A 57,671-nucleotide genomic window follows, 5' to 3' on the forward strand; every position below is an offset into this window, starting at 1 on the left:
CTCTTCTGATTACGCAGTTTCTCGGCGATCGAGGCGGCGAGCTTGTTGGTGGCCTCAGCCATGGCAGCCGGCAGGCGGGCCTGCTCCATCAGCATCGGCACCACTTCCGGCTCCGGGCGACGGTAGGCGGCGGTGATAGAGGCGCGCAGGACCGATTGCGGCAGGATGCTTTCAGCGAACTCCAGAAAGGGTTGCACTGGCGTGCCGAGAGCAGGATCCAGGGCTTCGAGGTCTTCAGTGTCAACTGGGCCCGCCAGGTTGAGCAGATGGTGGGCGCAATCACCCTGTTCGCTGCGCTCGATAAAGTTGAGAATCAACTGTTTGATGACCCAGTGCGGGGTGCGTTCGGCCGACTGGGCGGCTTTCTTCAAGCGGTCCCGTGAATCGCTGGTCAGTTTTACCCCGACCGTGGTTGAAGCGCTCATATGCCATCCTTCCAAACAATAAAGTGCGCCTTGCGAGGGCACGTAGGTTGAAGTGACAGCCAGCTGAAATGCCCGGATATTATTTCAAATGGCTGATTGGTATACTTACCGGCTTGAAACTTGCTCGGCGATCCGAGCCCTCTGACAACAGGACTCTGCCCCCCATGCCCGCTCCCCAGAAAGCCGTTACCGCTACCCAGAAGGCCTACACGGAACTCAAGCGGCGGATCATGGACGGCGTCCTGGCCGAAGGTGCGCCGATTCGCCAGGACGAGGTCGCCCAGGCCATGGGCGTGAGCAAGATTCCGGTTAGGGAGGCGTTGATGCGCCTGCAGTCCGAGGGCCTGGTGGTGATCACCCCCAATGCCGGCGCCACCGTGGCCACGTTGACCGTGGCCGACTACCTCGAGATGCTCGACATGCGCATTGCCCTGGAGTGTCGGGCCCTTGAATTGGCTGTGCCGAACATGGCCTCCAGCGATATCGCCAAGGCTCGTCAACTGCTGGCCGCTTACGATCAGGCTATGACCCAGTACGAGTGGAGCGACCTCAACATGCGCTTTCACGAATGCCTTTACGCCGCGGCCAACCGGCCTCGTCTCATGGCCATGACGCGCTCGGTGCAGGATCAGATGGGGCGTATCCTGCGCCTGCGGGTTTCCATGGCCGCTGGCCATTCGCGTTCTCATCAGGAGCATGTGCAGATCCTCGATGCTTGTGAGCAGGGTGACGGCGCCTTGGCGGTGGCCCTGTTGCGCAAGCACATTGAGCAGACCCAGCGCGAAGTTCAGGGCTATTTCCGCAATCGACCGAGCGAAAACCTCTCCTGAGCCCTGTGCCAGGGGTCAGTCCAGGCGGTCCTGGAGACGTTTGTAAAAAGTCGCCGCCTGGACACCGAGCCCACGGAAGCGGTGGAATGCAATCGACCTGATCGACGACACCGGCACCTGCAACTCGTCCGTTGAGAGCCCCAGTACCCGGTTCGCCAACTGCTTGCCGAGCGCCGTGGAAATGGCGATCCCCCGACCGTTGCACCCCACGGCAATGTGCAGTTGCCGAGCCGGCTCGTGGACATGGGGCAGGTGATCGCTGGTTACCGCGAAATAGCCGCTCCACTGGTAGGCCCACTGCAGGCGGCCCAAAGGGCTGAACAGTTGTTCGCCGACACATTGCAGACCGGGCACGATCCGCGAATGGTCCAGGCCCGCTGTGGCCCCCGAGCCACCCATGACCAGACGGCCATCGGGTGACAGGCGAAACGAGGTCAGCAATTGACGGGTGTCCGATGCCACTTGGCCCAGGGGCAGGATCGCCGCTTGCATGGCGGCCGGTAGCGGTTCGGTGGCGATCTGTGCGGTGCGCACCGGAACGAACGAGGTGCGCAAGCCGGGTACCAATTGTTCTGCGTAAGCCCCGGTGGCGACGATCACTTGCCGGCTTCTGACTTGCCCTGTGGCGGTGCTGGCCAGCCACTCGCCTTGCTCTTGACGCAAGGAGTCGACCTTGGTCGGGGCGTGGATTCTGACCCCCAATTGCAGCGCCACTTGTGCCAGGCCGCGGGCGTAACTCAAGGGTTGCAGCGAGCCGCCTCGCGGGTCGATCCAGCCCAGACTGTAGCCGCGGGTGCCGAGTAGGCCATGCAGGTGCTCGCCTTCCAGGAGCTGCGCATTGACGCCGCGCTGCTGCCAGGATGCGCAGCGTGCCCGCACGGCCTTGATGCCGGCGCGGGTGCAGGCCGGTTGAATCCAGCCTTGCTGGCGCGCCGCGCAGGGGATGCCGTGGCGGGCGATCAGGCGGAACACTTCGTCAGGTGCCTGGTCGCCGAATTGCACCAGCTTGCGGCCTGCTTCGCCGGGAAACAGTTGCTCGATGACCTCTGGATCTTGCTTCAGACCGGCGATGACCTGGCCATTGTTGCGCCCGGAAGCGCCCCAGCCGGGTTGCTCGGCATCGACGACGATGCAGTCGACGCCGGCCTCGGCCAAGTGAATGGCCGCCGACAACCCGGTGAAGCCCGCGCCGATGATCAGCACATCGGCCACCTGCGGGCCTGACAGCGCAGCTAATGCCGGCGCGGCGATGGCGGTGTCAGCCCAGAGGGAGGGCGGCAGACCCAAGGGTTCGCCCAGCAGTGAGGCATTGTCGCTGCGGGTCATCGGCTCAGGCCTCGGCGAAGTCAAGGAGCATACCGCAGGCGTGCTGCGGGGCCACCCGAATACGGTCGGGCAGAACTTCGAACGGCACCTGGTTGCGGCTCAGTAGTTGCTTGAGCGTATCCAGGCTGGCGACCCGTACCCCGGTGCTGCTCAGGTAGGGGGCTGTCACGCCGTCGAGTATCAAGCCGCTGTCCTTGGCCAAGGATTCCGTGAGAACGCGGTGAACCCCGCCGTCTGCCAGGCGCACCTCGATCTGCTGCTCGCTGATCCCCAGGCTGTCGGCGCCGAAGTAGGGCAGCAGTTGCTCGTGCAGGCCCTGCAGGCTGTCCACCACCGAGGTCATCTCGAAGATTCCCAGAGCACTGTTGGGGTGGACAAGAAATTCCGGCTGGCGCAGCCGCTCGGGCGTCAGGTGCTCGCAGACCAGCGATGCCATGAGCGCCGGGGCTTCCTCAGGGTTGAAAAAGACCAGGCGAAAGGACACGGGCAGGGGGCCGCTGGACAATTCGAAATTGCGCGTCAGCTCCCGAGGTTCGGCCGGGTGCAAACCGGCGTCGACGGCGTTGCGATACAGGTCGCGGTTGTCCAGATCAGAGCGAAAGGCAACGCCCATCAGGCCTTCGCGCTCGGCGAGAAAATGCTCCAGTCCATGGGTATAGCGACTCGCGTCGGCAATGCCGCGATGTTCCAGGTAGTCGTGCTCGAACATGATGCACCAGTTGCCGGTGCCCCACTCGATGTGGCGTCCGGCGGGCGGCACCATGAAGCCGAGTTTTTCATACAACAAACGGGAGTGGTCGAGGTCGCGCACAGCGATGACCGGATGATCGAAACCGAGAATACCGATACTCATGGGTGACCCCTGTTGGAAAGAGAAAGGAGCGGTTGTCTCGGGGCAGATCACTCTGCGGGAGAGGAGTAGAACTTGCCCGCATGGGCCCAGTCATGGGCAGGGATCTCGGAAAAAATCACATCGATGGACTCCACGGAGCAGTTCAGCACTTCAGCCGTCAAGCGAGTGACTTCGTGCATGTATTGGGCTTTTTGTTCCTGGGTACGGCCGGGGCAAAGTTCGACGCGAACGATGGGCATGGGATGCTCCTGGTGAATGGTATCTTAAAAATTAAAATCGTATACCGATGTCGTCGTAGCAAATCCTGAATTGACAGAGCGGGTTGCAACAGTCTTGTTGTTATGTGCAACCCGCAGAGCCTGGTTGCAACTGTGGGCACGCTCAACGGTATCAAAGTATCCTATATCTAGCAATAGTATACTAAATGTTCCGATATTCAGGCGTGATTGGCGCTTTTTCGGCTCTTACGCCAGCCAATGGCGCTTGCTTGAGACAGTGTTCAGCATCCCTGCGATTCGCCGTATCAATGCTCTTTAACTTTCTTGATGCGCAGAATAATCAGCGCAAGGATGCCGATTGCGAGGGGCGTCATGGCCAACATGGCCTCCCGCGGGGCCACCTCGGCGCCGAGCAGGTGCAACCCCGAGTAGCCAAGCTTGAGCAGGTTCAGCAGGTAGTAGGTGATGGCGATAATCGACAGGCCTTCCACGGCGCGCTGGATCTTGATCTGGGCATCGGCGCGGGTGTTCAGGTTTTTAAGGATCTCCGAGTTCTGTTCTTCCATTTCCACCTGCACCCGAGCTTGCAACAGATCGCCCAGGTTGGCCACGCTTTTGGCCAGGTGCTCCAGGCGTTGTTCGGTGACGGCGCAGTACCTGACGGTGGGCTTGAAGCGGCGTTCGATGAACACTCCGAGGCGCTGGCAATCCCCCACATGACTTTCCCGCAGTTCGCCCAGGCGCTCGAACACCAGTTGGGCATAGGCCTGGGTGGCACTGAAGCGGTGGCGGGTTTTCGCGGTACTGCTGACCACCTGGGCTGAAAGGCTGGAGATATCCGCCAGTAGGGCTTTGGCGTTACCGCTGTCGGCTCCGGCGTTACGCTCGGAAAGGGTGACCAAGGTCTGATCAAAGTTATTGAGTTGCGCGCTCAAGGCCTTGGCCGTGGTCAAGCATAGCGAGGCCATCATCCGGTAGGTCTCGATTTCCAGCAGGCGGCGAATCATCCGCCCTTGGCGGTAGGCGTTGAGGCGCCGGTTGACGAACAGGAAGCGGTTGCTGCCGTCCTCGCTGAGACGAAAATCGCTCCAGACCACCGCATCGCCGCCGCCCACGCAGGAACCGCACGGGTCCTTGAAGCCGTAGCGGGCGAGGTCCAGGCCGGCTTCGCCACGCACGACGATCTGCACCGAGTTGATCAGCTCCGGCAAATGCACTTCGACCTTTTGCGCCAGCACCTTGGGCAGCGATGTCCAGGACAGGTCATCGCTGGATGAAGTGACCACCAGGGTCAGGGTGAAGAACTCGGCGTGGCGTTCCCATTTCAGTGGGTGGCCGTCGAGCTGGGTGATGCCTTGGACGGCATGAGGATCGAACGGGGCAGGACAGCAGTGCTCCAGCAGCGCATTGCACTCCTGGTCCCCGCCGAGGAAGGCCAGATGAAACACATGGGCCGGTTCGTCGAAATACAGGGACGGGCGTGCGTGCAGTTCATTGTGCAGGGTTTTTCTTTGGGGATGCATGAGGTTCGGCCACTTTGGAATTGTTCTTGGCACTTGCGATCAACGCCCCCCGCTAGCTAGCCCCCTTCTTAGCGGGGCGTACACGCTTCAGGCATTGCTCGACGGCTGTTGTTGATGGGACAGGCTAACGAACTCACGAGTCACTAATGGTAATCGATACATTTCCGGGCAGATGTAGGTGATAAGGAGGGGGAGGTTGGCGCGATCCGCTGGTAGGGGCGTGTGTGTAAGTGAATTTTGAATGCTTGAGCTTCGCCCCAATATGCCTGCGGCGCTTTGCAGTCTGCGAGCGGCCCCCAATCAACTAGTTTGCGCGAAAACATCTGCGATTGTCTGACCCTCTGATCTTCGAAAATGTATCAGGGAGACCATGACGCGATTCATTGAAGAGACTCGGACGCAAGGGACTTTGTGGTCTGAATGTGTGGAGGATTATATAGCGAAAGAAAATCCAGCCCATGTGGTCGACGTTGATGAGCTCGACCTGGGAGGGGATTTTCTGCGGTACATTTGAGCTACTCCACAACCGGCATCGACTCGTCGTTCGCCTGGGCCTTGGGACTTTTAATAATCAGCAGCAGCGGCATGACCGCCAGCGACAACACCATCAGCAGCTTGAAGTCATCCAGGTATGCGACCCAACTGGCTTGTACCGTGATCATTGCGTCCAGGGTTGCGCGGCCGGACGCGACCATCGGGTCCAGATAACTCTTGATCGGCCAGGCGTCGAAGATCCGGTTGAATGGGGTGACGTAGGCACCTATTTCCGCGTGGTTGACCTGGATGTTCTGGGCAAGTAGCACGGTCACGATGGAAATCCCGACGCTGGATCCGACATTTCGCGACAGGCTGAAAAGCCCAGTACCTTCTGCTCGCAACGAGGCCGGCAATGTCGCGAAGGCAACCGTGGTCAGCGGCACGAAAAGCATTCCCAGGCTGGTGCCTTGAATGAAACCGACATAAATAATGGTTTGTATCGACACATTGGGCGTCCAACTGGTCATCAGCCACATGGACAGTGCTGACAAACCCAGGCCAATCAGCAGTAACAGACGTGTATCAACTTTGCCTAGCAACCGACCAGCGAGGAACATGGTCAGCATTGTGCCCAACCCACGAGGCCCCATTACCATGCCGGCGGTCATCACCGGATAGCCCATTAGGGTTTGCAGGTAGGGAGTCATCAACGCTAGCGAGGCCAGGGAGGTGATTCCGACGATGAAAATAAAGATGACGCTGATCGAAAAATTACGGTCCTTGAACAGCGTTGGGCTGATAAAGGGGGCGTCGGTGGTGAAGGTGTGGACCAGAAACACATAAATGGCGGCAACGGCCACCACAGCTTCAATCAGGATTTCACCGGAAGAGAACCAGCCCAATTGTTCGCCACGGTCCAGTAACAGTTGTAGAGCCATGATCGCCACACTCAGCGAACCAAAACCTAGCCAGTCCAGGCGCGACGATGTGTCGGTTGGCGATTCGCTGACGTAATAGATGATTCCGGTCAGCGCCAGCAAACCAATCGGCAAGTTGATGAAAAACACCCACCGCCAGCTGAAATTGTCAGTCAGCCAGCCGCCGAGCATCGGACCCAGCACGGGGCCGACCATGATCGATACACCGAACAGCGCCATGGCTGAACCGCGCTCCTTGAAACTATAGATATCTAACAGAATGCCCTGGGATAAAGGCACTAACGCCGCGCCCGCAAGGCCTTGCATCAGACGGAAAAGAATGATTTGTTCCAGCGATTGCGCGAGCCCGCAAAGAATCGACGAGATGACGAAGCCGATAATCGCCCAAAGCAGCACGCGCCTGCGACCGAAACGTCTGGCGAGAAATGCAGACGGCGGCGTCATGATCGCGGCCGCGACGATGTAGGAGGTCAGCACCCAGTTAATCTGGTCCGAACTGGCCGAGATACTGCCTTGCATGTAGGGCAGGGCGACGTTGGCAATCGTCGTGTCCAGCGCTTGCATGATCACCGCCAACACAACGCAGACGGTAATCATCCCGCGATGGGTCACCGGCTCAGTCACTGCCGGATCATTCATGGGCGGTAGCCTTGCCGGCAAACGATCCCGAGAACATTTCCCGAAGACCACGCGCCTTGCCTGTATTGATCCGGGCTTCCACGCTCATGCCGGTGCGCAGTGACGGTTTTTGACCTGCATCATCGATGCTGATGCGTACGGGAATACGCTGCACAACCTTGACCCAATTGCCAGTGGTGTTCTGCGCTGGCAGCAGCGAGAAGCTTGAACCCGATGCAGGGCTGATGCTTTCGACTGTGCCGTGCCACCGAACGCCAGGGTAACTGTCCACGCTGATATCGACGGGCTGGCCGGGTTTCATATGGGTCAGTTCGGTTTCCTTGGGCGACGCAGCGACCCACAGATTATCAGCCGACACCAGGCTGATGCCGGATTGTGGCGGTTGCAGATAAGAACCAACTTGCAACGAATCAACGTTGGTCACGATACCGTCGAACGGCGCCGTGACCACTGAGTTGGTCAGGTTGCGCTGCGCCTCGTCAACTGCGGCCTGGGCCTGTAGATACGTGGGTTGTTGTTCTACGGGTGTATCGATGTGCCCACCCAATTGTGCAAGTACCATTTGTGCCGTGGCCTTGGCGACGGCAATTTTTTGCCGGGTGCTGTCCAGCGCGTGCTTGGCGTCGTCGTAATTGGTTTTGGACACCGCAGAAACGCTGAGCAGGGTTTGCTGGCGCTGGAAGCTGGTCTGGTAGTACGGGAGGTCAATTTGTGCCTGATCGATTTCGGCCAGCGCTTGGTTGTAATTGGCTTTGAGGTTGAGGATCTGGTTACGCACGTTGCCCAATTGCGCCTTGGCGCTTGCCAACGCAATTTCAAAAGGCTCCGGCTTCAGGGTGAACAGCACTTGACCCTGGGTGACCCGCTGATTGTCTTTGACATCGACCGAGGCCACGAGGCCCGATACATCGGTGGAGACACCCACGTGATCGGCCTGAATGTAAGCGTTGTCGGTCGAAATGATCTGCCCACCTGTGGCGTATAGGTAACCACCGACAAGAAGCCCGATGGGTAGCAATGTAAACAGCGCTATCCGCGTGCGCTGTCGTTTTGAACGGGCGGGGGGCGCATCACTTTGCATGCCTTCAGCTTGGCCAAGGTTTGATTTGGGCGCCTCGGTTGAAGAGGGACTTTCCATCCGTGAAACAGTGGGTCTCACCACAAGGTCCGGGGCCGACTTCAGGTTTTGATCAGCCATGAAGACGTGCCTCCTCTTCAATGGGAAGACTGCAGGCATCGATCAGATTGGACCTTACCCGCTTCATCATCTGCAACAGCAGTTGATTTTCTTCCTCTGAGAAACCTTTCGTAGCCTCCTGGCGTGTCAGTTGGCCCATGCCACGCATCAGCTCCAGCAACGGATGAGCTTGGGTGGTCAAAAACAGCAGGGACAGGCGGCGATCTGTTGCGTGACGGCGCCGTTCGATCAACCCGCGTTCTGCCATTTTGTCCAGCAGACGCACAAGGGTGATTGACTCCAACTCCAGCAAGTCCGCGAGCCCTTTTTGATGAATCCCCTCATGGGTCGACAACATGGCCAGCACTTGCCACTGCGAACGGGTAAGTCCGACGTGTCGCGCACGTTGTTCAAAGCGCTTGCGCATCAATCGAGCGCTGTCATGCAGGGCGAAACTTAGTGTCAATGCGTCAGTCATGCCGAGATTTCTCACAAAGAGCTAGCTTGTAATTAGCATACTATCTATTTTTGCGGCAAAAAGAAGAAAATTCTTCAATGACAAGGTTAGTGATGGCTTTGAACAGAGCAATTAAAATCGATTGTGGAACAAAGGGGGAGCCGCGCTGCAAGGTCGCAGCCGGGCCATTCAGAACCCCTTCGCGTCCCACGCATCAATTCTTGGGTTAGGTCAAATCAGTTAGCCCCTTTTCTCCACTTGCCCCGTCGCTAGACGTGGCCCATGTCCTACCTGCTATCTGATCAGTCTTTTGCGCTTTGCAGCCTGAAGTTTCCCTCGGGTGAGCTCGGTCAGTTCTCGCACCATTTTTATGCCGGTACTGCTGTTGCAATGTGGCTGGTTTGGCAGCTGGCGGTATTAACCGGTGTGTATCTGGGCGTAAGCATCCCCGAGACATGGTCGTTAAGTGGATTGCCGTGAATAGGTTGCCCATGATCATCAGGGTCAGGCATAGAAACAAAGCCAGGTCCGCACCAGAAGCAAGCGCCAAAGTCAGGCCGTTGCGCTGATACAATTTGCCCATCACCTGCGGCCGTATTCGGCGTAGGTATCGAGGCGGATTTTGGCCATGACCTTGGGCACATTGATCGCGAACTCGTGTGGCGCAGCGTACTGACCAGCCTGTGCAAACTCCAGACATCGGGTCATCGCAGGGAAGACCGCGCAGAAGCCTTCGCAATAGCGGCAGGCATTGCTGATGCTCATCTGCCATTGGACTTCGCTTTCGTCGAAATTCAGCACCGGAATCAACCCGCTCGACGCTTAACAGTTGCATATCAAGGCCATCGTTGGCGCTGAGATCGAGCAAGTAAATGCGGACTTCCGGTACTGCTAGTTGAACAACCGTATTACGGAAGGGAGGAATCCGCTCATCTCTCATTGGGGTGTAGCTGCGACTTCTGCCCTAGAGCGGCTGGGCTCACGGATTGTCACGGAGTTCCGTGCCCCGCTTGGCGTACTTCCTACCGGGTTTCCGCGATTGCAAGTCATAGTGCGCGGCCCAATGATTTGCGCCATGAGCAGAGTCTATGGGTGCATGCCGGCTCCTCCCGTTTCAGGCTTGAGGCGGATATTCACGGTGTGTATCGCTGCGTGATGTATCGGTTGAGCCAATCATGGAAATAATGCGAATTCATTATGCCAAATAGAAATGAATTGATTCTGGCTAACTTGATTGCCAATCGGGCGGAAACTCATCCTGATCTGGATGTCCTTACCTTCGAGAATGACGATCAGCCCGTAGATATCCGTACTTATGGCGATCTCTGGAATCATGGCCGGCAGATAGCTGGGGCGTTTCGTAGGGAGGCCATGGAACCAGGTGATTGTTTCGCGATCCTCATGCACAACCATCCCGAGTTCGTGGAAGCGATGGTAGGTGCTTCAATTGCGGGACTTACATTCGTTCCAATTGATCCTCGCACGCGAGGTGAAAAGCTGGTGTATATGCTGACGCACGCTGGCTGCAAGGGCGTCATTTGCACCGACTACACCATCGACGCCGTCCAGGAAGTAAAGCAAGACGTGCCGTGTTTGGAATGGGTTTGGGTTTTAAACTCAGATGGCCAAGAGCTCCAAGCTACACCGTTGACGCGCGTGCGCGGTATGAAAGAGATATTTGAAGGGCCAGTACCGTTATTGGAAACCGTTGTGAAAGATCCCATGGAGCCCATGGAGATTATGTACACCTCCGGTACTACGGGCGAACCAAAAGGCGTGGTAATGACTCATGGTCGCTGGGGTATCGTCGCAAGCTGGCACGACGCTCTGGGTTATAGGCCCGATGATCGACCCTACAGCGGACTGTCGTTGACCCATGGCAATGCGCAACTGGTAACACTGGCGTGCAGTTTGAAATCTGGAATGCGCGCCGTATTCAGTCGCAAATTTACCAGATCGCGATTGTGGAGCATCGTTAGAAAATACAATTGCACAGTTTTCAACTTACTGGGGGGAATGACGACCGCCATCTACAGTGAACCACCTTCCGAGATGGATTCATCAAACCCAGTGAGATTTGTCATCAGCGCAGGAATGCCCAGTGATATCTGGGAGCATTTTGAACAGCGCTTCAACGTTCGTATCTTGGAGTTTTATGCGGCGGTGGAGGGCGGATTGACCATAAAACCAGTAGATGAGGGACCTGTAGGCAGTATCGGCAAGCCTCCTGCCGGTTTAAAGATTCGTCTGGTCGATAACTATGGCGCAGACGTTCCGGTGGGCACGCGGGGCGAAATAATTTTTCAACTTGCCGACGGTACCCCACCTGATGTGGAGTACCTGCATGATCCGGAGGCTTCCGGCAAAAAGGTGCGCGGTGGTTGGCTGCGCACCGGTGACATCGGACACCTCGATGAGAATGGTTGGCTGTTTTTCGATTTTCGCGCAGGTGCCGCCATTCGTCACAATGGCGAATTCGTGAATCCGGCTCGCATCGAAAAGCTTCTTGCTGAAAGTCCACTGGTAGCTGATGTTTTTGTGTACGGGGTCCGGTCCCAGTCAGGTTCACCAGGTGAAAAGGATGTAGTGGCCGCGGTTGTGCCCACGGATCCAAACGGGTTGGATGTGGCGCGGTTGTTCACGCTCTGCCGAGCGCAGTTGGAGCCTAATTCGGTACCAAGCTATTTGCAGGTCGTTGACGAGATTCCCAAAACGGTCTCTGAAAAGCCGATTGAGCGCTTTCTGCTTCAGGCGTTCGACGAGCGATCAGAAAACGTGTATGACGCTGCGGATATATGGCCCAAGCGAGCCTCTATCGTTGAATTGAATGCAATGGACGACGATGTAATGACTGAGGAAGGGCGGCCGTCGATGTGAGTCCGAAGACTGGCGCTAGAGAGGTTGCGGAAGGCAATTCTAAAACCTGAACGTCTATCAGGCCTTGGTCCGCAGTCATTTTGGCTTCAAAGGGGCCGGGTATGGTATATCCTCGAAGCCAAGGCCTAGCCACGATAATTATAAAAATGCACTCTACTACCTCTTTGCAACACGGGCGTATCATCCAGTCCAAGCTCAGACCGCCAAACACAGGTCTGGAGCTCACACCGCGCAATGATTTTTGCAGCCGAGTCCTTGAGAGTCGCGCAAATTTTGTTTTGGTCAGTGCTCCGGCAGGCTATGGCAAGTCTACCGCCATGACTCTCCTGGCCAAGCGGATGGTGAACGAGGGCATCAAGGTCGGCTGGTTGACGGTGGACGCCGCTGACAATGACATTGCATCTTTCGCCAACTACCTCTGGCGCTGCCTGGTGGCATTACTGCCGGAGCATGCCAGGCCGATCGATGACTCATCCGCAATCGAGAAGGCAAGTGAGGTACTGACGGGGCGTCCCTATGAGCTTCTCGATGCACTGAGTTTGTTCGAGGAGCCGCTGGCGCTGTTCATCGACGACTTCGAACGTATCTCCTCTCCTGACGTACTCGCTTTGGTGACCAGTCTGATCTCGAATCTGACCGAAGGCCAACGGCTGATCATTGGCAGTCGTCAAAAGACCCAGCTGCCACTTGGAAAGTTACGTGTTCAGGGTAAGCTTCTTGAGATGCAGGCGCAGGATTTGCGGTTTTCCCAAGAGGAAACGCGTGCCTACCTCACAAGCCGTTTGAAGAGGGATGTGGGCGAGGGTAATTTAAGCCTGATACAGGAAAGAACCGATGGGTGGGCTGTTGCGCTTCAGCTTTCCACGGCGGCATTGATGAACGGAGCGAGTTCTGCAGTCGTACTCAATGGGCTTCCGGGGCCGAGCCAGGAGATTGCTGATTACCTTGCAGAGGACGTTCTGACACGACTGCCTAGTGCACAGCGAGAGTTTCTAATTCAGTCGAGCCTGTTTGAAGCCTTTTGCCCGGCGATGTGCGACGAGGTCTTCGAACGCACCGACAGCGGCGCAATCATCGAGCAGATCGAGAAGGGCAACCTGTTTTTGCAGACGATCGATGCCGACCATGTCTGGTATCGTTACCATCCGCTGTTTCGCGATTTCCTGAAAAACCAGCTCTCGCGCTCCGGTTTTACCGCTGCGCTGGCGCAGTGGCATCTTCGTTCCGCCCGCTGGCTGGATCGGACAGGGCAGGGGTTGCAAGCCGTCAATCATGCTATCGAAGCTAATAATTTCGAATACGCAGCTGAGATCATGGTCGCGAGGGCCAACGAGTTTCTGCGCGATGGCCAATTCCGGCTGGTGCATGAGTGGATCAAACTATTGCCTGATGACGTTGTTGGCAAGCAACCCCAACTGCTTATTGCCGCTGCTTATGCGATGGTGTTCCTGCATCAGTACAAAGGGGCTTGGGCATTGCTGGCCAGGCTGGAGGGAATGGGGCTGGTACCCGGGCCATTTGCCTATGACCTAACAGCATTGCGAGTCATGATCGGCGGGTGGTCTGATGATCCCTCGGCTTTGGAGACGGCAAAAGTAGCGCTGCCATCTTTTCAGGGGGCGTCGCCATATTTTATAGGGCTGCTCAGAAACACGGCAGCGATCCACGAAATGGCCCTGGGCAACTACCATGCTGCTCTCCAGCAATTGGCTGCTGCAAAGCACGATCTTCAACCCGTTCAGTCTATCTACGGCTTCAGCTACAGCCAATGCCTGGAAGGCGCCGTTGAGATGCTCGAAGGCAGTGTCATTCAGGCGGAGGCTCGTTTCAATTCCACCCTTTGTGGTCTTATTGAAACGGGGGACCGATTCACTAACTCGACGGCGGTGGCGGCTGCGTTTCTTATTGAGGCTCGGTATGAGTTAAACGATCTGGATTCGGTCGAGATCCTGTTGACTCACTACCTATCGATGATCCGCGACTACTGCTTGCCGGACCAGCTGATTACCACCTACCGTGTCGCTGCACGGGTGCATTTCCTTCGTGGGCGCCAGAGTGAAGCACTGGAAACATTGGACGCTTTGCAGGATCTTGGCGACCTACGCGGCGTACCCAGGCTGGCGGCCGGCGCGCGCCAGGGCAAGTTACGCCTGGCCTTACGTGCAGGGGATACGGCTGCTGCAAACCGCTTGTATCTGCTATTGGCCGAGCCTGGTATCTGGGAAAAGTGGAAGGGGATGTTTCCCTATTCAGATGATCTGGACGACCCCTTTGTTGCGAGGGTACGGATTGGGTTGGTATCTGGGAACGGTGCCGGGCTGGTGGGCGAACTGCTAGAGGCGATCAGTGAAGCCGAGGAGAAGCATCGATCCCGACGGCTTGTGCGTTTGCGCTGTCTCCTGGCTCAAGCTCTGGACGCGGCACGCAAGCGACCACAGGCCCTCGAGGTCCTGGAAAAGACGCTCGTTTTTGCGGAGCCCAAGGGATTGTTCCGCGTTATTGCGGATGACGCATGGTTGCTCATGCCATTACTGGAAATGCTCGAATTACGCTCCAAGCGTGTTTCAAGAAACTTTATCATGGCGTTGATCAAAGCAACGGCCGACACCAACGTTGCGTTCATTCCAGGCAATATCTCGGACATGGGTAATGAACAGAAACCCAAAACCAATCTGAGTCAGCGTGAGCTGCAAATCATGAGGCTCCTTGGAGACGGCGCTTCGAACAAGGAACTTAGTCGCAAGCTCATAATGAGCGAGAACACCGTCGAAACCCATTTACGGCGGATTTACTCGAAGTTAAACGCGAAAAATCGTACCCACGCCGTCGCTAAAGCGCGTGAATGCGGCCTGCTGTAATCATTTCTCGAACCGGGTAGATAGGGGCGGGGCTCTCCCGTCCCCCTCTCCCTGAGGTCATGAGCTTTTCCAAATCCTGATTCTTATGGCCTGCGGGCCAGCGCTGGACAAGCGCATAGCGCTTGCGTCACGGATATCATTTTCATTTTCCGACAAATATTCCCGGATTCCCGCGATTGGAAGCCAGGCGCGTGCGCCACAGAATCGTGGTGTAGGCCAATAGTGGTTCAGACATGACGTCGCTTGGTGTGTTGACGTGAGGAATGAACTGCCAGCGGCACCATTGGAGAACGGTGAATCAGAATGGGCAATTTTTCGAGACGGGAATACCTGCGAGTCAAAAAAGGGGGCACTGATGAGCGCAACGTGCAGGGTGAGAAGCGCAAGGCCGAGCCACGAACTGCCCCCCGAGACTATGATCCCGTTCAAACCCATGAGTGTGACGTTCTGGTAATCGGTGGTGGAATCGCAGGTATGGAAGCAGCTCTGCGAGCTGTCAGCCTCGGTAAAACAGCAATTATTGTCGACAAAGGTGTCTTCGGACACTCAGGCTCCTCGGGGATAAATTGGGGCCACACCTATCAGAGTATGGAGTTCAGCTCCGATGACGATGAAACCGTTGCCAAGACCGTGGCGGTCATGGATATGGTCTGTGAAGGGCTGCTCAACCAGCCGTACTTCTATCACATCCTCAAAGCCCAGAAAGAAGAAAAAGTCATCGCCAACGCATTGAAGTACGGCAGTATTCCGCTGTACAACGAAGACGGTACCGTATACAGCCACAACGAACCGCACCATGAATTTCCGGTGACCCATGACCAAGGGTTCTGGCCACGGATGATGGCGCAATGGTGCCAGCGTAACGGAAACGTTACCGAAATTTTCGATAATACCTACGTCGTCGACATCCTACTTTCTGAAGACGGGCACGCTGCTGGCGCCATCGCGATCGACATGATTCACGGCACACCTCGGGTCTTCCGCTCGAAAACCACGGTCATGGCGACGGGCAGCTATTGCTGGATCACCGGATGGAATGGGATGGGTGCCGAGTCCATGGCCGGCAAGGAATGCACGGGCGATGGCACTGCATTGCTGCTCAAGCATGGTGTGCCGATGGCAGACATGGAACAGTTCTGTGGTGATGCCTCGCAATGGACGCCCATGGGCGTGCGGCAAACCATGGGCAACCTCAATTTCGACGCGCTGCAGACGCCGCGCAATATGATCTATGACGTGGATGGGATTTCTTGGGACGAAATGCTCAAGGACGTGGAAGTGCCGTTCCTGTCCATGGGCGCGACCATGAAACTCATGTATGGCATGCGGCTGCATGGGCGCACCACGGCAAACGGCGGTTGCCTGATGGACAAGGATTGCGCACCGGTGATGCCCCGTTACTACCGGCGTAGCGAGCAGCGCCAGAAGGCTGTGATGGGTTACCAGATGCCTCAACTCATCGAGGTAGTGCCGCAGACTTGGGACAGTGCAGGCTGTCCACGTGATTTGTCGTCGAACTCCATGACCATCATCCCGGGGATGTTCTTCGCCGGTGCGGCACCAGGCGCGGTTGGCGGGATGGCCCAGGTGGCGGCGCAAACGGGGGGGTGGATGGCCGCCAACGGCGCCGCAAAAATCGCCGATGAAATCGCGATGCCGAAAGTCCCCGAGGACCAGATCAAGGGCATTCTCGACAAGGCCTACGACATGCTGGACCGTGAACCGCAGGCGCCGATCAGGCCTCGGCATGTCATGAAGAGCATTCAGCAAACGTATTGGGATCGGCAAAACGGTCCGCTAAAAGATGAGGCGAAAATTCAGGAGATCATCGCCGAGCTGAATCGCATCAAGCTTGAAGACATCCCCAGAATGTACGTCGCTGATAAGTCTTATCGCATGAATTGCGAGTGGCGGGACGCGTTCGAGGCAGAGAGCATGCTCTATTGCGCGCTGGGAGCCTCTTATGCCGCGTTACTGCGCAAGGAAACGCGAGGCATGAACTTGCGCACGGATTACCCGGATACCGACAACAGTATCGGTTTGTTCAATACGGTGGTCTCGGTGAAGCCGGACGGTGAGTGGAGTTTCGAGAAAGGCAAGAAATTCGACAGTATCGTGCCGTCCGAAGTTATCGCCGCGATGGTGCCTCAGAACATCGGTTTGAATACCGTTGCAAAGAAAAAACAATAAGACTGATGTCGGGAGGCTGCGGTGGACAATAAAATCATAGCGAAAGTTTTTCGATTCGATCCGACGGTGGACGAAGAACCCTATTACATGGAATACGACGTGCCGTGGCAGGATGATCCCAGTGGTTTCATGACGGCCCTGCAGGTCCTTAATTATATATACGAGAATATTGATCCTATTGCCTATGACTACAACTGTCGCGGCGGTCTGTGTGGCAGATGCTCGATGGTCATCAATGGTAAACCAGGACTTGCGTGTTATACGCCATTGAAGCCCGGCAAGCATGTTTTCGAACCGTTGGAAAGTCTTCCGATGATCAAGGACCTGATTATTGATCGGAAACCCTATACCAAGCGTTTTGTCGAATCCGCTGTGGCGAAGAAAACCATCAATCCGGTAACCAAGTCAGAAGATATCGATTACAAATTGTATTGGGAAACACTCGAAGTCTTGAACAACTGCAGTGAATGCATGTGTTGCTATGACGTTTGTCCGGCTCTGGATAACACCACCAATCGTGACTTCATCGGCCCGGCGGCCATGATGCAGGTTGCCTTGCGACACTTTGATCCGCACGACGACGCCGATCGTATCGAGCAAGCCGTTCACTCTGGACTTTGGGATTGCATTATGTGTGGGCGTTGTGACCGGGTTTGTCCTTCCAAGATCCCGATCAGTAAAACCATTCGCAAGCTCAAAACCGAGGCTGAGAGTCGCGGCATGAAGCCCACGGTCATGACCTGGAGCAATGGCCAACAGTAATGCCTGCGGCTTGTTGGAACGTTGCCTGGATCCCCTTCGAGCAACCTGATTGACGCTGCATTTTTTCATGACATTACCGACGCTTTTTGAGTTGGCGGCTCGGCTGTGCCTGCTGCCGACGACGTTCGCGCGGTTGCGAGCATCCGCCGCGACTGTTGTAACCGCCGCGAACGGCGTCACGGATTTCCGTAGGCCACCGACATGAAGTTTTTCCCGGATTCCCGCGATTGGCCCTTGCTGAGCAGGCGCGCAGGATTAGATGTGCCTGCTCAGCAGGCAATAGTGAAGTATGCAAAAAGCTCTGAGCAACGGTCACGGCAATAAGGGTACTGGCAAAAATAATAATCAAAAGATCAGTAGAGAGAGTGCGGTTCATGAACTACTTAAGGAGATCTAATCTTTTCCGTTCTGACTGGAAGACAGTTATTGTCAGTCTGGTACCTATTTTCACAATGGGACTGAGCGGGGGAGCGACGGCGGCAATTGAATACCGCTCGGAAGACGGTGATCTCGCGGTAACGGTAGGCAATACCCTCCGTTATAACCTCGGCTGGCGTACTGAAAAGCAGAGTTCGTCGATCGCTAATAATTTCGTCTTCGCACAATCGGATCTAAAGTTTGATCGCGGTGATGTTGTCACCAATCGCCTGGATTTGCTGACTGAAATAAACCTGACCTACAAGGATACTTGGGGTGCACGCCTGAGCGGTGCTGCCTGGTATGACAATGCGTACGATGATCATGATGTAAAAACTCTGCCTGGCATGATCGGTAGCTACCGGAACAACGAGTACTCGTCCAGTGTAAAGCGCTATTACAACGGACCGTCCGGAGAGTTTCTCGATGCCTTTGTTCTAGGGCGCTTCGACGTCGGGTTCCCATTGGACGTGCGCCTTGGGCGAATGACTAACTACTGGGGGGAAAACTATTTCAACGGAAACAGCGCCATTTCCTATTCCCAGTCTCCGGTTGATGGCCGCAAGGCGATTGCCAACCCGGGAATCGAGACCAAGGAAGTGTTCTTGCCGATCGCGCAATTGGCTGCCAAGGCCCAAGTTACCGACGATATCTCCTTGGCATTGCAGTACTACCTCGAATGGCGTCCCAGCCGTTTGCCGGCGCCTGGCACCTTCCTCGGGCCTGCTGACATGCTACCAAACGATATCGACCAGTTTCCTCTGCTGGGTATTCCCGTCGTCGACGCTGCGGAGCCTCATCACAAAAGCGGCAACTGGGGTGTAAATGCGCGGTGGGCAGTGCCTAACTCGGACTACACATTAGGCCTCTACTACCGCGAATTCGATGACTACAACGCTTGGACCAACGTCCAGACAGTGAATGGCGTTCCTGTCGCCCTGCGTGCGGTCTATCCCGAAGATATCAAGCTTTACGGGGCCAGCCTGGCAACTACCGGGCCTTGGGGGGCAGCGCTTGGGGCGGAGGTTTCCTACCGCAAGAACGACGCCTTGGCCCTCAATGACAACTTCGCACTGGACGGCAGAGAGGGGCCTCGTGGCAATACCTTGCATGCGCTGATCAACGGCACCTGGTTGCTGGGTACGACACCGCTTTGGGAAGCAGGGACGCTGGCGACTGAATTGGCGTACAGCCGGTTGGACAAAGTCACTTCACATCCCGAGCTTTTCAAAGGCGAGGGTTACCCCTCGTGCGCGGGGCAGGACAAGTCGACAGGATGCGCCACTCGCGATACGTGGGCCACGACCATTTCGTTCACGCCCAGCTGGCTGCAGGTTTTCCCCGGCATCGATCTCGAGATGCCCACATCCATCAGCTATGGGCTGGATGGTAACGGGGCGTCGAACAACCGGCTTGCTTTTGAAGGGGCATACAACTGGACCGCTGGTTTCACTGTGAAATATCACATCCACACAGATATTTCTTTGGTTTACAACGGCTATCACGCTGATCGAGTAGGGGATGCCGCAGGCAATGGCGGCTTCTCGTTGAATGACCGTGATTGGGTTTCGCTGACTGTCAAAACGTCGTTCTGATGGAAAGGAGAGGGCTATGTCAATAATAAGAATGTTGGTTCTGAGTACTGCCGTATCTTGTACCTTTAGTGGTTATACACTTGCAGCAGTCAGCGCCGAAGAGGCGGCGCAGTTGGGCAAGACACTCACGCCTTGGGGCGCCGAAGTTGCCGGCAACAAGGAAGGAACTATTCCTGCCTTTACCGCAGAGTTCCCGAAACCCCCAGCCGGATTTGTTTCGGGAGGCGGTTACTGGCCTGATCCTTTCGCCAATGAAAAGCCGTTGTTCCGAATCGACTCCAAAAACATGTCGCAGTATGCCGATAAGTTGTCGGAGGGGACGAAGATGCTGCTCCAGCGTTACCCTGACAGTTACTATCTAAACGTCTATCCCACTCACCGTCTGGCCATGTATCCGGACTGGGTGCAACAAAATAGTATTCGCAACGCGACCGCATGCAAGACACTTGAAGATGGCATGGCAGTGGACAAAGCCTGTCGAGGTGGTGTGCCATTTCCGATTCCTAAAACAGGTAATGAGGTCATGTGGAACGCGCTCCTCGCCTATGCAGGTGACGGCTCTTTCCATGTAAAAGGCAACCGGTCCTGGATGGTTGACGCGTCTGGTAAGGCGCTACTCGCATCGGAATACCGAGCGTGGGAGGAGCGTCCATTCTGGCAGCCCAACCAACCGGGCCGAGAGGACACCAACATCGCGGTGCGCTCAGCCAACGTGACACTTGCGCCTACTCGGCGGGCAGGGGAAGCCTTCACTATTCAGGACTATCTTGACCCGATCAAGATGGAGCGCAAGGCGCTGACCTACACACCTGGTCAGCGTCGCATCAAGGGCGCTCCCGAGCTGTCCTACGACACGCCGTCCGCGCAGACGGGAGGCTTGAGTTATTACGACGAGATCTATTTGTTCTACGGACGTATGGATCGCTTCGATTTCAAACTGGTTGGCAAGAAAGAACTGTACCTGCCCTCCAACTCTTACAAAGCGACCCAGGAGTGCGGTGCACCTAGCAAGTTGCTGATGGCCAATCACGTCAACCCGGAATGCGAACGTTGGGAATTGCATCGCACCTACCAAGTCGACGCGACGCTCAAGCCCGGCAAACGGCACAGTCAACCGAAGAAAACCTGGTATTGGGATGAAGACTCTAAGGCAGTAGGTCTCTATGACGCCTGGGACCAGGCTGGCAATCTCTTCCGCGGTGGACATTCATACGGATTTGTTCTCTACGACTATGGATTCTCATATGTACCGAGTACTGCTCTGTATGACTTCAACAAGCGTGGTTATACCTACAACAACGAGAGTGTAAGTGCTAACCGTGGTGGTTACGTGTATAGCCAGAAACCGGTTACTGAACGCGACGTTAACTTCGAGTCGTTCGTCGGGTCGATCCTTCAATAAATAGATGTCCAGGGTCTGGTCTGTCGATGACCACCCGACATTTGCTTCCTGCCCGGAGGCTCAAGCATTGCCAATGCTTACCGCGGGGCGGGTTTGCAGATTGAAAGCGGCCCGGATATTCCTAGAACAAGAATAAGGAGCAACGGCATGTGGCGTACAGCCGTGGGTAGTATCGCGTTGTACTTGATGAGCCATTGTTTGTCTGCGCATGCAGCGGAGTTTATCGATCCCCTTGATGAACCCGCGACGATGAGCACTTTGGCTGCCTCGAGCATGATCAATGCCGTGGCTGTGGCCGGGAGTTCGCTGGTTGCAGTCGGGGCTCGAGGTCACGTCCTTGTGTCCGACGATGGCGGTAATCTCTGGACTCAGTCACCGGTTCCGGTATCTACGGATCTGGTGGCGGTGCACTTTTCTTCGCCGCAGCAGGGGTGGGCAGTCGGTCACGACAGCGTGATCATCCACACCCGTGATGGAGGAAAGACCTGGAACCGTCAACTGGATGGGCGCAAGGCGTTGCAAGTGTTGTTGCAGCGTTATGAGCACAAGGCATCCGTATCCGCAGACAAGCGGGATGAAGCCATCCTGCGCAGCATAAAAATTACCATGGGGCAGTCCGCCACGGCAGATTGCCTGCCCCTGCCTCTGCTTGACGTCTGGTTCCAGAACGACAAGGTCGGTTACGTCGTCGGGGCCTTCAATCTGATCTTCCACACCATCGATGGGGGGGATACCTGGGAACCCTGGCTGCATCAGGTCGACAACCCTAGCGAATACAACCTGCATGCGATTCGTGGCCTGAATGACGTTGTCTACATTGTCGGTGAGCGTGGCCTGATTCTGAAGCAAGATCAGACGTCGGGCCGATTCGTCCCAGTCCCGGTTCCCTATGAGGGCAGCTTTTTCGGATTGATCGTCGATCCGGACTATTTAGTCGTTTATGGCATGAGGGGGCACGTTTTTTTCAGTGGTGACAAGGGTGAGCACTTCCGGCCACTGGTTCTTGGTACCAGCCAGTCGATCGTGGGCGGGGGCAGTCTCGAGCGTGGGCGGATTGCACTGGTTACCCAAGGCGGCAATCTTTTCGTCAGTGACCCAGGGGTGCATCAAATGCTGCCCGTCGCCGAGCATTCCTTGGCCGGTGTTCTCGGCGCGACCGCGATCGGCCCCGATGCGATCGCTTTTGCTACCGGTGCAGGCGTGGCCACGGCGCAGATCAAGCTCACTGACCTCATCGGGGCTCCCAGTGCCGCTGTTCCAGTTGTGGCACGGAATTAACCGACTGAATTAGGAACGATAAAAATGGCACAGAATCGCGACGAAAATGTCGAGGACGAGATCCATGATCGTGCAACCTTCGACAGTAATTCGGGTGGACGGCTGGAACGCCTGGTCTTCAACCATCGTTTGCTCGTGGTGCTATTGTGCTTGCTGGCGACTCTGGGCTTGGGCTATGAAGCACTGCAGCTCAAAGTCAACGCCAACTTCGAGCGAATGATTCCGCAGAACAATCCTTATATCCGCAATTATTTGGATAACAAGGCCGAGCTACCCGGGCTGGGCAACGCCATTCGTATAGTGGTGGAAACCACCGATGGCGACATACTCGATCAATCTTATCTGGATCAGCTGCGCAAGATTAGTGACACGGTGTATCTGATCCCGGGAGTGGATCGCTCTTGGATGAAGTCGCTCTGGACGCCGCTGGTACGCTGGATGGAGGTCACCGAGCAGGGGCAGGTGGGCGGGCCGGTCATGCCGGAAGACTTCGATGGTAGTGGCGAGAGCATCGAGAAGTTGCGGGTCAATATCGCCAAAGCAAACCTTGTCGGAAATCTTGTCGGCACCGACATGAAGTCGACGATGTTGTTCGTTCCATTGTTGGACTACGACCCGCGCACCGGCATGCAGCTCGACTATGCTGCGCTCTCGCATTCCCTCGAAAGTCAGGTGCGTTCGCTTGAAACCCCGACCACCCGGATTCATATCGTCGGGTTCGCCAAGGTCATTGGCGATTTGATTGATGGTTTGACTTATGTGGCGTGGTTCTTCGCCGCTTCGGTCCTGATTGCCACGCTTTTCGTCTACCTCTACACCCGTGACCTGCGCAGTACCCTGGTTCTCACCATCTCAGCTACGCTCGGGGTTGTCTGGATGCTCGGGCTGATGCATTTGCTGGGTTACGAATTGGACCCCTACTCGATCCTCGTGCCGTTCCTGATTTTTGCGATCGGGCTGTCACACGGGGCCCAGCGCATGAATGGCATCCTCCAGGACGTCGGACGTGGCATGGATAAATACGTTGCCGCCCGCTATACCTTCCGAAGGTTGTTCCTGGCTGGCCTGACCGCCCTGCTGACCAATATCGTTGGCTTCGCCGTACTGGTGATTATCGACATACCGGTGATCCGCGACTTGGCGATAGCCACCAGCGTTGGGGTTGGGGTGCTGGTGTTCACCAAGCTATTCCTCATTCCCGTGGCGCTGTCCTACACCGGTGTAAGTCAGGCTGCTGCTCGGCGGGCGCTGGCCGACAGTGAGTATGAACAGGCACAGAAAGGGATAGTGGGCCGCTGCTGGCAACACTTGGACCGCTTCTGCGAGCGTCGCTGGGCGCTGGCTGCGATTGGTCTTGCCGCGATCATCGGGATAGCCAGCACGGTGGTCATGCAGCATTTGAAGGTCGGCGATACCGACCCTGGCGCACCCGAGCTGCGCCAGGATTCCCGATACAATCGGGATAATGAGTACATTTCCCGGCACTACTCGCTGTCGTCTGACCAATTCGCCGTGATCATCAGGACACCCGAAGGCGGCTGCCAGACCTATCGGAACCTGACCGAAGTCAGCCGGCTTTCCTGGGCATTGTTGCAGGTGCCGGGCGTTCAGGCGACGAGCTCGCTGGCCGAGGTCGCCAAACACATCACCGCCGCCCAGTTCGAAGGAAATCCGAAGTGGACCTCGGTGACCCGCAACCAGGCCATCCTCAACACGTCAGTTGGCTACGCTGGCAACTCCAGCCCTGAACTTACCAATCCTCGCTGTGCGGTGTTTCCTCTGATTGCCTACCTGCAGGACCATAAGGCAGACACCCTCGAGCGAGTGCTGCATGTGGTCGAGCGTTTCGCCGCCGAGCACAACAGCTACGAGGAAAACAACGAAGTCGAATTTCTTCCCGCTGCAGGCAGTGCAGGCATCGAAGCCATGACCAACATTGAAGTACGGCACAGCATCGTCACCATGTACCTGGCGGTATACGGAGCCGTGGCGCTTTTGTGCCTGATCACGTTCCGCAGCATTGCGGCGACCGTGATCGCACTGGTTCCGCTGATCATCACGTCGCTGCTGTGCAAGGCGCTGATGGTATGGCTGGGCATTGGTCTGAAAGTGGCGACACTTCCGGTTATTGCGGTGGGTGTCGGTGTTGGCGTGGACTACGCGCTGTACCTGCTCAGTGTGCAGATCACCTTGCAACGTAAAGGAGTGCCGCTCGCGCAAGCCTACCGGCAGTCGCTTCAGTTCACCGGCAAGATCGTCGCTCTCGTGGGCCTGACCATGGCGGCAGGCGTCATCACGTGGGCATGGTCACCGATCAAGTTTCAGGCTGACATGGGCATCCTGCTGACCTTCATGTTCCTGTGGAACATGCTCGGCGCTCTGGTGCTGACACCTGCACTTTCGCATTTCCTGCTTCAGAGCAAGGCACAGCGGATGGCCCAGCGCGCAGTGTCCATTCCTGCGCCGCCGTCTGCCCACGGCATTGCACGTACATGATTACGAACCTTATCACCGCTTGTCGGCGGTAACGCATTCCGGGCAAGGGTCCACGACCTGTCAGGGTGCGCTGACCATTCAATGGAGATTGAAGATGAAGATCAAAGGTGTCTATCACGTGAACATCAATTGCAGCGCTCTGGAAAAGTCCAGAGCGTTCTATGAGATGCTCGGGTTCAAGGTGCAGTATCCGCTGCAAAGCCAGGCAGATCCGGTAGGGGCGGGCGGTCTGGCTGCTGCGTTGGGGTTGCCTCGTGATGCTGTCGTCAATGGCTACATGATGCAATTGGGGGACAATAATGGCTGCCGCATTGACCTGTTGCGCTGGGAACCTTACGCGGGATTCGAACAGGGTAAGCCGACCGACCATATGATGAATCTTGGTCTCCAGCGCTTGAATATCTGGACCCGTACCGAAGATTTCGAGGCCGATGTAGCCGAAATCAAGGCTTACGGTATCGAAGTCGTGGGCGAGCCGATGGATGCGACGTTCTTCGGAGCGCCCTGCAAGGTATTTGCCTTCAGGGACCCCGATGGTACGGTCATCGAGCTTTCCAACGTGGACCCCGCCTACGCCAGCTGATCGATTGTGCCGGGCATTGGTCTGTTTGCCGGCACCGGCAGCGATCGCGCCTTGTGCCCGGCGCCAATGGCCAGCCAGTATGAGTACAGCAAGTGTTGAACCCAAGGTGAGCTATGGATGATAAGCAGGACTTAAAGGGCAAGCTCGAGCAGTACCTCCAGTCCAGGTACCCATTACGCGACCAGCTGAGATTGTCCGCTCTGGAACGCCTCACGGGCGGATTTTCCTATGAAACCTACTTCGTCACGATTGAGTGGCGCGAGGAAAATCAAGCGCAGTCACAGGTGCTGGTGCTGAGTAAAGAGCCGCAGCATGGTGTAGCACCACCTTACGATGTGCGGCCTCAGTACGAGGTGCTGCAGCACCTGAAGGGCTTGGGAATTCCCGCGCCTGGTGTGCTCTTGCTGGAAAGCGACGCAAGTGTACTGGGTCATCGTTTCTTTATCATGGAGAAGGTTCGGGGCGAGAACCTCGACACGTATTTTCTCAAGCACCCAGATCAGCTGACTGCGTTGCGCAGACAGTACGCTGAAATCATCGTCAAGCTGCACAGTCTGCAATGGCAGTCAATGGAGTTGACGAGCTTGACTCCGCCACCGCATGCCAAAGCCCATGCCATGGCCGAAATCCAGCGTTACGAAGCGGTAATGCTAGCCAATCAGTATACCCCGCAACCGTTGATGGCCGAGATATTCAACTGGTTGAAGAAGAATGTGCCTGTCGCTGATCGCACGACACTGTGCCATGGCGACCTCAAGGTCGGGGTTGCCGGTAATTTCTTTGCCGACGATGGCCAGATCACTGCCTTGCTCGATTGGGAACTGGTAAGCATCGGCGATCCGCTTAGTGATCTGGGCTATGTCTCGTTGGTGCTGCAGAACCGCATGTTTTGGGACAAGGAAGAGTTCCTGCAGACATATGAAGCATTAACCGATACTCAGGTAAACCGCGAAAGCCTGTTCTTCTGGGAACTGATGACCTACGTCAAATGGATCGTCATGGGTTACCCGGGATTCAAGAGCGGTTTGATCTCAGGGGATCACGATGTACGGGCGCTTGCCACCAATGTGGCCTTCCTGCCGTGGCTGAAGAACGAAGCGGCTGTGAAATTGGGTATTTGAGAGGCCGGGAGATTGTAATGAGCATCCAGATATTGAACCTGATACTTGAGCGCTGTGCGCTAACCCTGGAACACAATGTCGCACCTCATATCAACGACGGTTTCGCTGTAGCCCAGGTACGCTCCGTCGCGCAACTGCTACAGACGCTGGCGCCCACGCTAGAGGTCAGTCGTCGCGTGCTGCAAGAAGAGAACGAGGCCATGCACACCTTGCTCGAGGCTGTGTTGCCCCACTTGCGATTAGCGGCGCAGGGCTCGATCTTTGATCACGATGAGCGGTTCTCGACGATTTTCAGCGGAGCCCAGTTGGACAGGGACGTCGACGTCCCTCAATTGAATGTGCATTTGAAAGGTTGCCTGGTAGCGGCCATTAACCTGCTACACGACCTGGAAGAAGCTTCGCCTTGCAGCGATCTGGAGGGCCCGCGTTTGCAGATTCGCGCGGTACTGAGACAGCAACTGGATAACGAACTCGCTCATCTGACACTACCGGCGTGAGTGCATGACACCCAGCGTGGAAACGTCAGCCTATGGTCAGGCGTGCTGCCGACCGAATAGACAAGGAATAAGAGATGGCTCTGACTGATCTGGACGAGTACCTCATTCATCAGACTGGCGATACGCTCGATAGTCCGGAAGGCGGTAATCCGGACTTTGTTGATCGGCTGTATATCGGCTGTCACAGCCAAGATGGCCAGGTGCACCTGGCTGCCGGGCTGGGCGCCTATCCGAACAAGAACATCATGGACGGCTACATCATTCTTCGGCATGGCAAGGATCAGCACAATATCCGGGTATCGAGGCACCTTGACGGAGATCGAGCGCTGACCGAGATCGGTCCGCTGCGCATTAAAGTACTGGAACCGCACAAGCGTTGGGGAGTGTATTTGGATGAGAATGAGTATGGTGTTAGCTGTGCCGTTGAGTTCCACCGTCGTGTGCCACCGTTCCTGTGCCCCAAGCTGGTGATTCCCGGCGGCGTCGTCAGTCAGGGACATTACTTCCAGACTGGGCGTTTTTCCGGGTCCATGACGCTGCATGGCCAGCACATCGACGCCAGCGAGTTTGTGGGTGTGCGTGATCGAAGCTGGGGCGTTCGGGGCGGTGGGAAAGGCGGTGCCAAGGGTTTTTTCCACCTTTGGTGCCATGCCCACTTCCCGGGGTTCAGCTTGTCGCTGCTGCAGGTCGAACTCGGGCAGAATCAGGTCATCCTCAGTGATGCGGTGATTTCCAATGACGATGGAAGCGTGGTGCCGATCGCACAGGTGCGCCACCGCATTGAGTTCTATCCGGGTACGCGCTCGCCCAGACGCATGAAGCTGCTGCTCACGGACGGTATGGGCAAAGAACGGACTCTCAGTGCCGAAGTTATCTCCCCGGCGATGTACCTCAATGGTGGCGGTTACAACCGCCCGGCCGAGGACCGCGGGCCGCTGAGCGTGGAGGGTGACTGCTGGGATGTCTCCGAGCAGGTGGACATCGATTCTCCACGGTTTGGCAACGTCGAACCCATCGCCGAGTTCAGTATGGCGGGGAAAACCGGGGTAGGAATTCTGGAAAGCTCATGGAACCGGGACGAAGACTATGAGTATCGTCCCAGCTTCTAGCGATTAGACCGAATCAGGGCCGCCTGCTGCCGCAGGTGTCTCTGAACCGCGCGTCATTGCTCGATTCACGCACGTCCTTCTCTGCCGCCCCCACGTGCGGCGTCCTTGTCCTACCAGACTCCGCGGTTTGTCTGGTTGCGAAGCTCTCCTGTCGAATCTGAAAACCGGCTTTGTCGCTGTTTTCCGGGGTATCCGCCTGCTGATTTCATACGGATTTCCGGGAATGCGGGGGAAAAATTCCGTTGATAGACTCGGTTACAGGTTCAGCAGTCGGCCGTTATCAATGTGCCGGAAAAGGTGAGCCCGGTCAGATCGCCACTGGTGATGTTTCCCCCGCAAATGAGGACGTCTGCGATGAAGGTTGAAAATTGTGCGGTGATAGTAGGCGCTGGCCATGGTGGCTCTGAACTGGCGTTGTCGCTGCGTGAACAGGGCTGGGCCGGGCGGATAGTAATGGTAGGTGAAGAGCCGGACATGCCGTATCACCGCCCGCCGTTGTCAAAAGCGCACCTTGCCGGGGAAATCACTGACGAAGCATTGCTGCTGCGTGGGGCCCAGGCTTATGAGCGAGCTGGCGTTGAATGCCTGTTCGGTGTGCGGGTGGACTCTATTGACCGGGTCGGGCATTTGGTGCAGCTGTCTGATGGCCAACTGCTGTCGTACACGAAGCTGGCATTGGCCACTGGCGGGCGGCCGAATAGCCTGCCGACTTCGCTTTTGCCCGAGCCTTGCGAGAACGTGCATCGGCTTTATACCAAGCGCGATGCAGAGATCATCCGCAGCCAACTGGCACCTGGGGCCCATTTGGTGGTGATAGGCGCGGGCTACATCGGTCTGGAAACCGCTGCATCGGCGGTGAAACTCGGCCTTCAGGTCACCGTCATCGAACGTCTTGAGCGGGTTCTGGCCAGGGTCACTGCACCGCAGGTTTCGGCCTTCTTCCAGCGCATTCATCGTCAGGCCGGCGTGGATTTACGAGTGGGCGTGGGCATCGAAAATCTGGAGATCGAACAGGGGCGCGTCCGTACCGTTCGCCTGGGCGACGGCACACTGATTCCCGTCGACGTGTTACTGGTAGGGATCGGTCAAGTGCCCAACACAGACCTGGCACAAGCGGCAGGGTTGACACTGGATAACGGCGTCGCTGTCGACGTGTTCACCCAGACCAGCGATCCGGACATCGTCGCCATTGGCGACTGCTGCTCGCATCCGAGCATGGTGTATCAGCGCCGCGTTTCTCTGGCATCGGTACCCAATGCCGTGGAGCAGGCGCGTATAGCGGCCGCAACACTTTGCGGCAAGCGTCAACCTTACAACAGTGTGCCGTGGTTCTGGTCGGATCAGTACGACGTCCAACTGAAAATTGTCGGTCTGTCTCAAGGCTATGACCGCGTGGTGCTGCGCGGCAATCCTGACACAGGCAGCTTCGCGGCTTTTTACCTCAAAGGTGATCTGGTTCTCAGCGCTGACACCATCAATCGTCCGGCGGAATTCATGCTCGCCAAGCGACTGGTAGCGGGCCGGATCCCAGTGAACGCCGATGAGTTGGCCGATGAATCGATTGCTCCTAAAAATCTGCTTGGTCGCGTTTCTGCCTGACCGATGCGAACTGCTTCACCATCATTAACGAGGACACGAAATGCCTAAGATTCTCGTCATCGAACACAACGGTACCGAGCATCAGGTGGATGCTCCGATCGGTATATCGGTTATGCAATCGGTCATCAATGCTTCAATCCCCGGTTTTTTCGCGGATTGCAGCGGCCAGGGGATGTGCGGCAACTGCCATGGCTACGTTGGTCAGGACTGGTTTGCTCAACTCCCCGAGCCGCAAAGCAGTGAATGCGAAACGCTGGAATGGGCGGACGAGCGCCAAGACAACAGTCGCCTGACATGTCAGATCCCGATGACCGATAGCCTCGATGGCATCGTCATCCGGCTTCCCGAGCGGCAGGACTGAAGCTGAGATTGCCTGCGGCTCTGGTACCGGGCCGCGTTAAACGTTTATTCACGCTCATCCATTGATCTGGAGTTACCAATGCTCACTCACGCTCGCTGGCTAATGGGAAGCGCGGCATTGTTCAATTGGTCTGTCGTCCTTGCGTTTCTGTTCTTCAATCCGCAGATCTCGCAATTGCTTGATCTGGCCCCGGCGACTGGAACCAATCTGGCTTTCCGCGACTTGGCACTCGCCCTCGTGGCCACCTTTGGCTTTGCCTACCTGTATGCCGCCATCAGCCCTATGCACGGCCGCCCGTTCATCGCTCTGGGCGCATTGGGCAAGGCACTTGCTGCATTGACCATCATCCATCATGGGATGACGGGCACGATCGGCTGGCACCTGCCGACGCTGTTACTTGGGGATGTGTTCTACAGCCTCCTGTTCATCCACTTTCTGCTGCGTTATCAAGCAGCAAGAAATAATGAGAGCTTCGATGCGCATCAGATGCGAGTGCGTTGATTGACCGGCCCCAACGGAACGTGCCTGAAAGAAGCCCGTCGAGCGTTCAACTTGGCCACGATCCAAGGCATATGCCCAGCGGGCTTCTTTCAAACACGTTCCCATGACAGGTAACTTCGAGAGCATGGTATGAACCACTACCAGCCCCTTTGCGCGACATCCAGTTCCTCCTCAATGAGGTCTTTGAACCCGATACCCTTTGGGCCTTCAGGTGCCTCACGGAATGCGTTGCTGGACGCAGTCACTGAACTTGACGAAATCACCGATTGGATACGCGACGGTGCAGCGACGGATGCGCGTCAGATCGGTGCTCCCGGTGGAATACATGCAGTTGTTTGGCTACCTCACATACGCCTATCTGTGGTCGAGGATCGCCACCGCCACCACGTATCGACAGCCTGGGGACGATGCGTTTTATTCGGCTAAACGGGCTACGGCAGACTTTTTCTTCGCACGTTTGCTGCCGCGCATTTACGGCCTGAACGCCTGTATCCGCGGTGGGGCCAAAGAGCTGTATGAGTTGCCGGTCGACCAGTTCTGAACACTTCGAGGGAAAAATAACTGGGCAAATGAAACGACCGTGTACTGAGGTGCCGGCCACAATAAGACACGAGAGGTCGCCAGTCCGTGCTAATAACAAAGCTCCTTCCACCTCGCTACCACCATGCCCCCCTGACCCGGGCCCGTTTGCTTGAGCGGCTCGACAATGTGGCCTACGAACGCTTGATACCGGTCAAGGCGCCAGGCGGTTTTGGCAAGACCACGCTGCTGACCCAATGGCGTAAAAGCCTGATCGAAAAGGGGCATCGGGTCGGCTGGATCAACCTGGATGACAGTGACAACGAGGAGGCGCAGTTTCTGGGATACTGGGCAGAAGCGATGCATCAGGCCAATTGCCCAGCACGCCAGCAATTGTTGGATGCATACGAACATGGCCGACCGGAAACGCTGGATAATTTCTTGACTGCTCTGGTCAATGCCTTGGCAGATTTTGAGCACGAGTTGTATCTGGTACTGGATGACTATCACTGCATCAGCAACTCGCGCATACACGAACTGCTAGGCCGCGTGATTAAATATTCGCCCGCCAATTTTCACCTCGTCGTTGCGTCGCGAGTTGAATTACCAGCGTGTTTCGCCGAGCCGAGACACCGGAATCGGGAAAGCGAACTGAACGCGCGAAGTCTGCGGTTTTCCGAGAGCGAAACCCAGGAATTCTTGCTTCAGCGTATGAATAACCCTCCCAATGTGGAGTCTTGTCGCGCATTGTTCGATGCGACCGAGGGCTGGATTGCAGGCATTCAGATGCTGGCGATGTCAAATGCGCTGAGGGCACCTGCGCTGACCGACTGGAAGCACGGTTTGTACCCGTTGGCCGAAACCATCCTGGCCGACACCTTGAGTAACCTGCCGCCTGATACCCATGACCTGCTCTTACGGCTAGCCGTACTTGATCGCTTCAATGTCGAATTGTGTGAAGAAGTGCTCGGTGTGCCGGGAGCTCGGGCCATCCTGGAAGAACTTGCAGCGGATGGTCTACTGCTGGTACCGCTTGACCATGATGACCAGTGGTATCGCTTCCACACGCTATTTACCGGGCACCTGCGCGAGCGCTTGGCCAAGCGCGTCGTGTCCAGCCTTGGCGGACTTCACGAGCGGGCGCAGCGCTGGCTGGATGGCGGCGATTCTGAAACGCGATCAAGCCTTTCAGCGTTCCTGCAAGAGTGCAGAAGTGAACTCAACGCGATTGACTTGCCATCCTTCCATTATCGCGCGAGCCTCTGGTTCGAGCGTCACGGCTTGCTGGTCGAAGCAGTACAGCATGCGCTGGCCTCCGAAGGTGAGGAGCGAGCCTATGACCTCATCGATCGTTGCGTGATGAGCGTGTTGGTCAAAGGGGAGCTGAACACAATTCTGGCCTGGACCGAAAAGATACCGGAGCACGTCCTGGCACGTCGCTGGCGGTTACGTGTAGCCCGTTTCTGGGCACTTGTTCTGGGCGGTTTGCATTTGCAGAGCGCTCGGCAAGAGCTACTCGAGTTGCAGCGGGCGCAGGGCATTGAGGGGGGAATCAGCCCTTTCGAATATGAGGTTTGCAAACGTACCTTCGATGCGCTGAACGGCGACAGCCTTTCCACCTTGAAGTTGCTTGAGCAGTGGCCGTTGCAAGGTGATTTGTACTACAACGCAGTGGCCTGCAATTCGATGATTTATGCGTTGGCTACCGTATCGCGGTTCGAAGACGTGCTTAATATCCTCGTCAATCATCCCGAACCGCCACCCGGCGCGACACGGGGACTTACTTACGGTTACCGGCAGGCCATCATTGGCTGGATACACTTTCTTAAAGGCCAGCTAGGCAAAGCTACCAGCGGTCTTTGTGAGGCGCAGCAGCGCCTGGATGAGAATGTTGGCAGGTACTCGGCGCCGGCATGTGTGGTGGCAGGATTTCTGGCCGAGACATTGTACGAAAGCAACCAACTGGAGACACTCAAGTCGGTCCTGAGTGGGCGTCTCGAAATGATGAACGAGCGGGTATTCTTCGAAAGCTACATTCGGTTCCTTGTAGCAGCAGCACGCCTGCAGCATCTGCAAGGCGACGACGATGGCGCTCATGAACTGCTCGAGAGACTGCGCGTTTTTGGCCAAGGAGTCGGGCTGGATAGGCCGATCGCCGGCGCTCTGGCTGAACGTATACGTTTGCTTTTGTTAGCCGATGATCTGTCGGCGGCCAGACGTCTCATGGTGCAACTGGAACAACTTGCTCCCGACGATGAAATAGAGCTGTCCCCAGAAAGCCTGGGTAGCGCGTTCGATACTCCAGTGATGGTCATTCTATCGCGCGCACGTTGTGCGTTGAGGGAGACCAACGGGCAACTGGCGCTGGCAAGTCTGCAGCGCTTGGCGTCATTGAAAAGCGCTGAGCGTCTGGACTATTTCGTCAAGGTCAGGTTGCTTGGATGCATGGCGTTTCATCAATTGGGTGACGACGTATGGTTCGCAAGTCTCGTGTCGCTGCTGGAACTCACCGACAGATGCCAAATGGTGCGGTCGCTCTGTGATGAAGGGCCGGAACTACAGACGATGCTGTTGCAGTTGATAGAACATCCGGCCGCTGCGCATCTCAAAACGTACTTGCGGCAGGTGCTTGAAGGCTTTGGTCAATTGCCGTCTCATGGACCGCTACAGAATCATGCTCAGGATTACAATCTGAGTTCCAGAGAGCACGACATCCTTTCGCTGCTGGTCCAGGGAATGCCGAACAAGCGCATAGCACTGGCGTTGAATGTCTCGGCGGAAACCGTCAAGTGGTACCTGAAAAAGCTGTTCATCAAGCTTGGTGCCACTGACCGAGTGCATGTCATTGATATCGCGCGTCGTGAAAAACTCGTATGCAAGAAATCCGTCGCCTGAAGGCATGTCATTGCTATTCGGGATCCTGGTAAAAGGCGTCGGTCTGTGACCGACGCCTTTAGCCGTTTCACTTGCTCAATTACGTACGATAACAGTAGCCAACCCATCTCGCTCTATCGCGGCCAATAGATATCGCGCGCCGAATGCTTTTGCCGGACTGACAAAGCCTGAAGCCGTTACTTTGCCGGCCAGAATGCTCTCGATGCCGGCGACAGCGACCGAACCGGCCTGCTCGTATCCACAGTTGCCCTGCAGGATGACTGTCGACTGAGTGGTCGGTCCACTGCCATGGCAGGAAATAACGGCGCGACAGATATCCGGATTCTCGCGTGGCGGCTCGCTCGGCGTCCACTGATGGCCCCAGTCGTTGGTCACACGCTCCTGCTCTTCAGGGGACTTGAATTTGTGTACCTCATTGAACTCTCGTGCCAATCCCAACACGCTGCTCATGACCTGCGGATTACCGAAGTTCACCAGCATGCTGCAGTTGCGTACGCGAGCATCGTCGGCGTACCAGATCGGTTCTCCGCCGCCACTCCAGGGCAGGCAGTCGAGAACCTGGTGGAAGGTCGGAGCGACTGCCTGATAAGCCGTCGCCGGCTCCCAGGTCACCAGTTCGTTTTGCACCAGCTGGTATTGCGGCTGGCAACACATGCGCAGGAACGAAAGGGTGGAACTGACGGAGGGCAAAGAACCGCGAGTGACGTAGACCAGATCCAGTGTGTCGATACCTGGGGTCTCAAGGCAGACTTCCGCAGCAAGGTGACCCGAGGTCCACATGAAAGCCAGCGCCGGTATCAACACCAGGCCGCGCTCTGCGAATGCACTGGCATAATGTTCGCGCAGGAACAGCATCCAGTCCTGTTCACCGGTACTGTCCAGGTAGTGGCAGCCGGAGTCGAGTGCGGCCTGAACGACCGGTTCGGCCAATTGCATAAAAGGGCCTACGGTGTTGTAGATCACATCCTTGCCTTCGAGGAAGCGGCCCAGCGCTTCTTTTTCGTTCGCGACCTCGGCAACCTCGTAGCGTGCACCGGCGAGTTCGGGCATTGCGCCGAGTTGATCACGAATCTTGCTGGCACTTCGCCCGGCAGCGATGAAGGGGATGTCCCGTGCTGCGAGGTGACGGGAAATCAGTTTACCGGTGTAGCCACTGGCGCCATAGACCACAACTTTAATATCCGACATTTGCTCTTCTCCGGTTTCATGCTTGTTGTAGGGTGGAGCGGTTCAACAGCTCGCCTGCGAGGCGAGCAAGTAATTCACGTTCAAGCGGTTTTTCCGACGCGGTTTTGGGGATCTCATCAACGCGTTGAATGTGAAAGGGCAGCGAGTTGCGCGACAGGTGGTGGGCGCAATGTGCTTGTAACTGACGGATGTCCAGTGAGTGGCCCGGCGCTTCGACCACCGCGGCGATGATCTCTTTCTCACCGGGGGCACAGAGGGGGGGCGCATACCCATAGACGAAGACATCGGCCACCGCGTCTACCTGCGCGATTACCTTCTCGATCTCCGCCGGGTCGATGAATTCACCATTACGCCGAATGCCACTGCCATCGCGGTAGTCGAAGAAGACCCAGTCTTGCTCATCCTTGTGACCAATGTCGCCGGAATGGAACCAACCGCCTCTTGTCTTGGCTGCTGATGCTTCGGGGTTATTCAGGTAAGCGACGGCCGGGTGTGGCTCGCCCGTGATCGAACGGAAACAGATCTCTCCGCGTTCGCCGCTGGCAACCTCATTACCGTGCTCATCGAGAATCGTGCATTGCAGGTGAGCGGGTGGCTTGCCAATGGAGCCAGCCGGACCTTGACCTGGAGGATTGAGGGTCAGACCACCTTCAGCGGTGCCATAGAACTCGAAAATTTCTACACCGAAGCGGGCAGCAAAATCATCCCATATGGTTGCGGGCATCCCGGCGCTGAACACATAACGGACCGAGTTGTGCCAGTCATCTGCACGGAGCGGGTCGGAATAAATCGCCGTGGTCATACCGCCGAGAAGGTTAAACATTGTGCACTGGTAACGTCGCACAATCTCCCACAAACGGGATTTGGTGAACTGTCGGCTGATGACAGCACGCAGTCCGAGATACAGTGCATTGCCCAAGGTGATGCATTGAGCATTGGCATGGGTGAGGCTCAGGCCTGTGTATGGACGATCGCCAGGTAACAGACCGACCTGCTGTCCCAAATTGGCGATGGAAGCAAAACGTGCATATGGTGCCAGGATCGCTTTCGGATTGCCGGTGGTACCAGAGGTGAACATCAGTTGCATGGGTTGCTGGAGGTCATTGGCTCGCACTGCAATGTTGGGGATGTGGTCATCCAGCACATCCATCAGCGCGCGTATTCTTACCCGCGAATGTCGGGGCAAATTACCCTTCGTCCGCTGGGTGTCGAGCACCCATAACCATTGCAATTCAGGTAGTTGATCCAGCAGTTCGAGCACCGCAGACAACGCGTGGTCGGCGATAATCGCGCCTCGGCATGCAGAGAATGACAGTAGATAGAGCAAGCGGCTGTCGCTGGTACGGGCATCAATGGGAACGAACAGCGTACCGGCAATCGACGAACCAACCATGGCTTCGACGAATTCAGGATGGTTGAACATGATCAGCGCGAATGCATCGCTCTGGGCCATGCCTTCGTCATCCAGACCGGCTGCAATGCGTTGACCGTTCTCCCAAAGTTGACGGTAGGAGCGGGTGCAATCCTGCAGTTGCTGGTCCGCACCGACGTGCACGAATGTCAGTACATCCAGATCTGGTGTTTCTTCGACTTTCTGGCGAATGGCGTTGGCCAGCGTGAGTGTAGCGATATCCTGCATGGTGCCTCCTAGCGGGCCAAGATAGTCATGCTCATCACCGCCGCGTCTGCGCCGATGAATCCGCCACCGTTTTCGGCCAGCCCGACGCCAGCCCCTTCGACTTGCCGTGCTCCGCAATTGCCACGTAACTGCTCGACCAGTTCGAAGATCTGCCCAAGGCCGGTAGCACCAATCGGGTGCCCCTTGCGGTTGAGGCCGCCGGACACGCTCACCGGAATACGTCCACCCAGCTCGGTCGCGCCACTCTCGAGCAGAGCGATGCCTTCGCCGCGGCCACACAACCCCAGGCTTTCGTAATACATCAGTTCGGAAGCGGCGGAGGCATCATGCAGTTCGACCAGGCTCAGGTCGCGCGGGCCTACTCCCGCAGCCTGATAGGCAAGTTCGGCAGCCCATCGCGCCACGTCGGGCGATTCGTCTGGCCCGGCATCAAAGCCGCTGACAATTAACGAAGCGGCGACACGGATGGGGGCGCGTGCGCCCAAGCGCCTAAGCGCGCTCTCCGAAACAATGACAGCTGCTGCTGCGCCATCACCGATCGGGGAGCACATGGGCAAGGTCAGCGGGTCGGCGATCTTGCGGGCAGCAAGGATCTGCTCGACCGTGAGCACGTCCTGAAACTGCGCGCGCGGGTTTAGCGACCCGTGACGAGAGTTCTTCGCCGTCACCATTGCCAGGTGTCGAGCATCGCCGCCGGCCATGGCCAGATAGTCCCGGGCCCAGGTGGCGTAGATGTCCATGAACAGTGATCGGTCTTTGCCCGCTAGCGCTAAGTCGACTTGGGCACCAGAGCGATTGATACCTGCGCGCAGGAAATTGAGCACCGCGTCCTGCTCTTCGATATCGACACAACCGTCGAAGACCGAGAAGGTCCGCGATTTGTCGTCGTGATATAGCTTTTCGAAACCGGCTGCCAGGACCACATCGTAGAGTCCATGGGTCACCATGGTGCAGGCTTGCTGGAAGGCAGTGGAAGAGGTCGCGCAGGCGTTCTCGACATTGATCACAGGAATGCGGCCGACGCCCATTCCACGCAATACGGCCTCACCGGCTATGCACACCTGGCCTGTGATGACCGGTGCAGCGCCGGTACCCATCCAAGCGGCGTTGAGCTGGCTAGCCTCAATGCCGGCATCGTCCAGCGCCTGCCTGATGGCTTCCTGTGCCAGGCTATTCAGGCTACGACCTAGATGCTTGCCGAAACGGGTCATGCCTACGCCAATGACGTAAGCGTTCTGTCGGCCATTGCGGATCAATTGCTGTTCAAGTTCAGGGTTTTCATTCCTGCTCATCAAAGCCACTCCGGGTTGATTAATTGGTAGCCACCCTTGATCGAAAGCGTCTGGTTGCAGCCGTCTTCAATCAGGGAGGCACGGGCGTCGCGGAAGATCTTTTCCACCGGGTAGTCCCGGGTTAGGCCGTTGCCGCCAAACATCTGAACTGCCTCGGTTGCCACGTCCAGGGCATGTTCAGTGGCAGTTACCTTCGCAAGCATCGCAGCCTGAAGAGCAGGTATCGGTTGGCTGTTATTGAAGCGCGCCACACGCTGAGTCAGGGCCTGGGCGGCTTCGACCCTGCGCAACATGTGGAACAAGCGCCGCGCCACATCTTGATGGCGGATGATGGGCAGCCCGCCTTGTTTGCATTCGTGGGCGTAGACGAGTGCATGGTCATAGGCCGCCCGAGCAACACCACTGAAAGTGGCCGCCATCAAAAGATTGGCATCGGTGTGGATTGCATGTACTGCACGCTTATAGTCATCCGGACCTGCGAGTAAGTGATCGAGGCTGACCCGGACGTTGTCGAAATACAGTTCACCCTGCGGTAACGCCCGCTGACCAAGCTTCTCCAGCGGCTTGCCTCGGGTGACGCCTGGCAAGTTGGTGGGCACGACGACGCAGATGCCACACTGTGGATCATGACCGTTGGCCGTTTCAACGGCGCAAAACAGTACGCAGAGATCAGCGATGCAGCCATTCGATACCCACGCGGATTTCTGTCCGTTGATGGTGATGTGGCTATCATCGATTCGGGCTATGCAATTCGGTCGACCGTACCGGCCGCGGAGATCGAACAGCTGCTGGCTGACATCAAGTGCGTCAGTTCCATGGTCGGGCTCGGTGATGGCCCAGCAACCAATCAACTGTTCGGCGTACGTTTTCAGAACAAAAAAATTTCCGAGCTTGGCGGCCATGTAGAGCGGCAGCATTCGCGCGGCAGCAGCGATGGCCAACCCGGCATCACCCCAGCCCAGCTCTTCGAACAGCAATGGCAGCATCACCGCGCGCTGCGCATCGCTGAGTGATAACAACGTCTCCAGGTTTACTCCCAGCTTGTCGTATTCGCTGAAAAACGTGTACAGCGGAGAGTTTTCTGCGACTACCTGATTGGCATCCATCCGATCGAGGACGCGTCCGATTGGGCGCATTACCGTGTTTGAAAACTGGCGCAGGCTTGCACGGAACGCTGTTGCGTCTTCGTCTAATCCGGACGCACAGCCCCACGGGCCAAGCTGGACTTGTGGTTCAGCAGGCCAACGCAATGGGGACAGATAAGAGGCATTCATAGTTGCGCCACACATGTGGCCGCGACGATATGGTTCCGGGCGAAGTATCGGAGGAGCGCGGGCTTTTTCATGAAGACACCATCGACCAGTGGTTGGCTAATGATGTTCATCGTCACGGACTTGTGCTCGGTGGGTCTTCCCCCCATGGGGGTAGCAGGCGGGTAGTAAATGGGGGGAGGGTGGTGCAAGGCTCGACAGGCGGTGCCATTATTTTTTCAGATTCAGCGGAGCCCTCTAGACAGTGCAGTAGAGCTCTGCTTAAATAATCGAAAGCTTTTCAATTTTCTGCTGATTGAGTGCCAAAAATAATAATATCTCTTGCTGGAGCGCCATCATGAAAGTTCGCCCGTCGGACCATGGACTGATGATTGTCGTTGTTACAGTAGTCATCCTCCTTATCACCGCGTGCCATGACCTGGCACGTTCAAAAGCCGTCATCAGCGAGCGGTGTGTTTATCAAAACGGTGTATGTGTTCCGCTCAGCATCATGCGGATGACTGTTAAGGTCAGCGTATTCCCTTGATACATGTACGTCTCGGCGGTTTCTAGTGAGCGGGCGTCATCGTGCCCGTCAATCGTCTCGTGACTCACCTATTCTCCCGCACCGGGCTGGTGTACGCATGTTCCCTATCTTCCAAGCGTAGGTCGTAGATCCTGCTGACTATCTGGGTTAACGACTATCTCTAGCCGTGCCTCGACGCCACTATTTTGAGTTAAAAGCCCGGACTAAAGTCGTCGTTAAAAAATAATCGAAAAGTTTTCAATTTTATTAATGCTTGCGATATGCTCGTTTTTAGGCGGTATGCAAAGGCTGCTGGATCCATGATCACCAGGCGCATTACCCGCATCAATGACTGAACGGGAAGCGCCTGGCCGATACTTACAATTCAAATAAACTGGAGCTCTACATGAACACGTTTGATTTCCCCGTTTACGATGCGGACCAGCATTTTTACGAGCCGCCAGAGGCTTTCCTGCGCCATCTGCCAAAGAAGTATGCGCATGACTTCCAGTACGTCGAGGTCAACGGCCGTACCAAAATGGCGCTGGACGGTGTGATCTCCAACTACATTCCTAACCCGACCTTCGATTACGTTGCGGCGCCCGGTGTGCATGAAAAATACTACAGGGGGCAAAACGTCGAAGGCTTGTCGATGCGTGAAATGACTGGCACTCCGCTGGCATCTCAGCCGGAATTCCACAATGGTGCAGCGCACCTGAAGACAATGGATAAGCATGGTATTCATGCAGCCCTGGTCTTCCCGACGCTGGCCTCGATCATCGAAGAGCGGCTGACGCATAAGCCTGAAACCATGCAGGCGCTCATGCATTCACTCAACTGCTGGGTGCAGGATGAGTACGGTTTCGGTAACGGCCGGCAGTACCCGGTAGCAGCGATTAACCTGTCCGATGTGGATGGTGCCTGTAAAGAACTCGACTTCGTGCTCAAAGCGGGTGCCAAGGCGATTCTTGTCCGTCCGGCGCCAGCAGCGGGCATTGCGGGTACGCGATCTATTGCCTTTCCTGAGTTCGATCCATTCTGGGCGCGTGTTGAAGAATCCAAGGTGCTGGTCACCCATCATGTTTCTGACTCCGGCTACACCCGGGTATATGACTGGTGGACCGCAGGTGGCAAAGGGGAATTCCGACCGTTCGAGCGCGACCCTTTCCTGGAAATGATCGATCCTATGGGTCGGCCGATTTCCGATACCTTGTCCTCGCTGATCTGCCACGGACTGTTCGACCGCTTCCCAAGCATCAAGATTGCAGCTTTGGAAAATGGTTCGTTCTGGGTCGAGTACCTGTTGCAGCGCTTCAAGGCGACGTACGGAAAGATGCCGCATCTGTTCAAGAAGGATCCGATCGAAACCTTCAGAGAGCACATCTACGTCGCACCTTTCTACGAGGACAATATCGAGAAACTCGTGGAGCTGATCGGCGCTGACCACATTCTGTTCGGCAGTGATTGGCCTCACCCGGAAGGTATGGCTGAGCCCACCGACTACATCCATGAATTCGCCTTTCTGCCGCCAGCGGATCGCGAAAGGATCATGAGTAGCAACCTCAGGTCTCTGCTTGCACGCGCAGGCTGAAGAACTGGTGTCTGAAAAGCTGGGTCAGGTGGCTTCACGTGGTAACGGTGTAGCCGTCTGTAGCCGGGTCTCAACATGTCGGGGTTAGAATGAATTTATTGTTGTCCGAAGACCAGAGCATGTTGCTCGACACGGTCACGCGGCTTTTCACCAAAGAGTCCACTTCAGATCGGGTACGGATGTGCGAGCCCCTCGGCTTCGATCCAAACCTGTGGCGTTCACTGGTGGAGCTGGGACTTCCTTTGCTTCGGGTGGATGAGCAGTACGGAGGCATTGGCGGCAGTCTGCGGGAGATGACCCTGGTGTCTGCCGCTGCCGGCCGGCAAATCGCTAGCGCACCGATTGCTGACGTGGCAGTGGCGGCGCGCCTTCTCTCTCTGATTGATAACACTGCCGCACAATCGTGGCTGGAAAGAATTGGTGCAGGAAGCGCCATCGTTACCTTGGCATGGCAGCAAGGATCCGAGCAGATCGTCAGTAGTGCCGCCATAGCTGATGCAATCATCCACCTGGACGGCGATACGCTCAAGTTGGCCGTGGTGGGAGAGAAAAAAATTACCCATCGTCCCAACTTGGGATCATTGCCGCTAGGTAACTTCGCAAGCGGGGACTTCGAAAACATTGAGCTAATGCATGGGCGTTCTGCGGTTCGGTTATTCGACGTCGCTCGTGAAGAATGGCAGTTGCTCACGGCTGCGATGCTGCTGGGTATCTGCGAACGGGCGCAGGAGTTTGCTGCCGAGTATGGCAATGAACGCACTGCATTTGGCGTGAAGATCGGCAGCTTCCAGGGGTTGTCCCATCCCTTGGCGGAGAGCCGTATTGGCCTTGAGGGCGGCCAGCTCTTGATCGACTATGCACTGTGGTCTATTCAGGCGCAACGACAGGACGCTGCCGCACAGATTTCAATGGCTTACTGGTGGGCCACGCAAGTCAGCCAGGATGGTCTCCCCAGGTGCCTGCATATATTTGGCGGTTATGGGGTGTCTGAAGAGCATGACATCCAGCTGTTCGTACGTCGCGGGATCGCTTTGGGTAATGTTCTGGGCGATGCTCAGCAAGTTCTTCTGTCCGTGGCCGATCGGCTCTGGGGCGACAAACAATGCACCTTGCCGTCGGCGGGTAACACAAATCTGGATTTCGACCTTGGCCCGGCAGCGCACGCAATGACCGAGCGGGTCAATGCCTTCTTCCGAGAACATCTGACAGAAGAAAGCAGGCCCTTCCGCCATCATTCGTGGGACGGCTATATGCCGCGCATGTACAAAAAACTGGCGGCGGAAAACCTCCTGTTTCCTCATTGGCCGAAGGCTTACGGTGGACTTGAGGCAACGCCGGCAGAACGCTATGCGTTAACCCAGGCGTTCTATGAAAATCGCTGGACGATCTTCCCCCAATCTACCTCCCGGATCATCGGTGAGATGATACTCAAGTTTGGCTCCGAATCACTCAAGGCCAAAGTGCTTCCGGAGATTGTCCGCGGCGAAGCGGTGTGCTGCCTGGGGTTGACCGAGCCACATTGTGGCTCGGATGTGTTTGCGGCCAAGACCCGGGCTGTGCGCAAGGGGCAGAACTGGGTGATCAATGGCCAGAAGATGTTCACCAGTGGGGCCAACATCGGCAAGTATGTAATGTTGCTGACCAATACCGACCCCCAGGCAGCCAAGCATGTGGGCAAGACATTGTTCTTGGTTCCACTCGATCACCCAGGAGTAGAGGTCCACCGCGTCGACACAATCTCTGCCGATCGTACCAACATCACCTACTACACCGACGTCGAGATTCCCGACGACTACCGTCTGGGCGAGGTCAACTCCGGCTCTTCAGCACTCGGCTACATGCTAAGCCTTGAGCAGGACGGTTCGCCTTACGGTTTTGAGTTTGCTCATCTAATTCGGCAGGTAGCCGATTGGGCGAGGGAAACGGTCTGGGGTGAGGGCGTTGTGTTCGACTGTCCGCTGGCAAAAAGTCGCCTGGCCACCGCGGCAGTGCATCACAAAGTGGCGGAGGTTTTATTCCTGCGCATGGTTCATAACGAGGAACGGCATTTGGTGCAACGACACCATGCGTCCATGCTCAAGGCTTTTACGACCGAGAGTTGGAAAAACGATGCGCAGGCGCTTTTGGCATTGTCAGCGCCCTACAGTCTGATCAGCAACACCGCAAACCTTGGCTATGTGGAGGAGGGTTGGCGCTCTTCACTGGCGGCCTGCATCTATGGTGGGTCGACACAGGTACACCTTAGTGTTACCGCCGAAAGGGCGCTCGGCTTGCCCCGTTCCCGCTGATAACCATTGTTCAACGATTGATTACAAGAAAAGGACATGATGATGACAGCTCCGGAATTCATTGATTACGCGGTAGATGGGGGGGTGGCGGTCATCACCCTGAATCGACCCGAACAGCGCAACGCTCAGAACCGTTTGTTTCTCCAGCAACTGGACGCAGCCTGGGATCGGGCGGCGCTGGATCCACAGGTACGGGTCATCGTGCTTAAGGCGATGGGGCCGCATTTCTCCACTGGCCATGACCTGACAACCATTGATGGACATTGCGAACTCAACTGGGCACGTGATGGTATCTCCGGTCTCTACTCTTATGAACGGCAATACTTCGTTGGCTTGAGTCGCAAGTGGCGGGATATCCCGAAACCGAGCATTGCAGCAGTGCAGGGCAAGTGCATCGCTGCAGGACTGATGCTGTGCTGGCCTTGCGACCTGATTATGGCTGCGGAGAATGCCGAGTTCAGTGACCCAGTCGTGCTCATGGGCATTGGCGGTGTGGAGTATCACGGCCATACCTGGGAGCTGGGACCACGCAAAGCGAAGGAAATGTTGTTCAGGGCCAAACCTGTGAATGCCCAGGATGCGTTCCGCCTTGGCATGGTCAACCACGTCTATCCGCTGGAGAGCTTGGTTGAGGAAACCATGAAGGTCGCAGCCGAGATTGCACAGATGGAACCTTTCGGTCTGGCAATGGCCAAGCGAGCCGTGAATCAGACTCTGGATATTCAGGGGCAATATTCTGCGATCCAGACAGTTTTCGATATTCACACAATCGGTCATGGCAACGCACTGGGGCGGAACCTAGCATCGGGGGAAGGGGAATACGCAGTGTTGATGGGGTTGGACGGCATGAAGAACGCTAACAAGCGGACCTGAAATGTGTCATTCATCCAATAGCCACGAACAGTTGTAGTGAGGACGAAATATGACGGTATTGAATGACCTGCCAGTTGACCACCTGGCTGATGACATCCCGGTCGTCGATCCTGCGACCGGTGAACTGATTTGCACTTTGAAAGATGGTGGCGCGGCAGCTGTTGATGCTGCTGTAAAACGTGCCCGAGAGAGCTTCGACGCCGGGGTTTGGCGCAACATGTCGGGCTCTGCGCGCGCCAAGCTGATGTGGAAAGTGGCCGATCTGGTCGAGGAACGTATCGATCAGTTCGCCGAATGCGAAGCGCGAAATAATGGCATGTCTCGGGGTATGGCCAAGGCACTGGCATACATGGGCATCGAAATGTTTCGGTATTACAGCGGCTGGTGCACCAAGATCCGCTCCGATGTCGCTCAGTTGCGTCAGGATGCAGGAATTCTCGGGGGCGGCCCTACCGAGCATCATGCGTATTCGTTGTATGAACCGGTGGGTGTTGTTGGCTTGATTGTACCCTGGAACGGCCCCCTGATGAGCACGATGGCGAAGCTTGCACCGGCACTGGCGGCCGGCTGCAGTTGCATCCTGAAGCCGGCAGAAGATACTCCTCTTTCAGCATTGATGCTGCTGGACGTGTTCAAGGACGTCGGTATGCCTGAGGGAGTCGTCAACATGGTTGTTGGTCGTGGTCCCACGGTGGGCGCTGCGATTTCTGCTCATGAAGACATCGACAAGGTGTCGTTCACTGGCTCGACGGAGACTGGCAAACTAATTGCCCGGGCTGCGACGGGGAACCTCAAACGCGTGACCCTGGAACTCGGTGGCAAATCCCCGGTACTCATTTTCAAGGACGCCGATCTGAGTAAGGCTATCCCGACTGCGGCTATGGGGATTTTCGCTAACGCCGGCCAGGGTTGTACGTCGGGTTCGCGGATCTACGTCGAGCGGGAGGTCTATGAGCAGGTGCTCGCAGGGCTGGTCGAAATCGCCACAAACCTGCGCCTCGGAGGCAGGAACGACGTGGATGCGCAAATCGGGCCGCTGATCAGCAACCGCCATCTCAATCGCGTGTCTGGCATGGTGGAAGAAGGTCGACGCGAAGGCGCCAATATTATCTGTGGGGGCAAGCGTGCTGATCGGGCGGGCTACTTCTATGAGCCCACGATCATCACTGACGTCGACACCTCGATGCGGATTTATCGCGAAGAAATTTTTGGGCCGGTTGTTTGTGTCGTTCCATTCGATGATGAGGCTGAGGTGGTCAAGGAGGCCAATGCTTCCGTCTACGGGCTTGCTGCAGCTGTGTGGACGAACGATATCAGTCGCGGACACCGCTTGGCCAAAAGACTTGAGGCCGGTACGGTTTGGGTCAATTGCCAGAATATTTTCGATCCAGGTATTTCGTTCGGCGGACTCAAGCAGTCGGGTTGGGGGCAGGAGTATGGCTGGAAAGGGCTCGAAACCTACATGCATAGCAAGACGGTGTACGTAGAGATCTGAAAGCGCTGATCGTCGAAGCGTGCTGGCGATCGCCGGCACGCTTTCGTTGTATCAGTCGAAGTTGTTAAACCAGGCAGGATTCTCCAGGTCGGGCAACATCCGGTACTGCTTGCCTGGAAGCGGACCCTCCTCCTTGTATGTGATCTGCACATCACGTTTAGCGAACTTCCAGCCTTCGGCGGTGCGGACCAACGCATCGTAGTAGAGGGCGATGATCCGGAACCTGGTACTGACGATATGCAGCGTATGCCGCGCTCGCGCTCTATCCCCCGTGACCCGGTCGACCACAATGTTGTGTGCCATCTGGTGCACGAATCCGCCTCTATAACCTTCACTGACGAGTTTTTTCAGGTTGTCTCGGCCGTGTATCACTAGCGTATCGGGTTCGGAAACGCGGAATTCGATGTCCTCTGCGAGGGTGAGAGCATATCCCTCCCAGTCAGCATGGTTGAGCCGATCTGCGTATGTTTCGATTAGTTCACGGATCGCCATGCGATCATAGAACGTTGGATCTGGAAGAGTGTGCGACACGATGTTCTCCATCTCGAAGGGGCGATTCGCTGTAGCTCCTAGCGCTGCCATGGCGCGCGCTAAAGGTAACAGTAGGGTGGTGGCGACGATCCCCAGGACCGTTCGCCGGGTTTTGTTCACGCGGTGCATGCCGTTCGCACCCGTAAAGCGCAGATGACAGGAACCATCAGGAAGCTTCTTGAACCTGCGGTTCACGTGGTGGCTGGGCAATGGCAGCATCTGAGCGCGCAATGATGTCTCGGGCGGCGATGAACCCGAAAGTCATGGCTGGTCCGACGGAACCTCCCCCACCAGGATAGTGGCCGGAGAATGCGCTGAGCATGTCGAGGCCGCTGGCATACAGGCCATCGATTGGCTGGCGATCCTTATCCAGCACACGTGATGCAGCGTCGGTAACCAGGCCCGCATAGGTACCCAAGTTTCCAGGTTCGAGTCTGTGTGCGTAATAGGGTGGTTGATCTATAGGCGCGAGCCCGCGGTTTGGCCATTGTGAAGGTGGCAGTGCCAACAGGTCATAACGGGCCTCCCCTCGATGGAAATCGAGATCCTTGCCGGCTTCGGCCATGTCATTGAAACGGCTGACGGTCTGCTCCAGATTGGCGGCAGGAACGCCAATTTTCTCCGCCAGCTCGGCCAGGCTGTTGGCCCGGATCAGGTGCCCGCTTTTCACGAACCTGTTGAGGAAGCGCGGAAGCCCGGGTGGATAATCCTTGACCTGGCCAAAGCGGAAACGCATCACGTGGCGGTGATCGGCGATTGCATAAGAGTGAACCGCGCCAGCATCGCACATGGCACGCATGAACATGTTGTAGGACAACGCTTCGTTTACATAGCGCTTGCCCTCGGCGTTTACCACGATGCTGCCAGGTGCTCCCAAGGAGTGTGAATGCAGACCTTGGGTTACATGACCATCGGGGTGTTGCATGACTGAGAGCACGCAACCGGCATAGTTGTTGTAAGCGGCCGGCTGGAAGTCTGCACCTGCAGCCATTCCCATTCGTGCCGCGTCGCCCTGGTTGCTTGGCACCGTAGCGCTCAGATGCTGCCCTGGATAGGGGAGATACTTGGCACACAGCTCTGGATCGTGCCCGAAGCCGCCGGAAGCCAGCACCACACCATGGCGCGCGTTGAGGGTGACGGTTTTGCCATCGTGGATGACGGTGACACCGACAACGGCGCCGTCCTTTTTGATCAGGCCCGTAGCTGGCGTGTTCACCCACATCTGAACGCCTTCCTTACGTGCCGATTTGATCAGGCGGGCAATCAGTGCCCGCCCGAATGCCAGGCGCATGCCCTTGCCATATAGCAAGCGGTCACGGCCGTACTGCATTATCCGCCACATCGAATATAGAGCGGACTTCACCGAACGCGTTGCCTGCATGAAATGCGGAATATCCTCGAGGTCCGCCATCATGTCTTTGCCCAATGCGATCAGGCACTCGTGAGGAGGGCGCAGCAGGTGAATGTCGTCACCCAGCAATCGCCCGTCGTATACAACCGGGCCAATAGTACGGCTGTGTTTACCAGCGCCCGGCAATTCCGAGCAATAGTCGACATAGTGCGCGCCGTAGAGGAAACGTACTTCAGTTCGGGTCTCCAGGAAGTTGAACAACTTGGGTGAGTTTTCCAGGAATGCTTCAACCATATCGGGCCGTACCGCGTCACCTGCCAGACTATTCAGGTAGAGCCGTACCTGTTCCCGAGAGTCATATGCATCGTCAGGCATGGTGATGCGGTTTAGGGGCATCCACATATATCCGCCCGAAAGCGCGGTCGTTCCACCAAGGTAAGGGGACTTTTCCACCATCAAAACACTCAGACCAGCGTTAGCGGCCGTCACGGCAGCAGCGAATCCGGCACCTCCCGAGCCGACGACCACCACATCAAAATTCAATTGGTCCGGTGAGGGTGTTGTGGATGTGGAGGACGCTATTTTGTTCTTGTTCATGCTGAGTCCTTTTAGAACGTCAAGATGACGCGTTTTATTTAGCATGGTTCGGCGCTGCGACCAGTCGCTGGTTTGAATGCCGTGCTCCCGGGCTCCTCAGGCCGGAGTGATCCGGGCGACTATTGCGAATCCCTCAGAACAATAGGAAATCGACATCATTCAGTCAATAGATTGATTAAATCATTTGATTGAATTGACTTGTCCGTACACAGCAATGCCACACGTGACCCAGGCGGTCGGGAGGGAGGCCCGGCCAGTCTGGGATACGTTGAGTGCGAGTTTCATTGATCTGGGGGGTAGATGGCTCTACCTAAGAAGGGTGGAAGACGGGTCACCGGGGGCGGTGCTATACACCCTGTTCATAAATGCGCTGAAGTCAGATCTTTCCTTCAGGCGCCTGGAAACCGCCTATTGCGAAGTTGACGATATGGTCGATGACATTTTCGATGTTCGTGGGATCACACAAGCCGTCACTGACCTGCTTGATGCGTATCGAGGTCCGGCTGGTAGGGACAAAATAACCGGTTGCGACCAGCACCATGCCAACCATCAAATCGTATCGCCAGCAGATCGCTTCGTGGCTCACGTCGGGCAGAGCACGCCGAAGCGCTGCGACGAAGCGCTTGAAAACGATATCGAACTCAGCGGCAGAAACTTCGCTCACCCAAGGCTGACTCAGCGTGCGCAGCAGCAGCAAAAGTGGGCCGAGGTAAAAACTTTCATGTTTCGGGTCAGTGGCCGCTCTCAATGCCGGTTCGGCAAAGCATCGGATGATTTTAGAAACTTCGAGGCGACCATCCGGACCCACGCTCGTTTCATATGCAGTCAGCGCTTCCAGCCGAGTCTTGTTGACTGGGCCTGCGAGCGATTTGAATACCTCGCGGGCCAGATTTTCCTTGGTACCGAAATGGTAACCGATGGACGCAGAGTTGACGTCAGCCTCGATGGTGATTTCCCGCGTGGAGACGCCATCAATCCCATGTTCTGCAAAGAGCTTGGAAGCAGCAGCAATCAGGAGTTCAGGTGCATCTGTATGCCTAACGCTCTTACCCGTTTTTTTCATGTTTTTCGCGTTCTCTGGGCGCCGATTGGAAACGGTCGATTGACGGTTTCCAATTCGATCGATTGATAGACTTCCGAATTTTGGAGGGGATCATACTCCGAATCATTAGCATCTGAAAACATACTGTCGACCCTGCGCTGAGCGTAAACGAGCGGCTGCAAAAACGCGGCGAATGTCGGTACTGGACGTAATAAAAATCAACACATCGCGTTGATGCTAACGCAGTTTTTCGCTGAAAAGGCCCAGTCTGACACTACTGAAATTGGCTAGAGGTCGCGTATTCACTGGGCTCTAGCTGGTCCTAAAGCGAAATCTGCAGGGATGTTTGACAGCAGGGCATCACTTCGCAATAATCTCAATCAATTGATTGAATCACTATCTCGGCGAGAGCAGTTGATGAACAAAAATAATGTAAATGATCAAGCTCCAACTCAAGCTATCGAAGCGGCCGTACAGGGTGGTGACATCGCCGTCCTCTTGGCGGTTCTGGTTCAACTGACCGGTGATGAAGCATTTCTGGATGAGTGCCGACCCTATATCAAGGGACCTTGGGACTTCATGGTAGAGGTGCCGAAGGCGCTGGACGAGAAGGTCCGCAACGCTTTGCTGGACGTTTTGCTCAGCGGCAAGGCCGACCAGGCGAAGGTGCCAAGCGCGGCACTCATTGAGCGGATCATGGGCGCCATTGTCGGGGAGGAGGTACCTGCGGACTACGTCAGCATGCTCTCCCAAGACCTGGGTTTTGTCCCGGCCCCCTCGATCCAGCCTGCTGCTGATCCCGCAGATTTCAAGGTGCTGGTAATCGGAGCTGGATTGTCCGGCATCTGTGCAGCCATTCGCCTGAAAGAGGCGGGTTATGCCTATGAGGTTCTGGAGAAGAACAACGAAGTGGGCGGGACGTGGTATGAAAACGTTTATCCAGGCTGTGCTGTCGACACGCCTAACCACTTTTATTCGTATTCATTCGAGCTGAACCACAACTGGTCGCGTTATTTCGCCAAGCGCGATGAGCTCTTTGGGTACCTCAAACGTACCGCTGAAAAATACGATGTTTTGCGAGATATTCGATTCGAGACAGAAGTAGAGTCTACGATCTACGACGATGAGCGTGGTATCTGGACGGTGCGTTCGCGTACGAAAGATGGTGTTGTCAGCGAGCGCGAAGCCAATGCGGTGTTCTTTGCTGTTGGTGGCCTGACCCGTCCGGCCTGGCCAAAGCTCGATGGTATCGAGGACTACGAAGGAATTAAGCTGCACACCGCTGACTGGGACTCCTCGGTGAGCCTACGCGGTCGGCGCGTGGCTTTGGTTGGTACTGGTGCCAGTGCCATGCAGGCAGGCCCGGCAATTGCCGAGGAAGTGGAGCAGCTCACCATATTCCAGCGCTCCCCGCAGTGGGTATCGCCTAATCCCAATTATCACCGCGAAGTGCCTGAAGGGAAGAAGCTGGCCCTTGAGTTGATTCCGTTCTACGCCCGCTGGTTTCGCTTCCAGCTGTTCTGGGCAGGGGCAGACATGATGCATGACTCGCTCATTCGGGATCCACAGTGGCCACATCCAGAGCGTTCACTGAATGCCAAGAACGACGTGATGCGCGAACGTTTGATCGGCCATATCGAGTCGCAGCTCGAAGGCCGACCTGACCTGGTCGAGAAGGTAGTTCCTACCTACCCACCGTATGGGAAACGGATGCTGCGGGACAACCACTGGTACGCGACGCTGCGGCGTGACAATGTCGAACTGGTTGCCGGCACAGTGGAAAAACTCACTAAAACAGGTTTGGTGTCCGAGGGTATCGAGCGCCCTGCGGATATCATAATTTTCGCAACCGGGTTCAGCACCCATGAATCTCTGGCACCTATCGAAATCCGGGGGCGTGCCGGCAAGAGCATTCGCGATGTATGGGGCAAGGATGACCCGCGTGCGTACCTGGGTGTGACCGTACCGCAATTCCCCAACATGTTCGTACTGTTCGGCCCGAATACGGTACTGGCTCACGGCGGCAGCGCAGTGTTCCATTCCGAAGTGCAGGTGACCTACGCGATGCATGCCTTGGCTTCTCTGGTTAACCGCCAAGGCAAGTCGTTGGAGTGTCGTCAGGATGTGCACGATGCCTACAACCAGCGAGTAGATGATGCGCACTCGAACATGGTCTGGTCGCACCCCGGTGTAGATAACTGGTATCGGAACGCGAGTGGCCGAGTCACGATGGCAACGCCTTGGCGGATGGTCGATTACTGGAAATGGTTGTCTTCGTTCGACGAGGCAGACTACATCTGGAAATAGGATCGGCGCTGGCGGCGAAGAGCTGGCTGAAGCGTGGTGTGTGATATCGGTTGTGCACGAGGAATAACAAAATGCAAGGCGATGCAAGTAAGTGGCTCGACTACTCACTCCGTGATCTGACCGTCAACGCGGTCCTTAAATGGCAAGCACAAAAGCGCGGCGAAAAAGTTTTTTTGCGAACGGTGGAGGGCCAAACCTTCACCTACAGCCAGGTCCATTCAATTACCAATCGCATCGCGAACTGGTTTCTCTCGCAGGGCCTCGGCCATGGGTCGCACGTTGCGGTCATGATGGAGAATGAACTGGAATGTCTTTTCTCCCATATCGCACTGACAAAACTGGGTGCTGTCTCGATCCCCGTCAATACCAGTGCCCGTGGCGGCATGCTGGCCCATTATCTGAACTTTTCAGATGCCGTGGCATTGATCGCGAGCGCGGAGTTTGCCGAGCGAGTTGTCGCAATCGGTGATGAGGTGGGGGGCACTCTAGAACGTTTGCTCGTCGTCGGCGGCAATCAGTTAAAAGATCATGGTAAATACCTGGTCGCCGATTTTGCTGATAGTGATCATGCTTCAGAGGCTGATGTAACCATTGAAGTAAAATTCAACGACCTTGCATTCATCATGTTCACCTCCGGAACGACCGGGCCGTCAAAAGGTGTAATGTTTACCCAGGCGCGTGCCTTCATGTGGGATGAGGCAATCGTTCCTGCTTATGGGGTCAGTGAGAAGGATACCTACTTCGTCTGTACACCTCTTTCCCATGCGACAGGCCTGTTCTCCGGGGTCTGGACCATGATGTCGGTTGGCGGCAGTATTGGCCTGACACCGCGTTTCTCGGCCCGCCAGTTTTGGAGCCAGGTACGGTCGACCGGCGCCACCTATACCACCCTGCTTGGTGCCATGGTTTCGTTCATCGAGGGTTTGGAAGAACTGCCGGACGACCTCGATAACCCCCTCCGGTTTATCAGCGCTGCGCCATATCCTGTGACTTGGGAGGCGTTCGAGAAGCGATTCGGTTTACAGCTTTCGATTGCCTATGGCCTGACCGACCATTCCGTGCCCACGCGCTTGCCGATGAATGCACCGCGGGAAAAGCGGGGATCGACCGGAACAATTACTCCTGGCTTCGAACTGCTGATCGTCGATGAAGACGATATTCCGGTTCCCACAGGTATGACCGGAGAGTGTCTCATCCGTGCCCGTTATCCTTGGCACAGCAGTTCGGGGTACTACAAATTGCCTGAGCAGACGCTTCAGGCGCATCGCAATGGCTGGTTCCACACCGGCGATCGTGGATACCTGGACCAGGATGGATATTTCTGGTTCGTCGATCGTGCCAAAGACACCATCAGACGCCTCGGCGAGAACATTTCGGCGTACGAAGTCGAACAATTTGCAGGTACGCACCCGGCCATCGCCGAGATCGCCGCGTACCCCATGGCCGCCGACCAGAGCGAGGAAGAGGTGGCTGTGTCAGTGGTTGCGCGGACCGGAATGACCATTGAGCCGCCGGAGCTCATCCGGTACTGCCTAGAAACCATGCCTCGCTTTATGGTGCCGCGGTTCATCCATATCACTGACAGCCTGCCCCGAAATCTTAATCAGCGCGTGGAGAAATACAAACTACGTGCATGGTGTGAAGAAAATCGCAGTCATGTCTGGGACAAGGAGTCCGACCGTGAATTCCAGCGAGTACGCAGCGCCTGAATGACATCAGCCGCATGTTGTCCTTTTCCACCATCTTCATTTCGGTTCCGTGATGAGGATGGACACCCCTCAGCCAGAGGTCGTTCGCTATGGATACAGTCGTAAAGCCGGCAGCTGATACGTTGCTGGAAATGTACCGAATAGCTGCATTGATCATGTTAAATGACCAGCACTCCCATCAGGTCATTATGACCGGGAAGATCGCAGCGCCTTATTACTCACCCCGAGGCCAGGAAATTATCCCAGCCGCCATGGCCGTGAACCTTCGCCAAGGCGATTACCTGTCGACGATCTACCGCGGTACACACGACATGATTGCCAAGGGGGTTCCATTAAAGGAACTCTGGGCAGAGGTGGCCGGGCGGATCACGGGTACCAGCAAAGGCAAGGGGGGGCCTATGCACATCACCCACCCGGCCTCTGGCTGCATGATCACCACGGGTATCGTGGGTTCTTCAATGCCCATTGCAAACGGGTTGGCGTGGGCCTCGCAACTCAGTGGCGATGGCAAGGTGACAGTTGCCACTTTCGGGGACGGTGCTTCGAACATCGGTGCGTTTCACGAGTCGCTGAACCTGGCATCGCTGTGGAAACTGCCAGTCGTCTTCCTTTGCCAGAACAACCAGTACAGTGAACATACCACCTATGCCAAGAGCACGGCGGTGGCGCGTATTTCAGACCGTGCAGCGTCCTACGATATGCCCGGTATCCATGTCGATGGTAATGATCCAGTGGCCATGTATGCCGCAGCACGTGAAGCGATCGAGCGCGCACGCGCTGGAGAAGGCCCGACACTGATCGAGGCCATGACCTTTCGATTCAAGGGGCATGTGCTCGGTGACGCCGACGGGTATATGGATAAGGAAGTCAAACAAGCAGCCGTCGCGGCCGACCCTGTTAAACGCTTCCGCCAGTACCTGCTACATGAAGGCATCGCTACCGAATCGCAACTTGCCGAAATCGAGGCTCAGGCCGATCAGCAAATTACCGAAGCAATTGAGTTTGCGCTTGCCAGCCCATGGCCAGAATACGATGAACTTCGCAAAGATGTTTACGCAGATGAGGTGCCGTCATGACTGATAAAACCCAAATGCAGCTGACGAATCTGGAGGCCCTCAACCAAGCGTTGGCGGACGCGATGGAGGCGGATCCCAAGGTCCTGGTCCTGGGGGAAGATGTGGCTGACCCGGAAGAAGGCGGCGTGTGTGGCGTCACTCGAGGATTGTCCACCCGCTTCGGTGATCACCGCGTACGTTCTACACCGATTTCCGAGCAAGCTATTGTCGGCGCTGCGATCGGGGCGTCACTGGTAGGTTATCGACCGGTCGCGGAGATCATGCTGATGAACTTCAGTGCGGTGGCAATGGACATGATCGTTAACCATGCCGCCAAACTACGCTTCATGAGCGGGGGGCAAACGAGTGTGCCCATCACCATACGGATGATGACAGGCACCGGATTCGCTTCAGGCGGACAGCATAGTGATTATCTCGAAGCTTGGTACGCACATACACCGGGCTTGAAAGTGGTGGCGCCATGGGATGCTGCCGATTGCTATGGTTTGCTGCGATCCTGTATCGATGATCCCGACCCTTGCATCTTCATCGAGAATGGTCCGTCCTACTGGAGCAAGAGTCCTGTACTGGGTGGGCTTGAACCAATCCCGCTGGGCAAGGCGGCTGTCGTGCGCAAAGGCACAGACATTACCTTGGTGTCCTATTCCCGAATGGTCACTCAATGCCTGGCGGTTGCTGAAGCGCTCAGTGCTGAAGGCATTTCTGTCGAGGTGATAAACCTGCGGACCATTCAACCGTGGGATCGCGAAACCGTTCTCGACTCAGTAGCAAAAACCTGTCGGCTGGCCGTAGTCCACGAGGCGGTGAAACAGTTCGGTGTAGGCGCGGAGATCGCCGCCGTTGTTCAGGAGGCACTCTTCCATGAGTTGAAGTCGCCAGTACTGCGCTTCGGCGGAGCGTTCTCTCCGGTTCCCTACAGCCAGCCCCTCGAGAGTGCGTATGCGCCACGTCAGGCCGACATACTCGAGGGAATTCGCAAGGCGATGGCACGCTGATTCCTCTTGGTGCCGTTTAAGCGAACTGCGCCAGCCACTCTGGTGATTCAAAAATGAGAACGACAATGAAAAACAAGATCGTGGTTGTCACAGGCGCATTCGGATTCATGGGCAGTGCTGTCGTCGAGGCGCTGCAGCGCAGCGGTGCCAGCGTAGTGGCGCTTGATTACGCAAGTCATGCTCCTCAAGCACTGGCGACAGTGTTTGGGGAATGTGAGTATGTGCAGGGAAGCGTCGATATAGCGGATTATGAAGCAGCAACTCGTGTCGCCCACGACGTTGTCGAACGAGTTGGCGCTCCGGATGCACTGGTTAATATTGCTGGTGGTTTTTCTTGGGAAACGCTCGCCCAGGGCAGCTTTGAAACCTGGGGCCGTCTTTTCAGAATGAATGTCGAGACCGCCGTCAGCGCGAGTAAAGCATTCCTGCCTTTCGTTCGCCAATCCGAAGCCGGGCGCATCATCAATATTGGTGCGGCAGCAGCTGTCAAAGCCGGGGCTGGCATGGGGCCTTATGCTGCCTCCAAGAGCGGGGTGATGCGCTTCACCGAAAGTTTGGCCGAAGAGGTTAAAGGGGACAGTACCGTTACCGTAAATGCGCTGCTTCCTTCTATTCTCGATACTCCTGCGAATCGTAGCAGCATGCCGGATGCCGATTTCAGCCAGTGGGTGAAACCTGAGGACATCGCGGCAGCGGTGCTGTTTTTGTTAAGTCCGCGAGCGAGCGGCATTACCGGTGCGCTGATTCCCGTGACCGGCAGGGTGTAGTTAAACGCAATATGCCTGGCGGTATCAGACCGCCAGCAACTATTTCATCATTCCTTCCTGAGCGAGGTCAATCCTTTGGCCTCCGGCGTCGAGGTCTTCATGACAACTGATCGCACTTACCCGCTGGCACCCTGGCCCAGTGTCGACTTCTCGTCTTTCGGTGAAGTCGAAGAAAAAAAACTTTCAAGGATTCAAGGCTTGACTGGGAGCTTCCTGAGTCGAAACTGGGCGCTTATTCCCCATGTCACCCATAACGATGACGCCGATATCACCGAGATGGAGTCGCGTCGAAAAGCATGGAATGCGAAGGAGGGCAACAGCAAGATCACGCCTGTCAGTTTGTTGATAAAAGCCCTGGTTACAGCACTGCAGGAATTTCCGATTTTCAATAGCTCGCTGTCCAGCGACTTCTCCTCTGTTGTCTTCAAGAAGTACTACAACATAGGGGTGGCCGTGGATACGCCCCAAGGTCTTCTCGTGCCAGTGATTCGAGACTGTGAAAAGAAAAGTGTAAGTGAGCTTGCATATGAGCTGGCCGCTATTTCAGAGAAAGCCAAAACCAAGGGTTTGTCGCTGGCAGAAATGTCTGGCAGCTGTATTACTTTGAGCTCTTTGGGTCATCTGGGCGGAACCAGTTTCACTCCGATAATCAATGCTCCGGATGTTGCCATTCTGGGAGTGACTCGTAATCGACTCGTGCCTGCCAAAGCTGCTGACAGTGATGCCATTGATTGGCGTTTAATGATGCCGCTGTCCCTCAGTTATGACCACCGGCTGATTAATGGTGCCGATGCTGCGCGTTTCACGCGTTTCGTCGCTGACTGTCTCGCTTCCGAAGCTATGTTTTCTTAGCTGACAGATTGAGAGGTATTAATTCATGACATCTTCTTGCCAGGTATCGGCTGGCGTAGCGCTGATCACAGGTGCTGCGCGGCGTATTGGTGCAGTGGTGGCCGAGCAGCTGCACGAGGCTGGTTACCGTGTCGTACTGCACTGCAATCACTCCATCGATCAAGCCCAGACACTGTGTGCAATGCTGAATCAGCGTCGAGACGATTCAGCCTATGTTCTTAGAGCAAACCTTTGCAACATGGAGGAGGTGGAGCATCTGGCGCGCGAAGCTCAGGCAAGGTGGGGGCGGCTCGACGTATTGGTAAACAATGCGTCAAGTTTCTATCCGACGCCGGTGGGAAGTATCACCGCCCACGAGTGGGATGATCTGATCGGCACC

The 57,671-nt window shown here is 56.3% G+C and carries 44 protein-coding genes and 3 pseudogenes (1 of these 47 running past the window's edge); 31 read left to right on the plus strand and 16 right to left on the minus strand.

Annotated elements, in window-relative coordinates; translation table 11 throughout:
- Nucleotides 1–425, minus strand: a pseudogene (locus tag AC07VR_RS18020) (trifunctional transcriptional regulator/proline dehydrogenase/L-glutamate gamma-semialdehyde dehydrogenase); the annotation flags it as partial.
- A 164-nt stretch (nt 426–589) separates the two neighbouring features.
- On the opposite strand from AC07VR_RS18020, the gene AC07VR_RS18025 reads away from it, so the two are divergent.
- Nucleotides 590–1,255 carry a GntR family transcriptional regulator gene (locus AC07VR_RS18025; RefSeq protein ID WP_495012027.1) on the plus strand — a complete coding sequence of 222 codons (666 nt, stop codon included), beginning with the start codon at nt 590–592 and terminating at the stop codon, nt 1,253–1,255.
- A gap of 15 nt (nt 1,256–1,270) precedes the next feature.
- Here the strand turns inward: AC07VR_RS18025 and AC07VR_RS18030 are convergent, their stop codons facing one another.
- The 7 genes from AC07VR_RS18030 to AC07VR_RS18060 form a co-directional block, all read right to left on the minus strand.
- On the minus strand, nt 1,271–2,581 hold the full coding sequence (locus tag AC07VR_RS18030) for an NAD(P)/FAD-dependent oxidoreductase (RefSeq protein ID WP_495012028.1): 1,311 nt from the start codon (nt 2,579–2,581) through the stop codon (nt 1,271–1,273).
- A 4-nt stretch (nt 2,582–2,585) separates the two neighbouring features.
- A complete protein-coding gene (locus AC07VR_RS18035) occupies nt 2,586–3,434 on the minus strand; it encodes a VOC family protein (protein ID WP_495012029.1) in 849 nt (282 codons plus the stop codon).
- A 47-nt stretch (nt 3,435–3,481) separates the two neighbouring features.
- Nucleotides 3,482–3,673 carry a 4-oxalocrotonate tautomerase gene (locus AC07VR_RS18040; RefSeq protein ID WP_495012030.1) on the minus strand — a complete coding sequence of 64 codons (192 nt, stop codon included), beginning with the start codon at nt 3,671–3,673 and terminating at the stop codon, nt 3,482–3,484.
- Between the two features lie 284 nt (nt 3,674–3,957).
- A complete protein-coding gene (locus AC07VR_RS18045) occupies nt 3,958–5,175 on the minus strand; it encodes a DUF3422 domain-containing protein (RefSeq protein WP_495012031.1) in 1,218 nt (405 codons plus the stop codon).
- Nucleotides 5,176–5,690: 515 nt separating this feature from the next.
- Nucleotides 5,691–7,229, minus strand: a complete 1,539-nt coding sequence (locus AC07VR_RS18050; protein WP_495012032.1) for a DHA2 family efflux MFS transporter permease subunit — start codon at nt 7,227–7,229, stop codon at nt 5,691–5,693.
- Entirely contained in the window at nt 7,222–8,427 is a 1,206-nt protein-coding gene (locus tag AC07VR_RS18055) for an HlyD family secretion protein (RefSeq protein ID WP_495012033.1), read from the minus strand. Before AC07VR_RS18055 ends, AC07VR_RS18050 begins: the two co-directional genes overlap by 8 nt.
- On the minus strand, nt 8,420–8,884 hold the full coding sequence (locus tag AC07VR_RS18060) for a MarR family winged helix-turn-helix transcriptional regulator (protein WP_495012034.1): 465 nt from the start codon (nt 8,882–8,884) through the stop codon (nt 8,420–8,422). Before AC07VR_RS18060 ends, AC07VR_RS18055 begins: the two co-directional genes overlap by 8 nt.
- Nucleotides 8,885–9,094: 210 nt before the next feature.
- Here AC07VR_RS18060 and AC07VR_RS18065 point away from each other — a divergent pair.
- Nucleotides 9,095–9,328: pseudogene (locus AC07VR_RS18065) on the plus strand (AzlC family ABC transporter permease); the annotation flags it as partial.
- A 4-nt stretch (nt 9,329–9,332) separates the two neighbouring features.
- On the opposite strand, the pseudogene tcuB reads toward AC07VR_RS18065, so the two are convergent.
- Nucleotides 9,333–9,673, minus strand: a pseudogene (gene tcuB / locus AC07VR_RS18070) (tricarballylate utilization protein TcuB); the annotation flags it as partial.
- Between the two features lie 405 nt (nt 9,674–10,078).
- Between tcuB and AC07VR_RS18075 the strand changes: the two are divergent.
- The 17 genes from AC07VR_RS18075 to AC07VR_RS18155 all read left to right on the plus strand — a co-directional run bounded on the left by AC07VR_RS18075 (nt 10,079) and on the right by AC07VR_RS18155 (nt 33,923).
- On the plus strand, nt 10,079–11,740 hold the full coding sequence (locus AC07VR_RS18075) for an AMP-binding protein (RefSeq protein WP_495012035.1): 1,662 nt from the start codon (nt 10,079–10,081) through the stop codon (nt 11,738–11,740).
- Nucleotides 11,741–11,886: 146 nt separating this feature from the next.
- Nucleotides 11,887–14,598, plus strand: coding sequence for a helix-turn-helix transcriptional regulator (locus AC07VR_RS18080; RefSeq protein WP_495012036.1), 2,712 nt, complete (start codon nt 11,887–11,889; stop codon nt 14,596–14,598).
- Nucleotides 14,599–14,901: 303 nt separating this feature from the next.
- Nucleotides 14,902–16,788 carry an FAD-dependent oxidoreductase gene (locus tag AC07VR_RS18085; protein ID WP_495012037.1) on the plus strand — a complete coding sequence of 629 codons (1,887 nt, stop codon included), beginning with the start codon at nt 14,902–14,904 and terminating at the stop codon, nt 16,786–16,788.
- Nucleotides 16,789–16,809: 21 nt separating this feature from the next.
- Nucleotides 16,810–17,550 (plus strand): succinate dehydrogenase/fumarate reductase iron-sulfur subunit, encoded by a 741-nt coding sequence (locus tag AC07VR_RS18090; RefSeq protein ID WP_495012038.1) that lies wholly within the window; start codon nt 16,810–16,812, stop codon nt 17,548–17,550.
- A gap of 374 nt (nt 17,551–17,924) precedes the next feature.
- Nucleotides 17,925–19,562, plus strand: coding sequence for a DUF1302 domain-containing protein (locus AC07VR_RS18095; RefSeq protein ID WP_495012039.1), 1,638 nt, complete (start codon nt 17,925–17,927; stop codon nt 19,560–19,562).
- A gap of 16 nt (nt 19,563–19,578) precedes the next feature.
- Nucleotides 19,579–20,964 carry a DUF1329 domain-containing protein gene (locus tag AC07VR_RS18100; RefSeq protein WP_495012040.1) on the plus strand — a complete coding sequence of 462 codons (1,386 nt, stop codon included), beginning with the start codon at nt 19,579–19,581 and terminating at the stop codon, nt 20,962–20,964.
- Between the two features lie 249 nt (nt 20,965–21,213).
- Nucleotides 21,214–22,242: a WD40/YVTN/BNR-like repeat-containing protein gene (locus AC07VR_RS18105; RefSeq protein ID WP_495012041.1), complete on the plus strand. Its 1,029-nt coding sequence runs from the start codon at nt 21,214–21,216 to the stop codon at nt 22,240–22,242.
- Between the two features lie 24 nt (nt 22,243–22,266).
- On the plus strand, nt 22,267–24,738 hold the full coding sequence (locus tag AC07VR_RS18110; protein WP_495012042.1) for an efflux RND transporter permease subunit: 2,472 nt from the start codon (nt 22,267–22,269) through the stop codon (nt 24,736–24,738).
- Nucleotides 24,739–24,832: 94 nt separating this feature from the next.
- Nucleotides 24,833–25,321, plus strand: coding sequence for a VOC family protein (locus AC07VR_RS18115; RefSeq protein WP_495012043.1), 489 nt, complete (start codon nt 24,833–24,835; stop codon nt 25,319–25,321).
- 113 nt (nt 25,322–25,434) lie between these two features.
- Nucleotides 25,435–26,442 carry a phosphotransferase family protein gene (locus AC07VR_RS18120; RefSeq protein WP_495012044.1) on the plus strand — a complete coding sequence of 336 codons (1,008 nt, stop codon included), beginning with the start codon at nt 25,435–25,437 and terminating at the stop codon, nt 26,440–26,442.
- A gap of 17 nt (nt 26,443–26,459) precedes the next feature.
- Complete coding sequence (locus AC07VR_RS18125) at nt 26,460–26,939, plus strand: hypothetical protein (RefSeq protein WP_495012045.1); 480 nt, start codon at nt 26,460–26,462, stop codon at nt 26,937–26,939.
- 74 nt (nt 26,940–27,013) lie between these two features.
- A complete protein-coding gene (locus AC07VR_RS18130) occupies nt 27,014–28,048 on the plus strand; it encodes an Rv3169 family protein (RefSeq protein WP_495012046.1) in 1,035 nt (344 codons plus the stop codon).
- A gap of 354 nt (nt 28,049–28,402) precedes the next feature.
- A complete protein-coding gene (locus AC07VR_RS18135; protein WP_495012047.1) occupies nt 28,403–29,647 on the plus strand; it encodes an NAD(P)/FAD-dependent oxidoreductase in 1,245 nt (414 codons plus the stop codon).
- 40 nt (nt 29,648–29,687) lie between these two features.
- Entirely contained in the window at nt 29,688–30,008 is a 321-nt protein-coding gene (locus AC07VR_RS18140; RefSeq protein ID WP_495012048.1) for a 2Fe-2S iron-sulfur cluster-binding protein, read from the plus strand.
- Nucleotides 30,009–30,086: 78 nt separating this feature from the next.
- The gene (locus AC07VR_RS18145; RefSeq protein WP_495012049.1) at nt 30,087–30,509 is read left to right on the plus strand and encodes a hypothetical protein; all 423 of its coding nucleotides are present in this window, start codon (nt 30,087–30,089) and stop codon (nt 30,507–30,509) included.
- Nucleotides 30,510–30,801: 292 nt separating this feature from the next.
- The gene (locus AC07VR_RS18150) at nt 30,802–31,050 is read left to right on the plus strand and encodes an acyl-CoA dehydrogenase C-terminal domain-containing protein (protein ID WP_495012050.1); all 249 of its coding nucleotides are present in this window, start codon (nt 30,802–30,804) and stop codon (nt 31,048–31,050) included.
- A 167-nt stretch (nt 31,051–31,217) separates the two neighbouring features.
- Entirely contained in the window at nt 31,218–33,923 is a 2,706-nt protein-coding gene (locus AC07VR_RS18155) for a winged helix-turn-helix domain-containing protein (RefSeq protein ID WP_495012051.1), read from the plus strand.
- 75 nt (nt 33,924–33,998) lie between these two features.
- Here AC07VR_RS18155 and AC07VR_RS18160 read toward each other — a convergent pair whose 3' ends face one another.
- From AC07VR_RS18160 to AC07VR_RS18175, 4 genes are read right to left on the minus strand one after another with little or no spacing between them, the layout of a single operon-like run.
- Complete coding sequence (locus AC07VR_RS18160; protein WP_495012052.1) at nt 33,999–35,111, minus strand: saccharopine dehydrogenase family protein; 1,113 nt, start codon at nt 35,109–35,111, stop codon at nt 33,999–34,001.
- 16 nt (nt 35,112–35,127) lie between these two features.
- Entirely contained in the window at nt 35,128–36,750 is a 1,623-nt protein-coding gene (locus AC07VR_RS18165) for a class I adenylate-forming enzyme family protein (protein ID WP_495012053.1), read from the minus strand.
- A gap of 8 nt (nt 36,751–36,758) precedes the next feature.
- Nucleotides 36,759–38,042 (minus strand): thiolase family protein, encoded by a 1,284-nt coding sequence (locus tag AC07VR_RS18170; protein WP_495012054.1) that lies wholly within the window; start codon nt 38,040–38,042, stop codon nt 36,759–36,761.
- Entirely contained in the window at nt 38,042–39,178 is a 1,137-nt protein-coding gene (locus AC07VR_RS18175) for an acyl-CoA dehydrogenase family protein (protein ID WP_495012055.1), read from the minus strand. Before AC07VR_RS18175 ends, AC07VR_RS18170 begins: the two co-directional genes overlap by 1 nt.
- A gap of 472 nt (nt 39,179–39,650) precedes the next feature.
- Here AC07VR_RS18175 and AC07VR_RS18180 point away from each other — a divergent pair, with 472 nt between their 5' ends.
- The 5 genes from AC07VR_RS18180 to AC07VR_RS18200 all read left to right on the plus strand — a co-directional run bounded on the left by AC07VR_RS18180 (nt 39,651) and on the right by AC07VR_RS18200 (nt 46,065).
- Nucleotides 39,651–39,839, plus strand: coding sequence for a hypothetical protein (locus tag AC07VR_RS18180; protein WP_495012056.1), 189 nt, complete (start codon nt 39,651–39,653; stop codon nt 39,837–39,839).
- Nucleotides 39,840–40,224: 385 nt separating this feature from the next.
- Nucleotides 40,225–41,409: an amidohydrolase family protein gene (locus AC07VR_RS18185; protein WP_495012057.1), complete on the plus strand. Its 1,185-nt coding sequence runs from the start codon at nt 40,225–40,227 to the stop codon at nt 41,407–41,409.
- 89 nt (nt 41,410–41,498) lie between these two features.
- Entirely contained in the window at nt 41,499–43,697 is a 2,199-nt protein-coding gene (locus AC07VR_RS18190; protein ID WP_495012058.1) for an acyl-CoA dehydrogenase family protein, read from the plus strand.
- A 36-nt stretch (nt 43,698–43,733) separates the two neighbouring features.
- Nucleotides 43,734–44,570 carry an enoyl-CoA hydratase gene (locus AC07VR_RS18195; protein WP_495012059.1) on the plus strand — a complete coding sequence of 279 codons (837 nt, stop codon included), beginning with the start codon at nt 43,734–43,736 and terminating at the stop codon, nt 44,568–44,570.
- A gap of 49 nt (nt 44,571–44,619) precedes the next feature.
- Entirely contained in the window at nt 44,620–46,065 is a 1,446-nt protein-coding gene (locus AC07VR_RS18200) for an aldehyde dehydrogenase family protein (RefSeq protein ID WP_495012060.1), read from the plus strand.
- A gap of 51 nt (nt 46,066–46,116) precedes the next feature.
- Here AC07VR_RS18200 and AC07VR_RS18205 read toward each other — a convergent pair whose 3' ends face one another.
- The 3 genes from AC07VR_RS18205 to AC07VR_RS18215 all read right to left on the minus strand — a co-directional run bounded on the left by AC07VR_RS18205 (nt 46,117) and on the right by AC07VR_RS18215 (nt 49,607).
- Nucleotides 46,117–46,815, minus strand: a complete 699-nt coding sequence (locus AC07VR_RS18205) for a nuclear transport factor 2 family protein (RefSeq protein WP_495012061.1) — start codon at nt 46,813–46,815, stop codon at nt 46,117–46,119.
- Nucleotides 46,763–48,544, minus strand: coding sequence for an FAD-dependent oxidoreductase (locus AC07VR_RS18210; RefSeq protein WP_495012062.1), 1,782 nt, complete (start codon nt 48,542–48,544; stop codon nt 46,763–46,765). Before AC07VR_RS18210 ends, AC07VR_RS18205 begins: the two co-directional genes overlap by 53 nt.
- Nucleotides 48,545–48,920: 376 nt before the next feature.
- On the minus strand, nt 48,921–49,607 hold the full coding sequence (locus AC07VR_RS18215; protein ID WP_495012063.1) for a TetR/AcrR family transcriptional regulator: 687 nt from the start codon (nt 49,605–49,607) through the stop codon (nt 48,921–48,923).
- A gap of 396 nt (nt 49,608–50,003) precedes the next feature.
- Here AC07VR_RS18215 and AC07VR_RS18220 point away from each other — a divergent pair, with 396 nt between their 5' ends.
- From AC07VR_RS18220 to AC07VR_RS18250, 7 genes are all read left to right on the plus strand, one after another.
- Entirely contained in the window at nt 50,004–51,893 is a 1,890-nt protein-coding gene (locus AC07VR_RS18220; protein WP_495012064.1) for a flavin-containing monooxygenase, read from the plus strand.
- 71 nt (nt 51,894–51,964) lie between these two features.
- On the plus strand, nt 51,965–53,602 hold the full coding sequence (locus AC07VR_RS18225; RefSeq protein ID WP_495012065.1) for an AMP-binding protein: 1,638 nt from the start codon (nt 51,965–51,967) through the stop codon (nt 53,600–53,602).
- An 89-nt stretch (nt 53,603–53,691) separates the two neighbouring features.
- Entirely contained in the window at nt 53,692–54,678 is a 987-nt protein-coding gene (locus tag AC07VR_RS18230; protein WP_495012066.1) for a thiamine pyrophosphate-dependent dehydrogenase E1 component subunit alpha, read from the plus strand.
- Nucleotides 54,675–55,673: an alpha-ketoacid dehydrogenase subunit beta gene (locus AC07VR_RS18235; RefSeq protein ID WP_495012067.1), complete on the plus strand. Its 999-nt coding sequence runs from the start codon at nt 54,675–54,677 to the stop codon at nt 55,671–55,673. Before AC07VR_RS18230 ends, AC07VR_RS18235 begins: the two co-directional genes overlap by 4 nt.
- Nucleotides 55,674–55,738: 65 nt before the next feature.
- Nucleotides 55,739–56,440: an SDR family NAD(P)-dependent oxidoreductase gene (locus tag AC07VR_RS18240; protein WP_495012068.1), complete on the plus strand. Its 702-nt coding sequence runs from the start codon at nt 55,739–55,741 to the stop codon at nt 56,438–56,440.
- 99 nt (nt 56,441–56,539) lie between these two features.
- On the plus strand, nt 56,540–57,292 hold the full coding sequence (locus AC07VR_RS18245; RefSeq protein WP_495012069.1) for a 2-oxo acid dehydrogenase subunit E2: 753 nt from the start codon (nt 56,540–56,542) through the stop codon (nt 57,290–57,292).
- A gap of 25 nt (nt 57,293–57,317) precedes the next feature.
- Nucleotides 57,318–57,671, plus strand: partial view of a pteridine reductase gene (locus AC07VR_RS18250; protein ID WP_495012070.1) — the 5' portion only. It continues 405 nt past the right edge of the window; only the first 354 of its 759 coding nucleotides appear in the window; its start codon is at nt 57,318–57,320; its stop codon lies beyond the right edge, outside the window.

This window comes from Pseudomonas sp. GW821-FHT02H09 (assembly GCF_059421425.1).

Bases quoted from the DNA above. Each gene is read 5' to 3' on its own strand.
- AC07VR_RS18025 (WP_495012027.1), top strand. From the start codon at position 590: ATGCCCGCTCCCCAGAAAGCCGTTACCGCTACCCAGAAGGCCTACACG.
- AC07VR_RS18030 (WP_495012028.1), bottom strand. From the start codon at position 2,581: ATGACCCGCAGCGACAATGCCTCACTGCTGGGCGAACCCTTGGGTCTG.
- AC07VR_RS18035 (WP_495012029.1), bottom strand. From the start codon at position 3,434: ATGAGTATCGGTATTCTCGGTTTCGATCATCCGGTCATCGCTGTGCGC.
- AC07VR_RS18040 (WP_495012030.1), bottom strand. From the start codon at position 3,673: ATGCCCATCGTTCGCGTCGAACTTTGCCCCGGCCGTACCCAGGAACAA.
- AC07VR_RS18045 (WP_495012031.1), bottom strand. From the start codon at position 5,175: ATGCATCCCCAAAGAAAAACCCTGCACAATGAACTGCACGCACGCCCG.
- AC07VR_RS18050 (WP_495012032.1), bottom strand. From the start codon at position 7,229: ATGAATGATCCGGCAGTGACTGAGCCGGTGACCCATCGCGGGATGATT.
- AC07VR_RS18055 (WP_495012033.1), bottom strand. From the start codon at position 8,427: ATGGCTGATCAAAACCTGAAGTCGGCCCCGGACCTTGTGGTGAGACCC.
- AC07VR_RS18060 (WP_495012034.1), bottom strand. From the start codon at position 8,884: ATGACTGACGCATTGACACTAAGTTTCGCCCTGCATGACAGCGCTCGA.
- AC07VR_RS18080 (WP_495012036.1), top strand. From the start codon at position 11,887: ATGCACTCTACTACCTCTTTGCAACACGGGCGTATCATCCAGTCCAAG.
- AC07VR_RS18085 (WP_495012037.1), top strand. From the start codon at position 14,902: ATGGGCAATTTTTCGAGACGGGAATACCTGCGAGTCAAAAAAGGGGGC.
- AC07VR_RS18095 (WP_495012039.1), top strand. From the start codon at position 17,925: ATGAACTACTTAAGGAGATCTAATCTTTTCCGTTCTGACTGGAAGACA.
- AC07VR_RS18100 (WP_495012040.1), top strand. From the start codon at position 19,579: ATGTCAATAATAAGAATGTTGGTTCTGAGTACTGCCGTATCTTGTACC.
- AC07VR_RS18105 (WP_495012041.1), top strand. From the start codon at position 21,214: ATGAGCACTTTGGCTGCCTCGAGCATGATCAATGCCGTGGCTGTGGCC.
- AC07VR_RS18110 (WP_495012042.1), top strand. From the start codon at position 22,267: ATGGCACAGAATCGCGACGAAAATGTCGAGGACGAGATCCATGATCGT.
- AC07VR_RS18115 (WP_495012043.1), top strand. From the start codon at position 24,833: ATGAAGATCAAAGGTGTCTATCACGTGAACATCAATTGCAGCGCTCTG.
- AC07VR_RS18120 (WP_495012044.1), top strand. From the start codon at position 25,435: ATGGATGATAAGCAGGACTTAAAGGGCAAGCTCGAGCAGTACCTCCAG.
- AC07VR_RS18125 (WP_495012045.1), top strand. From the start codon at position 26,460: ATGAGCATCCAGATATTGAACCTGATACTTGAGCGCTGTGCGCTAACC.
- AC07VR_RS18130 (WP_495012046.1), top strand. From the start codon at position 27,014: ATGGCTCTGACTGATCTGGACGAGTACCTCATTCATCAGACTGGCGAT.
- AC07VR_RS18135 (WP_495012047.1), top strand. From the start codon at position 28,403: ATGAAGGTTGAAAATTGTGCGGTGATAGTAGGCGCTGGCCATGGTGGC.
- AC07VR_RS18140 (WP_495012048.1), top strand. From the start codon at position 29,688: ATGCCTAAGATTCTCGTCATCGAACACAACGGTACCGAGCATCAGGTG.
- AC07VR_RS18145 (WP_495012049.1), top strand. From the start codon at position 30,087: ATGCTCACTCACGCTCGCTGGCTAATGGGAAGCGCGGCATTGTTCAAT.
- AC07VR_RS18150 (WP_495012050.1), top strand. From the start codon at position 30,802: ATGCGCGTCAGATCGGTGCTCCCGGTGGAATACATGCAGTTGTTTGGC.
- AC07VR_RS18160 (WP_495012052.1), bottom strand. From the start codon at position 35,111: ATGTCGGATATTAAAGTTGTGGTCTATGGCGCCAGTGGCTACACCGGT.
- AC07VR_RS18165 (WP_495012053.1), bottom strand. From the start codon at position 36,750: ATGCAGGATATCGCTACACTCACGCTGGCCAACGCCATTCGCCAGAAA.
- AC07VR_RS18170 (WP_495012054.1), bottom strand. From the start codon at position 38,042: ATGAGCAGGAATGAAAACCCTGAACTTGAACAGCAATTGATCCGCAAT.
- AC07VR_RS18175 (WP_495012055.1), bottom strand. From the start codon at position 39,178: ATGCGCCCAATCGGACGCGTCCTCGATCGGATGGATGCCAATCAGGTA.
- AC07VR_RS18180 (WP_495012056.1), top strand. From the start codon at position 39,651: ATGAAAGTTCGCCCGTCGGACCATGGACTGATGATTGTCGTTGTTACA.
- AC07VR_RS18185 (WP_495012057.1), top strand. From the start codon at position 40,225: ATGAACACGTTTGATTTCCCCGTTTACGATGCGGACCAGCATTTTTAC.
- AC07VR_RS18190 (WP_495012058.1), top strand. From the start codon at position 41,499: ATGAATTTATTGTTGTCCGAAGACCAGAGCATGTTGCTCGACACGGTC.
- AC07VR_RS18195 (WP_495012059.1), top strand. From the start codon at position 43,734: ATGATGATGACAGCTCCGGAATTCATTGATTACGCGGTAGATGGGGGG.
- AC07VR_RS18200 (WP_495012060.1), top strand. From the start codon at position 44,620: ATGACGGTATTGAATGACCTGCCAGTTGACCACCTGGCTGATGACATC.
- AC07VR_RS18205 (WP_495012061.1), bottom strand. From the start codon at position 46,815: ATGCTGCCATTGCCCAGCCACCACGTGAACCGCAGGTTCAAGAAGCTT.
- AC07VR_RS18210 (WP_495012062.1), bottom strand. From the start codon at position 48,544: ATGAACAAGAACAAAATAGCGTCCTCCACATCCACAACACCCTCACCG.
- AC07VR_RS18215 (WP_495012063.1), bottom strand. From the start codon at position 49,607: ATGAAAAAAACGGGTAAGAGCGTTAGGCATACAGATGCACCTGAACTC.
- AC07VR_RS18220 (WP_495012064.1), top strand. From the start codon at position 50,004: ATGAACAAAAATAATGTAAATGATCAAGCTCCAACTCAAGCTATCGAA.
- AC07VR_RS18225 (WP_495012065.1), top strand. From the start codon at position 51,965: ATGCAAGGCGATGCAAGTAAGTGGCTCGACTACTCACTCCGTGATCTG.
- AC07VR_RS18230 (WP_495012066.1), top strand. From the start codon at position 53,692: ATGGATACAGTCGTAAAGCCGGCAGCTGATACGTTGCTGGAAATGTAC.
- AC07VR_RS18235 (WP_495012067.1), top strand. From the start codon at position 54,675: ATGACTGATAAAACCCAAATGCAGCTGACGAATCTGGAGGCCCTCAAC.
- AC07VR_RS18240 (WP_495012068.1), top strand. From the start codon at position 55,739: ATGAAAAACAAGATCGTGGTTGTCACAGGCGCATTCGGATTCATGGGC.
- AC07VR_RS18245 (WP_495012069.1), top strand. From the start codon at position 56,540: ATGACAACTGATCGCACTTACCCGCTGGCACCCTGGCCCAGTGTCGAC.